Here is a 49,937-nt window from a genome sequence, read left to right as displayed (position 1 = left end):
CACCCGGAGTTGGAGTCGGAGTTTGTCCACCCGGAGTTGGAGTCGGAGTTTGTCCACCCGGAGTTGGAGTCGGAGTTTGTCCACCCGGAGTTGGAGTCGGAGTTTGTCCACACGGAGTTGGAGTCGGAGTTTGTCCACCCGGAGTTGGAGTCGGAGTTTGTCCACCCGGAGTTGGAGTCGGAGTTTGTCCACCCGGAGTTGGAGTCGGAGTTTGTCCACCCGGAGTTGGAGTCGGAGTTTGTCCACCCGGAGTTGGAGTCGGTATTGGTATTGTCTGCGCCAGGACGGCGGTGGTGACAGTGGCCCTGGCCTCGGAACCGTTGTTGTTGGTCAGTTCAGGGTCAAAAGTGGTGGATCTGCTTCTAGAGGTATTGGTGATGCTGCCCGTTTCTGGCATGACTAATGTTACCTCGCGGTTGGTGTTGCTGCCGCTAGCCAAGCTGGGAACTGTTGGGAAGGTGACAACCCCTGTCAGTGGGTCGTAAACGCCGTTATCGGATGGCGTGACTTCTGTTAAACCGGGAATGATGCTGTCTGTAATCACTACGTTTTCAGCAGCATTCGGCCCATTGTTGGAGGTAACGATCGTATATGTCACCGAACTGCCTGCTGCTGCCGATTGGAGACCGGACTTATACGTAATCAGGTCGGCGCCGGCAGCACCGATCGTCGTAGTGACTTGCCCCCCGGGCTGACCGGGCGCTGCGACTGTCGAGCCGTTGTTGTTGGTCAGGTCGGGGTCTGTAGTGTCCGATACGCTCGAAACAACGTTGAGGATGCTCGTCACCGTAGGTGGCGGTACAAAGCTGATGGTGCGGGTCTGGTTGCTGCCGCTGGCTAAAGTCGCGATCGCCGGGAAATCGACCGTCCCTGTGGTTGCGTTGTAGGTTCCGCCACCGGACACCACAACTCCTGTCAAGCCGGGAATCAGGTCGTCGGTAATGACTACGTTGGTCGCGGTACTCGGGCCGTTGTTGCTAGTAGTAATTGTATAAGTGAGCGTCTCCCCGGCGCGGATGGTGGCCGGAGCAGTCTTTTGGGTGATAATATCGGCGGCTGCACCGATCGTCGTAATGACTTGCCCCCCCGACCCACCGGGCGCTGCGACGATTGAGCCGTTGTTGTTGGTCAGGTCGGGGTCTGTAGTGTCCGATCGGCTCGAAACAACGTTGAGGATGCTCGTCACCGTAGGTGGCGGTACAAAGCTGATGGTGCGGGTCTGGTTGCTGCCGCTGGCTAAAGTCGCGATCGCCGGGAAATCGACCGTCCCTGTGGTTGCGTTGTAGGTTCCGCCACCGGACACCACAACTCCTGTCAAGCCGGGAATCAGGTCGTCGGTAATGACTACGTTGGTCGCGGTACTCGGGCCGTTGTTGCTAGTAGTAATTGTATAAGTGAGCGTCTCCCCGGCGCGGATGGTGGCCGGGGCAGTCTTTTGGGTGATAATATCGGCCCTGGGACTGACGCTGGTGGACACGGTGGCGTTGGGGTTGGTACCGTTGTTGTTGTTGGGAGTCAAGTCGGGAGTGATCGAGCTACTTCTGGCAGTGTTGCTGATGGAAGTTGCTGTCAGCGGTACTGTGAAGCCGATCGTCCGGTTGACTGTCCCAGCGCTGGCGATCGCCACGGGTGGGAAGGTGACAATGCCCGTCGCTGAATCGTAAACGCCGCCGTTAGATGCCGTGACTCCCGTTAACCCGGGAACGATGCTGTCTGTGATGGTTACGGATTCTGCGGGACTAGGACCTAAGTTGATCGTGGCGATGCTGTAGCTGACCGAGCCGCCGGGGACAGCAGTGGTAGAGCCGGTTTTGGTGGTTGCCAGATCGGCGTTGGGCGTAATAGTTGTCGTAACACTAGAGTTAGTGGGAGTTCCCTCTTTGTTGGTGGTGGAGCCGTTGTTGTTGCTGGCGATCGGGTCGGGAGTGGTCGATCGGCTCCGAGCCGTGTTGCTGATGGCGCTAAGGCTGGCTGGAGCAACGAAACTGACCGTGCGGGGCGCAGTCTCCCCGTTTGCCAGCGTCGCCACGGGTGGAAAGGAGACAATGCCTGTTTGTGCGTTATAGCTCCCGCCGTTGGAAAAGCTGACTCCTGTTAAACCGGGAACAATGCTGTCAGTGATGGTCACGTTGGTGGCTGGGTCGGGCCCCCTATTAGTCGTGTTCAGCGTGTAGGTGATGGTTGACCCGGCCGGAGCAGTCAAAGGGCCGCTTTTGGTAGTAACTACATCCGCGATCGTACCGGTAATTGTGGTAAAGACTACACCAGGCCCATCGACTTGCCCCGGCGGGTATATACCGCTGTTGTTGCTGAGGTCGGGGTCGAAATTCGAGCTGGTGCTGAATGCAACGTTGGAAAAACTGCTGCTGCTGGTTAAAGTGGACGGCACATTAACTGTCACGCTGTAAGTGACAGTCTCGCCCGGATTGAGAACCGGAATTAACGGCCATCTGACAGACTTCGTTTGGTTCTGGTAAATGCCGTTATTGGAGACGTTGATAACTGTTGGCGGCTGTCCGCCAGGACTGAGCAGCTCAAATGGTATTTCGTCTTGAATCAAGACATCTGTAGCGGGCGCTGGCCCTTTGTTGACGGTAGTAATCGTGTAGGTAATGCTGCTCCCGGCCTTGACGAACTCCGGGCCAGTCTTGATCGTGCTCACGTCAGCCGAGATAGTCGGAGGATTCACCGTCTCGACTACCACGTTTTGAAGTTCGTGAATGTTGCTAGAACTTCCTGTGGAACTGCCAAAACCAAATTTGAAATTTCGCGGTACTGGGCCGTTGGCGGTTGCCAAGTTGTCGATGTCGATCAGTGTAGTTTCGTAGATGCCGTCAAAGTTTTCATCGAAGGCAACAGTCAGGCGATTGGGTTCTACCGGATCGTTAGATGGATTCAGCGTCACTTGAATGGCTCTTCTGGCTTGATCCCGATTGTTCGTGAAGGTATTGCTGAAGTTAAAAGTGTTGTTAGGAGGGTTGGTAAATTGAATCGCCGTAGGAATGTTATCGATGCCGAAGGGAACTATCGCATTTGTTAAAAACGGATAGTTGTTGGCTTCCCTGCCTCTGAGCGTTACTGAGTCAGGTCTGAAATCGCCAAGAGAGGAGTTGGGAATTGGAGCCGGCGCCGGGCCTGTCCGCCCTTCTGCGTTTCTTGAAAAATTGCCGTACTCGTCAAGTCCAATACCTAGATAACCTCCGAGAATACCGCTGGTAGCACCATTGTCTTGCGGAGCGTAGCCCAGAGAACCGCCATAACCTCCTGGCCTGGTTGGGCTGGCGCTGCCGTCAATCAAGAAGAAACCCAGGCCGTCCGCAGGCTGAGCGGCAATACGACTGTCGGGGGTCGTATCAGTAGGTATCACGCTTGAACCGTAGGAATAAATATCAAACTTAACTCTGATACCGTCGGTTGAAGGAATGGGGTTGTTGTAGATAACGAAGGCTTCCCGAAAGTTTTCTGCTGGAGTTAGTTGCAGAGCCCCCTCTCCCGGAGCCCGCCCGCCAAAAGCCGGAAGTATGCCGGATACGCTGCCTCCGGTAATGCCGGGGATAGGTTGAGCGACTGCTGCCACTGTGCTGGTGGGATCGAAGAGCGCACCGCCTGTTCCCCCGTAAATCCAAGGCCCCCTAACTGTGGCGTTCTTGAAAGTTTCGTTAACTAATGTGCCGAGCGTGTAGCTGTATGCTTCGAGCACTGCTTTTTCAATGGCGATACTCGCCTCGATTTCCCCTGTCGAAAATTCTAATTCCCAGTCGCCGCCTAGTGCCGCGCTTCCTGTCAAGTTGTCGGAAGCTGCAATATCTGCACCAGTAATTGCGTTCAGCCGCCGCACGAAGGCTGCGCCGCTTTCGCCCGCTGCGACGCTGCAACCGCATAACAAGATATTTCCTTTTTGGCTGAGGGCTTTTCCCCACTGCTGCAACAAATGGCTGTAGGTTTCTATGTTGTCGCTGTTGAGGGCGATCGACCCCAGTTGCACTTGGGCTTCTCGACCGTGAGAAATTATTTGCAGGCTGTCTAAATTGCTGCAATTAGCCAGAATTCTGGTAATTTGCTCGACTCCATCCTGCGTCGAGTCGAGTAGAAATACTTCTGTACCTGCTGTTGCTCCGCTCGCCAAGCTGCCGTATTTTTCTACTCTGGCATCAAGGAAAAGCACATTTTTTACACTCGGGTGGCTGACCCGTTCTGTTGCTGGCAAAAATTCTCTGCGGGAGTCCCCAATTCCTACGCCGCCATCAATTTGTGGGGAAGGCAAACACCTGCCTGCATTTACTTGGGGTATTTTTTTTTGAGGATTAGTTGCTGTTGTTCGGGAGTTTTCGCCAGTCATGCTTGGGGCTGTATCACCTATTTTTGGGCTAGGGATAATTGGTTTGTTGCAGATGCTTTGCATGGTAAAATGACCTCAATAATTGTTGTAATATCCTCGCTTGAAGATGATATTTATCACCAGAAGAAAGGGTTTAATTGCAGAGTTAGAGGCTCTGCTGCTTGAGTGCGTTCGAGAGCTGCCGGCGGATTTTACTCAGCACAAAGCTGCGCTATCTTGCTCTTTGATAGCATTGCAAATATTGCCAGTGTGGCTGAATATTGGAAATTGAAATGCCAAGAATCAATCTATCTATGGGATGATCTTTTGCCTTCGGCTTTCTGTAAGCAAGGGTATTGTTTTACATACAAACCTCTTACATCCGGCAGCAGACAATAACAGGAATTATCAAAAATTTATTTGATCAGGTTTCTGTCGATCGTCCAATGGACTTGGTTTTCCGAGAAATTTCACTGCACCATTTTTGAACTTACAAACCGGGCTAGACAGACAAAAAGACTTGCTTGCAACCCTCACTCCCGGTAAAAAACCCGGTTTCTTAGGTTTTGGTGTGCCAGCTGTGTAAGCGATCGCTACCAGAATTTAATTAAAGATGGGATTGCTACGGAGCGATCGCCCGGACATAATTGGGCGGGGAGTGTCCAAAACCTGTGATTCAACTGAAATATACATACCCTGTGTCGGCGAGTTGTCTTAAAAATTTATGAGTTGCAGTCTAAAGACAACTATTAGGGTTTGAGACTGCGTTTCTGTGTGCAAAAACAGATTGGTATAGCCCACAAGCCAATTCTCAAACCGTCAACTTAAAGTCTTCTAGCGAGCTTTTATTTGAGTTGACATACTCACCGCCCTTTCATGTGCGGTGATGCTTGAGGGTTCATCGGGATGTGCTATCTACATAGTCTTACTTTCGGGGGTTTGTCAGTTTAAAGCCTCCCAATGCTAAGATGGCGACTTTTAACTCAAACTTCCGGGTTTGATTTAACCATTGACCATTTGGCTCTCTCTAAGAAGAGCTCCGATTGAGAGTGCTGTTTCAACGTGTCTTGAGCGAGCGAGATCCTTTGAGGATCGGAATATTCTCACACAAAGCCCTCCTAAAAGGAGGGGGCTTGTATCCCATTTTTTCGGTCAATGCTCCTGACAATTGTTTGTGCACACTTTTTCATGATGTTTGGGAGAAATCGAGTTGCAGATGCGATCGTCAGCTAATTGCGATTGTTATTCGCTAATTTTTTTAACCGCAGGAGTTGCGTCTAGGAGACTAAAAACCGGATTTGTTCCTATAGTTCTGGCAACCCAACTCAGATTTATTCTCTAAACCTGGTTTCTGATCGCAAGTCCTCAATTAGAAACACACCGATCGCAGTATGCCAGTTATCACAACTTTAACCCAGCAATACTGCTCGATTAAATTTTAATTGCTGAGTTTTGGCAGAGCTTGTCCTGAAGTAAGATACAGCAACAATCCTTACACGTAAGTACATACTAACTTATGAATTACTGCATCAGCAAATATGCGTAGATACCAGCCCCAATACAACCTATATCTTTTCACCGCAAACGTCAAGAGTTCTGGCTTGGTAGTACCGACAATCAAGACAATGCCCGACAGGATTGACCGCACAGCGGATGTAATTAGAGCGGGCGTTATACTCGCAAGTAATATCGCCGATCAGATAACCGAGGCCTTCTACGTAGGTGCGATCGACCGTTGCGGGTTGATTTGGCAAGGGTCTGTTTGCTACAGCCAGCCTGGCCGCTGCAATTCTATCTCGGGCTTGGCTCTCGGCAGAGCGCATCACCCACAAAGACAGCAGGGACGGAGCTAAACCTATGAAAATAATCAGGAGAACAGTTAGCACATTTAGTGAGCTGATATAGATAATATTTCTTTTAATTTAGGCGATCGGCAACATAAAATCATCTGCCGAAAGACGGTGTTAAATCAGGAAAGTTCCCGGACAAGTCTCAAACTGCGTCGCTTCTGTATTAACCGTTTGCTGGTGGAGGTTTGATCGTTCGGACTCTAGTCCTCATAACGTTTGCTGGTGGCGGTTGCTGTTGGCGCCGATGAGGGGATTTATTGAGAGGTTTGTAGTGAGGAGTTTAGTCCTCATAAATATCTGAGGACTCTAGTCCCCACTACAAACCCGCTTTTTGTCAAAAACCAAAAGAGTTAAACCTGAGCCACATCCGTCGCTAAATCCATTATCGAACCCGCGCGCTCCACCTTCGCAACCTCCAACAAAGTTTTCAGAACCGAATCGGGATTCAAACTAATCGAATCAATTCCCAATTCAACTAAGAAGCGAGCAAATTCAGGATAATCGCTGGGCGCTTGACCGCAAATTCCAATCTTGCGATCGTACTTTTTGGCGGCTCGGATGGCAATTTCTATCATCCGCTTGACAGCTTCATTTCGTTCGTCAAAGATGTGGGCGACTAAAGCAGAATCTCGGTCTAATCCTAATGTTAGCTGAGTTAAATCGTTGGAGCCGATCGAGAATCCGTCAAAAACCCGAGCAAATTCGTCAGCAAATATGACATTGCTGGGCAATTCGCACATCACATAAACTTGCAAGCCATTTTCGCCCTTAACTAAACCGTGTTTTGCCATCTCGGCCAACACTTTTCGCCCTTCATCAGGGGTGCGGCAAAACGGAATCATCGGAATCACATTTGTCAAGCCCATTTCGTCCCGAACTCGCTTCAATGCAAGGCATTCCAAAGCGTAAGCTTCGCGGTAATTCGGGTCGTAATAGCGAGCAGCACCGCGCCACCCCAGCATGGGGTTTTCTTCTTTGGGTTCAAACTGCCGCCCTCCCAAAAGATTGGCGTATTCGTTGCTTTTGAAGTCGCTCATCCGCACGATGACTGGATTTGGATAAAATGCTGCGGCAATTGTGGCAATGCCGTGGGCTAATTTGTCGGTGAAGAAATCGGGTTTGCGATCGTAAAAGGCTGTGAGTTTGGCAATTCGACGCTTCACAGATTCGTCTGCCAATTCGTCAAAGTGAATCAGTGCCAGGGGGTGGGTTTTGATGTGGTTGGCGATGATGAATTCCAGCCGCGCTAACCCTACGCCGTCGCAAGGAATTGCTGACAAACCAAAGGCTTCTTCTGGGTTGCCGACATTCATTAAGATTTGAGTGCGGGTGCGGGGCAAATTGTCGATCGCACTTTCTTGTATTTCAAACGGAAGCAAACCGGAATAAACTTTGCCTTCGTCTCCTTCGGCACAAGAAACAGTGATTTCTTGATTGTTTTCCAAGACTTTAGTAGCGTCGCCGGTGCCGACAATGGCGGGAATTCCCATTTCCCGGGCAATGATCGCAGCGTGGCAAGTGCGGCCTCCGGAATTGGTGACGATGGCGCTGGCTTTTTTCATGATCGGTTCCCAATCCGGGTCAGTTTTGTTGGTAACAAGAACTTCTCCAGCTTCAAATTCGGCGATTTTGTGAGAGTCTAAAATTATATGGGCTTTGCCTTGTCCGATCGCTTCGCCCACGGCGCGTCCAGTTGCCAAAACCGGGCTGGAACCTTGCAATTTGTAGTTCCGCAAAACTGTAGCGGATTTTTGTGATTGTACTGTTTCGGGCCGCGCTTGGACGACGAAGAGTTCGCCGGTATTGCCGTCTTTTGCCCACTCGATGTCCATCGGCGTGTAGGTGTCGCGGACTTGGGAGTAGTGTTCTTCTATTTGTACTGCCCAATGTGCTAGTTGCAGAATTTCGTCGTCGGTAATGGCATATTTGCCGCGTTCTTTTGGGGCTACGGAGACGTTTTTGGTGAATTTGGAACCGCCGAGATCGTACACCATTTTGATGTCTTTTGTGCCGAGGCGTTTGTCGAGAATTGGGCGAAAACCTTGTTTTAATGTGGGTTTAAAAACGAGGTATTCGTCGGGGTTTACGGCTCCTTGAACGATGTTTTCTCCTAATCCGTAGGCGGCGGTAACTAATACGGCATTTTTGAAACCGGTTTCGGTGTCGATGCTGAACATGACGCCGGAGGATGCTAAGTCCGATCGCACCATTTTCTGCACGCCGACTGATAAAGCGACTTCTAAGTGGTCGAAACCTCGGAGTTGGCGGTAAGAAATTGCTCTGTCGGTGAATGTGGAGGCGAAGCATTTGTGGCAGCATTCGAGGACGCTGGTGCAGCCGTGAACGTTGAGGTAGGTTTCTTGCTGTCCGGCGAAACTGGCGTCTGGTAAGTCTTCGGCGGTGGCTGATGAACGTACTGCTACGTCGGTACCTTCGCCTTCGCGATCGCACAATTTTTGGTAAGCATCTGCGATCGCCGCTTGCAGTTGTGCCGGAAACGGTGTATTCAAAATCAATGCCCGCGCTTGCTTGCCTTTTTGTCGCAGGTTCTGCACATCTTCTACATCTAAATCGGCAAAAATTTTACGCAATTTTGCTTCTAAACCCGCCGCAGAGATGAAGTAGCGGTAAGCGCGTGCTGTAGTTGCAAATCCGTTGGGGACGCTGACTCCTTTGGGGGTTAACTGTTGAATCATTTCGCCCAATGAAGCATTTTTACCACCTACTAATGGGATGTCGCCGATGCCGACTTCATCAAACCACAATATTAAGGCTTCTTCTTTGGGAAGTAAAACTTGTTTTGGTTGAACTGCTAATTTTTCTAGCATTGCTTTTTCCTCTCAACTCGATCTCTATTCGGTCATTCAATTTGAAATTTGACTTTTTAGATTGAATAATTGACTCTAGTGATGAATCTGCGAGCTTGAACCTCAGTCTAAACTTTTGAGCTGCTGGCGACTTGTGTCGGGAGCTTGTCTGCGTTTTTTTCAAGGTGCGAAGGACAGCAAACAAAGGACTGTGAATTATTTGATGTATTTTTGTTGCGAAAACATCGGTTGTTTTTCGATGTTGTATTGGGCTAGTTTTTGATTATCTCTACTTCAATAATATCACTTTTTTCCTAGATGGCAAGAGTCGGGGTAAAACTTTATTTGATTGCAAAAAGTAAAGAAATGGCGGTGGGTAATTTATGTAAGCTATTATAAAAAAAACTGGTAAACCGATGAATGTCGAAGATAGTTGGCACCGCTTTTTTGGCGCCGGCGTCCGGCGGTGCGGGGATACCGTTGGGATTGTGGGGGTAGCTCGATCGAAAGGCAAGAAAGGGTGGGTTTCGATCGCGCGATCGGCCCCCTGTGAGCCGATCGCCCAAGAAACACAACACCAAGCAGCTTTATTTAACTAACCAAGGTTTTCACAACCGCAAAGTTTTTATTTCTGATCAGCTTAACCTAGTGAGAACGCAAACACAGTCGTTTGAGACCATTGTAGTTGTTAAACTAGAGATATTTCAATTTTTAGCGGCATTTTTAATTGGCATTTAATTATTTGTATGCTATAATAGTTAGCTCTACTACCTTATGACAAATAACAAGGTATATGATATCAGTTTTGAACTCAACCGGAAAGCAAAACGGCTTTAAAGTTCTCTTGGTAGAAGACAATCAAGCCGAAGCCGAGCTGATCGAAGAATTATTATTAGAAACAACTGTCAGCCAACTTGAACCCCAAAGGCTGTCAGTAAGCTGTACAGATCGTCTCAGCAAAGCGCAGCAAATTTTGAGTGGGGAACATTTTGATGTGATTTTATTAGATTTGTCGCTGCCCGACAGCCAAGACTTAAGTTCAATTGCCAAGATACAAGAATACAGCATCAATACTCCGATCGTCGTATTGACTGGCCGTAACGATGAAGAACTAGCGGTGAAGTCAATCCAAGCAGGAGCTCAGGATTATCTAGTCAAGCGAAAAATCGACAGCGAAGTATTAAGGAGATCTCTCCGCTACGCGGTAGAGCGACAGCACAACCAAGAAGCTTTACAAAAAAGTGAAGAAAAATATCGCTCGGTAGTCGAAAATTCCCTCGTCGGAATTGCAATTATTGCTCCTCCAATTTTGCCTGATGAAGTCGAAAAATGTCAGTGGCTGGAAGTTAACGATGCTTTGTGCAATTTGTTGGGATACGACCGCCAAGAACTGCTGCATGGAGATTGGGAACGGTGGAGTATTCCTGAAGATTGGCAAGCCAGTTTAGAGCAGTTAAATAAAATTTTTGCTGGGGAGAGCGAGGGATATGTTTTAGATAAAAGATGGCGCAGAAAAGACGGAAAAATAGTTTATACGAGAGTTTCCCTGCGCTGTATTCGCTGCCGGGATGGCTCGATCGACCGGATGATTAAAGTAATTTTGGACGTCAGCGACCGCTACCGCTACGAAGATGAACTAAAAGCATCACAAGAGTTTTTGAATCACACGATAAATGCTACTCCAGACCCAATTTTTGTCAAAGACGAGCGCCACAGGTGGGTTGTATTAAACGATGCTTTTTGCGAGTTGATGGGAAAAAGACGAGAAGAACTGATCGGTAAGTCGGGATACGAGTTTTTACCCGCAGCACAAGCCAATTTCTTTGAGTGGCAAGACGAGCAAATATTTCAAAGAAGCCTGCCTGATGAAACGGAAGTAATTTTTACAGATAGCCAAGCCAAAAAACGCATTATATCTACCAAAAAAACTGTTTTTCACAAAGCCGACTGTACTAAAATGTTGGTAGGAACAATGCGAGATGTGACCGAGTACAAGCGCCAGCAATTAGCTTTGCAGGAAAGCGAGGCTAGATTTAAAACGATGAGCGATAACGTGCCGGGAATGATTTATCAATTTCGGCTATCTGTTGATGGAAAAATCTCTTTCACATACGTTTCTTCTGGCAGCGTGCAGCTATGCAATTTAAGACCAGAACAAATTGAAAACAATGCCAATTTGGCTTGGTCAGCAGTTTATCCCGACGACAGATCAGACTTGGAGCGATCGATCGCCAATTCAGCGACAACTCAACAAGCTTGGCAACACCAGTGGCGACAAGTTGTGGGAGAGCGAGTGAAATGGCTCTCTGGCGCGTCGCAACCGCAAAAACAAGCCAACGGCGATATCATTTGGGACGGTGTGGTGATGGATGTCACCGAATTAAAACAAACCCAGCAAGAGCGCGATCGGTTTTTTAATATCTCGCTGGATTTACTTTGCATTGCAGGTTTTGATGGCTATTTCAAACGCTTAAACCCCGCTTGGTCAAATGTATTGGATTACAGCCGTGCCGAACTTTTAGCCCAACCTTTTATAGAATTCGTGCATCCAGAAGACCGAGCAATAACTATAGCTGAAGTAGAAAAACTTAAAAAGGGTAACCCGGTTATTAATTTACAAAGCCGCTATCTTTGCCGAGATGGTAGTTATAAATGGCTGTCGTGGACGGCATCACCATTTGCTGAAGAAGGTTTGATTTATGCAGTGGCCCGCGACGTGACATTGAGCAAACAAGCCGAAGCAGAATTGCGCCAAAGCGAAGCCACCAACCGCGCTCTTTTAAACGCGATACCTGACATGATTTTTCGCTGTCGCGCCGATGGTACTTTGGTGGATTTCAAACCGGCAAAAGACCTCCAAGCCCTGATACCGGAAAACAACATATTTATCGGCCAAAAAGCACAAGACATATTACCGGCAGTTTTGGCAGATAAAATATTGTCATACAACAAAGGAGCTGCTGATAATGGGGAAATTCAAATCGTAGAATATCAATTGCTTGTCAAGGAGCAAGTGTGCGATTTTGAAGCGAGAATTGTATGCTGCACGGAAGACGAAATTATCGCGATAGTCCGCGATATCACTGAGCGCAAACGCTCGGAGTCAGCACTCCAGAGGCAAGCAGTGGCAATGGCAAAAACTTCCGACGGTATCGCCATGCTCAATGCCGACGGAGAAGTGATTTATTGCAACGCAGCCAGACTAAAAATCTTCGGTTACGAATCTGTCGAAGAACTGTTAGGCAAAAGTTGCAAAGTATTCTACGAAGGTGCAGAACTCGAAAGGTTCGAGCAAGAAGTTATGCCGGCTTTAGTGCAGAAAGGTTATTACATCACCGAAGCAGTAGGATGCCGTCGTGACGGCTCGAAAGTTCCGATAGATGTCTCGCTGACAATGCTGCCCGACGGGGAAATCATTTGCATTGTTCGCGACATTGCTGCGAAAAAGAAAGCTGAAGCAGAGTTGATAGATAGCAAGCGGTTCGGCGATAAAATTGCTGAGGCAAGTCCTAATATTTTGTATGTTTGGGACTTGATAGAACAAAAAACTATCTATGCAAATGCTTCTATTTACAAGGTTATCGGCTATACAGTAGAAGAGATTCAGGCACTCGGGCCGTGGATGCTGTCAAGTTTAATTCACCCGGAAGATGCTGTTAAAATGCCGGATTATTTACAGCAGGTTGAAACGGGTACGGAAGGGGATATCTTTGAAATTGAATACCGCATCCGACACCAGGATGGTTCTTGGCGCTGGATTGTCAGCCGAGATACTGTATTTGCTAAAACATCAGAGGGCAAGTTAAAACAAATTCTTGGCACGGGAACTGATATTACTGAAAATAAGCAAGCAGAAGATGAAATTAAGCTGTTGCTGGCAGCAACTCAAGCAATTAGTCAGTCGGCAGATTTTCACAGCGCCCTCCCGGATATTCTGCGGTTATTGTGCAGTGCGATCGGCTGGAATTTTGGGGAAGCTTGGATACCGGCTGCTAACAATACTGTTTTGGAACATAGCGAAACTTGGTATGCTAGCGATCGCGATTTAGATAGCTTCGGCAGCGAAAGCAAGAAAATTAGATTCGCGCCCGGAGTGGGAGTGCCGGGACGAATTTGGTCAACGCAACAGGTAGAATGGATTGAAGATATTTCTGTAGTCAATAATTCATTTTTTGCCCGATCGCAAATGGCGGCAGCAATCGGATTGAAAGCTTGTTTCGGAGTGCCAATTCGCGCTAGTTCAGAGGTGCTGGCTGTTTTAATATTCTGCAAGCGCAACCGCTCGATTATGGAACCGCGCGTAGTAGAATTGGCCAAGGCGGTAGCGACTCAGTTGGGTTCTCACATTCAGCGCAAACAAGCCGAAGAAGAATTGCGTAAAAGCGAAGAACGCTGGCAGTTGGTTCTCAAAGGCAATCAAGACGGAATTTGGGATTTGAATCTTCAAACAAATCAAGCTTTTCGATCGGCCCGCTGGCAAGAAATTATCGGTTACTCAGGTGGCGAAATCGACAATTGCAACAGCGAATGGATCGATCGCATCCATCCAGACGATCGCGATCGAGTGCTAGCAGCGATCCAAGATTATCTCGATCGCCAAACCCCCAATTACGCCGCCGAATACCGCTTGCAGTGCAAAGACGGCAGCTACAAGTGGGTGCTAGCCCGCGCTCAAGCAGTGTGGGACGAAGCCGGAAACCCCCTGCGGATGGTGGGTTCGATGACGGATATCAGCGATCGCAAACAAGCAGAATTAGCTTTGCTGCAAGTCACTCAAGCCGTCGAAAGTACCAGCGACGCGATCGCGATCGCCGACTTGAAAGGGCGCTCTCTTTACCACAATCAAGCCTTCATTCAGCGTTACGGCTACAGGGTGGAAGAACTCAACGAACTCGGCGATCGCGCCTCCCTTTATGTCCGACCTAAAACTTACAAACAAATCTATAAAAACATTCGCCAAGGTCGCTCTTGGTGCGGCGAAGTTGCGCTGCAAACTAAAAGCGGCGAAGCTGTGATAGCTTTGGTGCGAGCCGACACTATTAAAGACAAAAACTGCAATTCGGTCGGCTTAATTGCAGTGATTACCGACATCACAAAACGCAAAGAATCAGAAGCACTTTTGCGCCATCAATTAAAGCGGGAACAGTTGGCAGTAGCCATGTTGGAACGAATTCGCTCTTCTCTCAATCTCGAAGAAATTCTCACCAAAGCCGTCGAAGAAGTGCGGCATTTTTTGCAAGTAGACCGCACTGTTATTTACCAATTCAAGTCGGATTGGAGCGGGTTTATCGCTGTCGAGTCGGTGGGCGAAAGTTCCCTAGAAATTATAGGAATGGAAATTTATGACCCCTGTTTTGGCGAAGCCTACGTTAGTCTTTACCAAGATGGCAGAATTAGAGCCACAGATGATGTTTACAATGCCGGCCTCGCTGACTGTTACTTGAGTTTGTTGGCTCGGCTGCAGGTGAGAGCGAGTCTGGTAGTGCCGATTTTGCAAGGCGAAAACTTGTGGGGGCTGTTAATTGCCCACCACTGCACGGGCCCGCGTCCCTGGCAAAAATTGGAGGCAGAGTGCCTGAAACAATTGGGGGTGCAGTTGGCGATCGCGATCCAGCAATCGATCCTATTTCAACAAGCACAAACCGAAATTGCCGATCGAAAACAAGCCGAAGCCGCCCTGCAATTAGCCGCCGTCGCCGCCGAATCCGCCAACCGCGCTAAAAGCGACTTTCTCGCCAACATGAGCCACGAATTGCGGACACCTTTGAACGGGATTTTAGGATACATTCAACTGCTCAAACCGGATAAAAACTTAACCGCAGAACAGCAGGAAAGTCTCAACAGCGTTCACCAGTGCGGCAACCACCTGCTGACGCTGATCAATGACGTTTTAGACCTCTCAAAAATCGAAGCTAGCAAAATGGAACTGTCACCGGACAACGTGCATTTTGCCAGCTTTATTAAAAGTATTGTTGATTTGTTCCAAATGCGATCGCAGCAAAAAGGAATTGCCTTTAATTACGAGCAGGTGTCGGCGCTGCCAGACTGCATTTTTGCTGACGAAAAAAGGTTGCGCCAAATTTTGATTAATTTGCTCAGCAATGCAGTTAAGTTTACCCAAAGCGGTGGCGTGACATTCAAGGTGGGTTATGCAGAAAATTGGGGAGAAAAATCTCTTCAAATCAACTCCGCAAATTCGAGTTTGACAGCGGAAATTGCCGCTAAAACAATCAATTTGACCGCGAATTTAGACACGCCGCCGGGAACGCAAGAAGCCCGCGAATCGATAGCAGCAGCAAACAAAGAGCAATTACCAGTCGCTAAAATTCGCTTTCAAGTCGAAGATACTGGCATTGGCATCGGGCAGGATAAATTAGAAGAAATATTTTTGCCTTTTCACCAAGTGGGCGATCGTAACAATTTTGTCGAAGGTACCGGACTGGGACTTTCCATCAGTCAAAAATTAGTCAAAATGATGGGCAGCCAAATTTACGTCCAAAGTACCTCGGGCAAAGGCAGCATATTTTGGTTGGATCTAGACTTGCCCGCCGTCGCCCAGTCTTCTCAACTCCCCTCCCCGCAAGAAAAACGCCGGCTTGTCGGTTTTAGCGGCAGCCAGCGGAAATTGCTGATCGTGGACGATAACGAAGTAAATCGTGCCATGCTACACAGAATGCTTTCTCGTTTGGGTTTTGAAATTGCCCAAGCCACAGACGGCGAAGACTGCTTGCAAAAAGCACAGCAATTTCTACCGGATCTAATCTTAATGGACTTGTTGATGCCCGTAATGGACGGTTGGGAAGCTACCAGACTGCTGCGACAGTTGCCGGAATTAAAAGATGCGGTTATCCTTGCTTTGTCTGCTAGTGTTTACGAGACGACTAGGCAAGAGAGCATACTTGCAGGTTGCAATGATTTTCTTACCAAGCCGATTCAAACTAACGAGCTTTTAGAATTATTACGCCTGCATCTGGAATTAGAATGGATTTATGAAGAGGGAACAGAAACCAAAAAACGGAAAGCTAAAACTCCCAAAATATCATCTGAGATTGCTGCGGATGACAGGGCGATGGTGTCTCCTAACTCTGAGTCAGTCTTGGTCTTGTTGAGATTGGCTGCAATGGGCGATATTGAAGCTATTCTGGAGGAAATTGCTAAACTCGAACATTCAGACCCGACATTAGAGCCTTTCGTTAATCACCTGCGCCAACTTACTAAAGGATTTCAGCTCAAGCAAATTCGAGACTTTTTGAAGCAACATTTGTCCTAAAATTGAGGGTAGCTAACAGATAACTCAAAATCGGTTAAATCTCGCGCCCTGAGTACCATTCTCAATCAGGAACTCTGGACTCCCGCGAAGCGACAACTTAATTTGCTTGGGGTACCTGCACTCGCAGCCGGCTCCTAAAAGAGTTATTGCAAATAGAAGCATCTACGAAACAACCAGGTTTCTAGAGCCACATAAAATTCATTGAATCAGATTTAAAGTCACAACTTTAAAGTCACAAGTCATATCGTTTCCGGCTGCATCGGAATAATAAAATCGAGTCAAAAATTAACACTCAACCATTCAGTTTTTAGAGCCGTCAACAGCCAACAGTCAGTATGGGCAGTGCCTGTGAGTGCCCGCCCTTCTTAACAGTCAACAGTCAAGAGTCAACAATTCCCCAGTCAACAATCACCTGACGGTGTAACCGGAATTGATCTAACAAATCACAAATTTCAATATTTTCCTTGAATATGAACGAGCAGAATTCCGAAAGAAGCATCATACTAATTGTCGATGACAACCAAACCAATCTCGACGTACTTTTCGAGCTGTTAAGGAATTACGGCTATAAAGTATTAGTGGCTCTAGACGGCGAAAGTGCGATCGAACAAATTGAATACATCCATCCCGACTTAATTCTTTTGGACATCATGATGCCAGGAATTGACGGTTTTGAAACTTGCCTGCGTTTGAAAGCAGACCCGTCAACGCGAGACATTCCCATAATCTTCATGAGCGCCCTTTCCGATACGCTTGATAAAGTAAAAGGCTTTCAGACAGGAGCCGTTGACTACATCACCAAGCCTTTCCAGCACGAAGAAGTGTTGAGCCGCATTGAAACTCACCTGACAATCCGCAGCTTGCAAAAAAAACTCGAACAAAAAAACCTCGAACTCGCCCACCTCAACCAAAACCTAGAAAGACTTGTCGAACAAAAAACCAAGCAATTGATCGACCAGCAAAAAACAGCCATCATCGGACGTTTGACTCAAGGAATGGTACACAACCTCAAAAGTCCGCTGCAAGTAATCCAGACTAGCGTCGATTTGATTGAAACAAAAGCCACCGAAATTCAAGAAGACTCTTTTGGTAATTATACTAAGTATATTTTTCAATCTGTCACAAAAATCAATCAAATCATGGATACTCTGATGATGAAAAGCAGGAAAGAGCAAAAGCAAGATTTGCAGCCTGTGAACATCAACGATTTAGTGCAGCGAGAAATTGAGTTATTGGAAGGGAATCTGTATTTTAAAAACAAAATTAGAAAAAAATACTTTTATGACGAAGAAATTGCCAGCATTCCCTTAATTTATTCCTATATTTCTCAAGTATTTTATAACTTAATTAATAATGCAATGGATGCTATGTGGCAAAAGAAAAGCAGGGAAATAACTATCGCAACCAGGCAAGACGACTCCCACATCTACATGGATATTTCAGATACGGGATGCGGTATAGCACCGGAAAATTTATCAAAACTTTTTGATCCTTTTTACACATCAAAGCCGCCTAAAGGCGAGGAGAAAACCGAAGGAGAACCCACAGGAACTGGTCTGGGACTTTATACTTGTATTGAACTTTTAAAACCGTTTAACGGTGAGATTGCTATTAGCACCAATCTCGGCACAGGTAGCGTGTTTACAGTTGTGCTGCCCAAACAGCAGTAAACTCGATCGAGTCAACTCAGTAAAATCGCGTCGGGCTAGACAGCCGCAATCAAGTTCGTAATTAGGTTCGCAGGAAGTAAGGCGTGCATTGCGCGCCCCGGATATATAGCATTTCTCAGTAACATGAGGTGCTGTCGGGTATAGGGCGGGCCTTGGCCCGCGCAGGGCATACCTCACAACGCGATCGAACCGCTATATACAGAATATTCCATGTATATGTCGTACACATCGCGCGCGGGCGAGCTCCCGTGTAGGTGCTGATTCCTGCGTCAATCTGCAAGTTCTATCCAAGATAGGGCATATCCGCACCCGGAGGATCGACATCACAATAGTTGCTACTGTACTTCAGGAACTTGGAATATACTGTAAATCTAGGAGTTTGCAAGCACCCAGGAAATTCTCAAGCCTACGGTTCAAGTTTCCCAAAAATTAGCTAGATAGCTGCGTCCGCTGCTGGTTTTTTTGTTTATTTAGATAAGCCAATATGAAATATGTTGTTGAGCCAACTTTAACGCTTGCTAGTTTGAAAATTCTTTTAGTAGAAGACTGTGCAGAAGATGCAGAACTCATTCAAGAAATGCTGTCTGAGTCCCGGCTGAACTCATCAATTGAGACGACGAATGCAGTATGCCTTCGGGAAGCTATAGAAATTTTAAGCTGCGAGATTTTTGATGTAATTTTATTAGATTTGACACTTCCTGACAGCCCAAAATTTAATAGTCTTTTCCGCTTGCAAGATTGCGGGATAAATATTCCGATCGTCATTTTGACAGCCGCGGATGACGAAAAACTGGCTGTCGAGTTAATTGCCGCTGGCGCTCAAGATTATCTGGTGAAAAGACAAGTAGACAGCCGACTGCTGCTGCGGACGCTGCGCTGCGCGATCGCCCGCGAGAAACGGCAAGCAAAATGGCAAAAAAGTCAAGAAAAATACCTACAAGTTGTCAACAATATCAAAGAAGTTGTTTTTGAAACAAATATTGCTGGTAATTGGACTTTTCTCAATCCCGCTTGGACGGAAATTACCGGATTTACAGTCGATGAAAGCTTAGGAAGTTCCTGCTTGAGTTACATTCATCCTGACGACCAATTCCAATATTTTAATTGGTGCAGAACTCCGACCGAAAATCAAGGAACATCTTGTTGTTATAAAATTCGATATATCACTAAAACTGGTGACTTCCGCTTGGTCGAAGTGCAGCTTTTTTTGATATTGGACGCGGATGGCGAGGCGCAGGGGACGACAGGAACTATCAATGATATTACGGATAGAGTTTTAGCATTAGAAGAACTGGAAGCTAGTAAAAATTTTTTGAATTATACGATCTATGCAGTTGCAGATCCAATTTTTGTCAAGGACGAACAGCACCGCTGGATACTGTTAAATGATGCTTTTTGCAAGCTGATGGGCAAGCCGCGCGAAGAACTGCTAGGTAAATCTGATTACGACTTTTTCCCAAAAGAAGAAGCTGATTTTTTTCGGCAGAAAGATGAACAAGTGTTGAGGACGGGGGAAGAAAACGAGACGGAGGAATTTTTTACGGATGCCAGCGGTACCCAGCACATTCTGTCTACTAAAAAAGCTACGTTTGAAAATAGCGACGGCGGTAAAATTCTGGTGGGGATAATTCGAGATATTACTCAGTATAAGCGCCAACAATTAGCGCTGCAAGAAAGCGAAGCTAGATTACAGCAACTTGCGGCCAATTTGCCGGGAATAATTTATCAATTTCGACTTTCAAGGGACGGCCAAATGTCTTTTCCTTACATTTCTTCTGGTTGCCGCGATTTATATGAATTGGCACCAGAAGATATTCAGCTAAATCCCGAACTTATTTTCAATTGTGTTGATCCAGACAACCGGGCAAAGATTTACGAATCAATTGCTGTTTCGGCGGCAAAGATGCAGCCTTGGCAGCAGGAATGGTGCGCGATTTTGCCCTCGGGAAGAGTTAAGTGGATGCGTGGGGTTTCGAGACCGGAACGAGTTGATTTTCCGACAGAAAGAGGGCAGGAAGGGGATATAGTTTGGGAAGGCATGATACTGGATATTACTGATTTAAAACTAATCGAAGCAGCTTTGCGGGAGACGGAAGCCAGATTTCGATCGCTCGTTGAGAATATTCCCGGCGCTATCTGCCGCAGCTTGTACGATGCTGATTGGACGATGGTGTTTGTTAGCGATGAAATTCAGGCAATTAGCGGCTATCCGGCTGCGGATTTTGTGGAGAACAACCGCTTGAGTTTTGCTAGCATTATCCACGAAGCCGATCGTCCAATGCTCGCCAAACAAATCAGGGCAGCGGTAGAGTCAAAACAGCCGTACCATGTAGAATACCGGATTGTGCGGGCTGACGGTGCTCTGCGGTGGCTGTCGCAAAGAGGCAGACCGACTTACGATCGAGAAGGGTTGGTTTTGTGGTTGGATGGAGCGATTTTTGACATTACCAATCGCAAAAACGCCGAAGTGACTTTGTGCTTGGTGACTCAAGCTGTAGACAGCGCTAGCGATGCGATCGCGATCGCCGATTTGAACGGCTGTTCAATTTATCACAATCAAGCATTTATTCAGCGCTACGGCTATACAGTTGAAGAACTAAATAATGCCGGCGGCCCGGGAGCAATGTACGCCAAATCTCAAGAATTGAGAAAGTTATTTAAGGTGCTGCGGAAAGGTTGTTCCTGGAGCCGTGAAATTACACTCAAGGCTAAAAATGGCGAAGTCATAGAAACGATATTGCGAGCTGACTGCATTAAAGATAGCGACAGTCAACCGATAGGAATGATGGCGATAATTGCCGATCTCACAGAACTAAAACGCACCGAATCGGCATTAAAACTCAGTCAAGAGCGATTGCAGTTGGCGGTTTCTGGCAGCTCTTTGGGGCTGTGGGATTGGAATGTAGCCACTGGCGAAACTTATTTCGACGCGCAGTGGAAATCAATGCTCGGTTACGCAGAAACTGAAATTGAAAATAACCTTCAAGGTTGGGAAAATTTGCTGCATTCCGAAGACAAATCGAAGGCAACGGAATCTTTAAATTTCTGTTTTGAAGGTCGCACCGATATCTATGAAGTTGAATTTCGGCTGCTCAACAAAGCGGGAAATTGGCAGTGGATTCTGGCGATGGGTAAGGTAGTCGAGTACGACGAATGGGGTGGGCCGCTGCGGATGACAGGCACTCACAAAGATATCAGCGCCCGCGTGGCGGCAGAAGCCGAAAAAACACAGTCGATCGCATCTCTGCAACAACTTACCGACCAATTGCAAGCAGCGCAAAAAATTGCCCGCATGGGGAATTGGGAATTCGATATTGAGACAGAAATTATTACTTGGTCGGAGGAAGTGTTTCGAGTTTACGGGAGAGAATTAAATCAGCCACCGACAATGGTAGAACTTTTAGAGCAAATTCATCTTGATGAGCGAGAAACGGTTACACAAGCTTTGGAAAAGGCAGCGAGAGAAGGGACAGCTTTCGACATCGACCACCGCATCTATTTTTCATCAGGAGAAATCAGGTACGTTAACTGTAAAGGACAAGCTGTTAAAAATGATTTGGGTCAAGTGGTGCGACTGTTTGGTACGGAAATGGACATTACCGATCGCAAAACAGCAGAAATTGCCTTGCAAGAAAGCGAAGAACGATTTCGAGCTGTATTTGAACAAGTGGCGCTCGGCATTGTTAAAGTGCGGCCAGACGGTCGTTTTTTGAATGTAAATCCAGGCTTTTGCCATATTGTCGGATACTCAGCATTGGAACTGAAAGCCCTAAATCTTTGGGATATTTCGCACCCGGAAGAGATAGCAGCAGATGTCGAGTCGGCAAAAAAACTGTTAGCTGGGGAAATTTTTAATTATGCAATTGAGAAACGCTTTGTACGCAAAGACGGTTCGTTTGTTTGGGCGAACGTGACTGTATCTTTAGTGCGGGATGAGTTTGGGGAACCGAGTTACGGAATTGCTGCGATCGAAGATATTAGCGATCGCAAACTTGCCGAGTCTATTTTGCGCCAACAATTAAAGCGAGAACGTTTGGTGGTAGGGATGCTGGAACGCATTCGCTCTTCTCTCAATTTAGCAGAAATTTTGACAAAAGCTGTGGCTGAAGTACGGCAATTTTTGGATACAGACCGGACAATTATTTATCGCTTTAATCCTGATTGGAGCGGTTTTGTAGCTGTCGAATCTGTGGGGGAAAATTGGCGTTCGCTTCGGGGAATAACTATTAACGATTCTTGCTTTCAATCCAGCTATGCTGCTTCTTACCAACAAGGCCGCACTGTAGTTGTGGATGATATTTATCAAGCCGGTCTTGCCGAGTGCCACATTAATTTGTTAAGTCAATTTCAGGTGCGAGCTAATTTGGTAGTGCCGATTTTGCAAGGGGAGAACTTGTGGGGATTATTGATTGCTCACGAGTGCGCGGGCCGCCGCCGCTGGCTGGAAATTGAGGTGGAGTGTCTCAAACAAATTAGCGTGCAATTGGCGATCGCGATCCAGCAATCGACGCTGTTCGAGCAAGCACAAATTGAAATTGCCGATCGCAAACAAGCCGAGTCAGCTTTGCTGGAATCGGAAGCGCGAGAACGCTCAAAAGCGCTAGAGTTAGAAACAGCTATTAACAAACTCAGAACTACTCAGGCTCAGCTTGTTCAAAATGAAAAAATGGTGAGTTTGGGTCAGTTAGTTGCTGGTGTTGCTCACGAAATTAACAACCCCGTCAGCTTTATTCACGGCAATATCATTCCGGCTCGCAATTACAGCTTAGATTTGGTGGAATTGATTGAACTTTACCAGCAATATTTCCCCAATCCTCCGGCGGAAGTCTTAGATAAAATTGATGCGATAGATTTAGATTATATTGTTGAAGATTTTCCGAAATTGTTTAGTTCGATGCAAATAGGAACCGAGCGAATTGTCGAGATTGTCAAATCATTGCGTAACTTTTCTCGCTTGGACGAGTCGGCTGGGAAGTCGGTGAACATTCACGAAGGAATTGACAGCACTTTGATGATTTTGCAAAATCGGTTGAAATCTCACGGCAGCCGTCCGGCGATTCAGGTAGTTAAAGATTACCAGCTATTGGCTCAAGTTGAGTGTTTTCCGGGCGAGTTGAATCAGGTATTTATGAATATTTTGATTAATGCGATCGATGTTTTGGAAGAACGGGACAAAGGGCGGACGATCGAGGAGTGCGATCGGCATCCGAGCACGATCGCGATTCGGACTTATCCGGCTGCTGCAGGCTTCGTAGCGGTATCTATTGCCGACAACGGCGGGGGGATACCGGAGCCGGTGCGATCGAGGCTGTTTGACCCGTTTTTCACGACTAAACCTGTGGGCAAGGGCACGGGTTTGGGATTGTCGATTTCTCACTCGATTGTAGTCGATCGGCACGGCGGCCGATTGAGCTGTATTTCAACACCGGGAGAGGGTGCAGAGTTTTTGATTGAAATTCCAGCGCGATCGAAAAATCCCGGCGGTTGGAACCCAGGTTTGCAAAAACAAAATCCATGCCAAGCAGGTTCAATAGACCTCTTGCAAAAGTTCAAGAGAAAAACCCCGGCGGTTGGAAACCGCGTCTTGTCAAACAAAACCCGCCTCCGCGGGTTCAAGAAAAACCCCGGCGGTTGGAAACCGCCGAGGATTTCTCTCAAATTCCAGATTTCTCAGTCCGCAGAAGCGGACATCGTTTGACAAGACGCGGGTTCCAACCGCCGAGCATTTCTGCCCGCGTGACAAATCCGATTTTTGCCTTCAGTTTTGGCTTGGTAAAGGGCGCTATCAGCGCTGCGAATTAGAGTGTCGGGAGATTCCTCCTCAGCAGGAATCGCTGTCGCAATGCCGCAACTGAGGGTAACATAAGAGCCGATCGGCGATCGCGCGTGAGGCAGTTTCAAGCTGGCGATATCGTCGCAAATTTTCCGGGCGACAACGTTTGCCCCTTCGGCACTGGTGTTGGGCAGCACTACTGCAAATTCTTCGCCGCCGTAGCGGGCTGCCAAATCCCCAGCCCGCTTGGCAGCAGAGGCGATCGCCCCGGCAACTTGGCGCAAACAATCGTCGCCGCCGACGTGGCCGTAAAAGTCGTTGTAAAGTTTAAAAAAGTCGATGTCAAACATAATTAAAGACAGCGGCAGTTCCTGTCTTGCCAACCGGCGGCACTCCAACATCAAAACGCGATCGAACTGGCGGCGGTTGGCAATGCCCGTCAGCCCGTCAGTAGTTGCCAGTTCCTGCAATTTTTGATTGGCTATTGCTAGCTGGCGGTAAAGTTGAGATTGTTCGATCGCGATCGCCACTTGATTCGCCAACTGCTGCAAAAAATCTATTTCCCACTGCTGCCATTCCCTAACACCGCTGCAATTGTACGCTGTCAGCATTCCCCACAAACTATTGCCATTTTCACCCCTCAAATCCGGCGCGCTTGAACCCTGCGCCTGCGGTTTGGCCAAAGCCGGCAGCCAGAGATCATCTTCGGCTGCACCTGCTATTTTTTCTGGTTCCAAAACAATGCCTTGTCGTCTTTGAAAAGCCGTTTCCCAGTCGCCAGATTGCCAAATTGGCACGCTTAAAACTGCTGCAATTTCACAATCTGCCAGCAACTCTTTGCAACTGCCAGCCAATTCGGCAGAGCTGACATCTGCTATTGCTTGTACCGACTGAGATTCTACCAAAAAAAAGCACGACACGGCCAAAGCAGCACTAATACTTTGGTTTTCGATATAACCCAACGGCAAACCATCACCTGCGACGATCGCACCTTTTTGCTCTTCCCCGTCGAGTTGAGACGCCCAATCCTGACAGCGATAAATTAAAACCCGGTCTGTTTTGAGGAATTGGCGCACTTCTGCGACGGTACTTTGGAGAATGCTCGCCGCGTCTATTGACGATCGAATATGTTCGATCATTTGTCCCAGCAGCCGCTCTCGGATAGCTTGCTGCCGCAATTGTTCTTCGATGCGCTGCCGTTCGATCGCGTAATGGATTGCCCTCACCAGCAGAGTTCTGTGAAATCTTCCCTTTACCAAACAATCTTGAGCGCCCGATCGCAATAGCGACAGCGCCGTATTATCGTCATTGATATCTGTCAGCACCACAATCGGCACTGTGGGCGATCGGGCTTTCAATACCGCGATCTCCTCGCTTCCCCCCAAGCCGTCTGACATTGACAAATCTAACAGTACCGCGTCAAACTTTTCTGCTTCCAGACACGCCAGTCCCATCTCCAGAGACTTAACAGTTTGAAGCCGAAACAGAGACTCGCTGAATGACCCTAAAAGGTCTTCGATCAGCGTCGCATCTGCGAGGTCATCCTCAACCAACAAAATTTTTAGAGATTGGTTACGTGTTAACACAACTATAGCGTTCGGAGCGATTTGAATGAAACTTTTTAGTTTTGAAATCTATACTTACCCTGCAATATGTCGGTCTATCAAATGTAGCCTACACTCACACTATCGATGTCAACGTCAATTAAAGCTTACAGATCCAGGCGCGGGAGCGAAACGATTTCAAACCAATACTGACATAAAGTCTTCATTACTTCAACCAATCCTTCAAAAGTGACTGGTTTCGATATAAAAGAATTAGCACCCAAGCGGTAGCAAAGCAAAATATCTCCGCTGCGGTGCGACGTTGTGAGAATCGCAACCGGAATTTGTTGCATATCCGGGTCAGCTTTGATCGAAGTTAGTGTTTCTCGCCCGTCCAGCCTCGGCATATTCAGATCCAAAAGTATCAAGTCTGGCTGATGCCAATTGCTGCTACCAGCATATTCACCGCGACGGTACAAATAGTCTAGCACTTCTTCTCCATTTTCCACAAATTCGATTTTAACTGTCAATCGAACTTCTCGGATTGCTTCCTGCATCAAAAAGCGCGTATCCTCGTCATCGTTTGCTATTAAAAGAGTAAATTGTTTCTGCTTATAACTCACGGCTTTGCCTCACCGCAAACTATTTTTATGAGGTGGCGGGACTTGGAACGCCGTCCGATCGCCTGCAAAGCATCTGTCGTCCTCATCCGGCAAACCAAGCTGAAAAAATTGAATTTGTGTTGCAGCAATTTGCGGTTTTGCCTGATTTGCAAACCTTTACCAATCCTGCTTGTTTCACTTGGCAGCCTGTCCGACAACCTGCACAATACAAAGACATCACAAATGCTAGTTCCCCAATTACTAGGTAAACTACTGCATCCCAAAGCAAGATGCTCGGGATTGAGAAGAAATAAACTGACAAGTCTTGCATGCACCGCTGATTATTAAGTTGTATAAGGATCGAGCTAATACATTTATCTTGATGGATTTTGAACTCAATGTCATCAGTGAATATGCTACACTTTTACCACAATTTGTGTAAAGAACAGATAAAGTTATTTAAAGTTTCAGTAAAACCAGTTTCCCCAAAAAATCCAAATGTCAGCCCGCAATCCAAACCCGGACACCTATTCCCAATGCCCAATGCCCCAATTCCCCAATCTCAAATCTCAAATCTCAAATGGCTGTTGACTGCTCCGGGCGGACTCCTGACTTCACTTTGCTACAGGAATACAAAAATAAAAAGTCGAGCCTCTACCGGGCGCTGATTCTACCCAAAGGCGGCCGCCGTGCCGATCGACAATTCTTTGACAAATCGCCAAACCAATACCGGTTCCCGAATACTCTTTTTGCGTGTGCAAGCGCTGAAAAATCTGAAAAATTCGCGGATGGTGCTGTTCGGCAATACCAATACCGTTGTCCTGCACCGAAAACACCCAGTTATCACCTTCACGCCCGGCACCCACCTGTACTATCGGCGCGGAGCTGCTGCGGTACTTAATGGCATTGCCAATTAAATTTTGAAACAGTTGCAGCAGTTGAAAATTGTCACCTGCGATTGTTGGCAAATCGCCCCTAGTTACAGTAGCTTGATTCTGGCGGAGCGCCAACTGCAAATTAGCGCAAGCATCCTCAAAAACCAGATTGCAATCAATCAGATCGAAACATTTCGGACTGCGACCCACCCGCGAATACTCCAGCAAATCATCAATCAGCGCCTGCATCCGCACGCAAGAATTCACAATATTGCCGATAAATTTATTTGCTTGGGTATCAAGTTGGTTGTTACAGCGCTTTTCTAATAGTTTAGCATAGCCGGCAATCGTGTTCAAAGGCGCTTGCAAATCGTGAGAAGCCACGTAAGCAAACTGCTCTAGTTCGGCATTAGAACGAATTAATTCTTCAGCGTAGCGGGTTTGAGTCTCTAAACTCGCTTGCAGCAGTTCTTGTACCAGCTTGCGCTCGGAAATATCCTCGATCGCACAAATCAAATACTGCGCCGTCCCCTCAGCATCGCGCATTGCCGAAACAGTAACATTCGCCCAGTGCACTTCCCCATCTTTGCCGATCAAACGCTTTTCCATAGAAAAAGTTTGCATCTCCCCCGACAACAGCAAGCGCACGGATTCAGTGTCAGCTTCGATGTCATCGGGATGAGTAATTGCTCGCCAATGAAGCTGCAACAATTCCGATTCTGCATAGCGGACAATTTGACAAAAGCCGGGATTCACCCGTATAAATTGACCGCAGAGCGCGGTTTTCGCTATGCCCACTGCCGCTTGCTCGAAGATCGCGCGGAAGCGTTCTTCGCTTTCTCGCAGGGCAATTTCTGCTCGTTTGCGATCGGTTATATTGCGAAATGTTACGGCCAGACCGTCGTTTAATTTGACCGCGACAATGTGCAGCCAAACACCTGTATCTCGATCGTGTTCGTAATAAAATTCTTGGTCTACAGTTTCTCCTGTTTCTACCACAGAAACGTACAAATCAAATAAATCGCTGTTGCGGGCTTGGAGAATTTCGGCCAACAAATACTTGCCAACTATCTCATTTAATGGCATATCCGCAATTTTTTCAGCAGCACGGTTGACTAGCAGCCACTGGAAATCCACAATATTTCCCTGATTGTTGCGGACGGCAGAATAAGCCATCACACCGTCTAAGGAACTGTTTAAGACGCTAGCAAGCAGCGACTGCGACTGTTTCAGTTCAGCGTTTTGCTCTTTTAGTTGCTGTTGCAGTTTTTGCAAGCTGACTTGCTTGTCGATGCGCGCTAAAACTTCCTCTATTTGAAAGGGTTTGGCAATATAGTCCGCGCCGCCAACTCGAAAAGCCTGTAATTTATCGTTAATATCATCTAGTACGCTTAAAAAAATCACCGGAATTTGTGCAGTTTCCGCTGTCGATTTCAGTCGGCGACAAACTTCATAACCGTTCATTTCCGGCATTCTAATGTCGAGCAAAATTAAATCGGGACAATGGGCGATCGCCGCATTCAACCCCAGTTGACCGCAAATAGCTCGGTAAACTTGATACCCCTGGGCTGTTAGCAGCTTGGATAAAAACCGCAGATTGCTCGGTTGGTCGTCTACCACCAATATTTTAATTTGGCTGTTATCCATTTATTTTAAACTCGATTGAGTTAAATCCACTATCCTGTCGAGCCGATAATCCACAAGCAAATCTTTTAAACCATTAGCTAAAGTAGGATGACTTTCAGAAATGCGATCGACAATTTGAATCGCCAATTCTTCATTAACATCATTAGCTGCGTCGTAGAGTTCCTGCACCCAACTTCGAGGCATCTGGGCTAGCAGCGGCTCGAAAAATGAATCGGGTTTTTCCATCACAAAATAACGCCGCAAAGCCCCCGGTTCCTGTCGGGGCAACTCTTGATAAATATAGTGCGCTCCCAAGTAGCAAGCTATCTTATCAAAAAGGATTTGTTCTTGAAAAGGTTTCCGCACAAAATCGTCGCAACCTGCGGCAATAATTTCGCCTTTTCTTTCCTCAAAAGTGCTAGCAGTCAGAGCAATAATTACAGTTCGCGACTTAGTTGGTTTCTCTTTAGCTCTAATTTGTCTGACAGCTTCAAAACCGTCCATTACTGGCATTCGCGTATCCAGCCAAATTAAATCCGGCTGCCAACTTTCCCATAGTTCAACAGCTTGCAAGCCGTTTTCCGCTTCTCTGACTTCAAAACCAATTGGTTGCAGTATTTTCACCAGCAGCAGCCGATTTTCTTGATTGTCGTCAACTGCTAAAATCCGATAAACTGGTTGATCTGGTTCCAATCCGATTACCCGCTGCCAAGTCGCGACTGTTATTTCCGACGAAATAGCAGGAAATACTCGGATGTTAAATTTAAAACTGGTTCCCTCACCTAAAACACTGTCTACCCAAATCTCTCCCCCCATTATCTCTACAAATCTTTTAGTAATTGTTAAACCCAATCCCGTACCGTCAGCCGCTTGTTTGCCTGCTTCTGTTTGCACGAAAGCATCAAATAAACTATCAATTTCTGCTGCTGCTATGCCAACTCCCGTGTCTTCAACTTCAAACAAAATTAAATCTTGCTCGGCGCAGCTAGAATTAGAAGAATTTTCCGATGCTGCGGGCTGCTGCTTGCCTTCCACGCTCGCGCGCAGCCAAATCCTGCCGCCGTTTTCGGTAAACTTTATGGCATTTCCCAGCAGGTTAATCAAGCAGACACGCAGCTTTTTTTCGTCAGTTTTTATATATTGGGGAACATTCGACTCCACGGAAAATATCAGTTGCAAATTTTTGGTTTCAGCTTTGATTAGAAACATCTCTTCGAGAGTGTCGAGGAGTTGATAAAGGTCAAAACTGCGTTCATCTAAGCCAATTATCCCAGCTTCTATTTTCGACAAGTCTAAAACATCGTTAATTAGTTCCAGCAAATGTTGACCGCTGCGGTTAATAATTCCGAGGTTTTCGATATTTTCGTGACTCAGTAAAGAGTCGCGGCTCATGACTTGGCTGAAACCCAAGATGGCGTTCAGGGGAGTCCGCAATTCGTGGCTCATGTTGGCAACGAATTGGCTTTTTGCGAGCGATGCAGCGGCTGCGGCTTCTTCGGCTTTTTTGCGTTCTATTATTTCTTGTTGCAGTTCGGTATTGCGATCGATTAATTGTCTTTTCAGTCTTTGGATAGTCAATTGGTGTTCGATTCGCGCTAAAACTTCTGCTACATGAAACGGTTTTGTGATATAATCGACCCCTCCAACTTGAAACGCTGTTACTTTGTCCAAGACTTCATCTAAAGCGCTGATAAAAATAACCGGAATTTCTGCTGTCTTCGGATCGGCTTTGATCTCCGTGCAGACTTCGTAGCCGTCCATTTCCGGCATTTTGATGTCGAGCAAAATCAAATCTGGAGAACCCGATCGCGCTGCTCTGATTGCCATTTTGCCGTTAATTACGCCCCGGACTTTGTACCCGCGATCCGACAGGGTTGCTGATAAAACTTGCAAATTTTCTGGGGTGTCGTCAACAATTAATATTTTGCCTTTATTATCTTCTGTTTGATTGCTAGTCATTGATGGTATTTTTTGTTAAATTGAGAAGTCCGGAAATTATGAAAACTTGTTAAATCGTAATTATAGCACTTGCTCGTGACTCGACTGCTTGTATATTTACCTAACTTACGCACAAAAACCCAAGAAACCGGGTTTTTTTACGGGGATAGCACTCAGGCAAAAAAGTGGTCTGACGCGCCAATTATAGCGGTAAGGTGCTCTTCGTCGCTCCCTACATAGCTATACAGCATATTCCATGTATATGTCGTACACATAATCTTGCCAGATCCCGTGTAAGGTGCGTCGCCCGCGTCTATATGTAGGTTCTCTCAAATATCTCGCAGCGACGCACCTTACGGATTCACACCACACAATTCCTGCTGCTACTGTACTTCATTAACCTGGAATGTGGCGTAGATTCTGCAGCCGGGAATGAAATAGTCGATCGACTATTTGATCAATCGTCCCAAATCCTCCCTTCTGTCTTCTTCCTTTTCCCCTCTTGCTTTAAAGATTTCTAAACTCCTCAATCAAATCGATAATCCGATCGCACCGGAAGTTATTCGCCAAATCGGCGATCGCCCTGCTGAAACCAGGACTAATCGCAGGAACCGACAACAGCAGCTCAAAAATCCGCTCGTTATCAACCGCATCCGCCGCATCGTACAATTCATCAACCCATTGGGCCGGCATACCTTCAAACAATGAAGCATTCAGCGTAAAAGGCAAAGAGGCCGTTTCAGGCGCGCCAACGTCACCGGGCGCAACAGCATCAGAACTCGGCGAAGCTGCTCGATCGTAAACATAGCGAACTCCCAGATACTTAGCCATCTTTTCCAGAATCACTTCCTCCCGAAAAGGCTTCGCCACAAAATCATCGCAACCAGCAGACAAAATCACCGATCGCTCCTCATCAAAAGCACTCGCCGTCAGAGCAATAATCACCGTTGCTTGACCCTTCAAATGCGCTTTAATTTGTTTAGTAGCTTCGTAGCCATCCATCACCGGCATCCGCATATCCATCCAAATCAAATGAGGTTCCCAACTCGACCAAATTTCCACAGCTTCAACCCCATTTTCAGCGTCCCGCACCGCAAAGCCGAGCGATGCCAGCATTCTGACCAACAGCAACCGACTTTCCAGGCGATCGTCAACAGCTAAAATCCGGTATTCCGGCTGTCCCGGTTCCAGACCCACAACCAGGCGAGCTGTTTGAGCCACCTGAATTTCCACTGCATTAGGCAGCGAAACTTTAACATCAAATCTAAAAATGCTGCCCTTACCCACACTGCTTGTCACCGTCATTTCTCCTCCCATTAACTGCACGAACTGTTGGCTGATCGGCAACCCTAAACCAGTTCCTTCTTGAGCTTTTCTCCCGCTTTCTGTTTGCACAAAAGGCTTAAACAAATTATCCATTTCTTGAGCCGAAATTCCCGAACCCGTGTCTTCCACTTCAAAAAGCAAGCAGCAATTTTCACTCCGCGGAATATCTCCGGAATCTTTATTTGACAGCAGCTCGTGTTTAACCCTCAAATTAACACCGCCTTCCGCCGTAAACTTGATCGCATTTCCCACCACATTAATCAATACTTGGCGCAACTTGCTTTCATCAGTTTCTACATACTGAGGTAAATCTGGAGTAGAATCAAAAATTAACTGCAACCCTTTTTTTTCAGCCGGCAGCTTCAGCATCTGTTCAGCATTTTTTAGCATTCTGTGCAAGTCGAAGGTGCTGTTATTAAGTGTTACCAGCCCGACTTCAATTTTTGACATTTGCAAAATATTGTTGATCAGAGCAAGCAAATGTTCCCCGCTGCGGCTAATAATTCCTAAATATTGCTGTTCGTCGGCATCGAGGACTGTGGAACGGGCCAGCAGTTGAGTGAAACCGAGAATTGCGTTGAGGGGAGTTCGCAATTCGTGGCTCATATTCGAGAGGAATTCGCTTTTCGCCCTGTTGGCTCTGTCAGCTTCTTCTTTTGCTTGTTGCAGGGCTATTTCTGCTTGTTTGCGCTCGGTAATATCGCTAGCTGTACCTGTTGTGCCGGTGATGTTTCCATCCGCGTCCAAGCGCGCGATCGCCTTCGTATTTACATCGATCGGTCTGCCGTGTTTTCCTAATACTATACTTTCGTACTGAAACACAGCATCTCCCGTCAGCAAGCGCTGCTGAAGTTCCCGGTTCCGGTCTATCTGTGCTGGCGCTAAAAAATCGCCAAAAGAACAGCCTAGCATTTCTTCCGGGTCATAACCGTAGATTTGTTTAACTGCTTGGTTCACAAAAGTAAGGCGTCCTTGGGCATCGCAAGACCAGATAATATCTTGGGAAGTTTCAACTAAATGGCGGTATTTTTCTTCGCTCTCTGCTAAGGCTATTTCTGCCAGCTTGCGGGGGGTAATATCCATCAAAGTTTTGAACAGTTTTGTCACTTGCCCTTGTTGGTTGACCACTGCTTCTCCTCTGGCTTCGATGTAGCGGACGAAGCCGCCTTCACCTGTTTCTGACGGGCAATTATCCGCAGCAATTATCAGTTCGGGTCGCAGAATTCGATATTCCAAACTGTAGGATTTCCCGCTAGCAATAGCAGCGTCGATCGTTGTTTGCCACTTTTGTTGATCTTCTGGATGCACGTATTTCAGAAACTCAGTTAGTGTTGGCGGCGCCTGACTTGAATCCAGACCGAAAATCTGAGATAATTCTTCCGACCAAGTAGTTGTATTCGCAGAGAAATCGCATTCCCAATTGCCGACGCGGGCCATTCTTTGCGCTGCTGCTAAAGAAACTGCTAAACCGCGGAGTTTTTCTTCTGCCAATTTGCGATCGGTAATATCTTGAATCACAGAAATCACACAAGTTTCGCCATGAATCTCAATGATTTCAGCAGACAGCAGTCCGGTTCTGAGTTCCCCACTTTTAGTGTGCCAATCAAATTCGTAGTTGCGAACAACTTGTTTTTCGCCTAACATTTCAAACAACTTAGCGCGGGCTTCTATACTTTCCCAAAGATTTAAATCCAGCGCCGTGCGATCGAGAATTTCTGCTGCTGAATAACCGATAGTTTGGCAAAAAGCCTCATTAATTTCCAAATAACTACCGTCTTTAAATCGGGTAATAGTAATCGGGTTGGGAGAACAACGAAAAGCTTTAGCAAACTTTTCCTCAGACAAGCGCAGTTGTGCAGTCCGTTCCTCCACTAAAGTTTCCAATTCTTGATTCAGCTTTTGGAGTTGAGCGTTTTGTTCCGCTAATTGCTTCTCCATAAAATAGCTGTTGACCGCTTCTTTTACCGTCAACTTCAAATCTTCTGACTGCCAAGGCTTCGATATGTATCGGTACAACTTAGCATATTTAATACTATTCGCCACTGCTTCGAGGTCTGCTTGCCCCGTCAGCATAATTTTGATAGTTTTGGGCAAAATTTTGTGAATTTGCTTCAGTAATTCGTCACCTTTGATATTCGGCATCAGATAGTCGGAAATTACCGCCACGATTTCGCTGCCCTCTGCCACCAATTCATCTATTAACTCTAAAGCATCTTCGCCGCCTTCAGCAATTTCTAATAAGTGTTCTTCTCCCAGGGCTTTTTTCAACTCTATTTTCAAACTTTCAAGAATTATCGGTTCGTCATCCACGCAAATAATCACAGGTTTATTATTCATACTTTTTTCAAACCCGATTTTATAGTTTTTACTAATTCATTGCCATCCCACGGCTTGTACAAACAGCGGTGCAAGTTTGCCTGCTCTTTTACCAGTTCTATTGCTATTTCATCTGCTTGACCTGTCAGCATGACTTTGACAATATTGGGATATTTTTGGTGAACCAAAATCAAAAATTCATCTCCTTTAATACCGGGCATCAACCAGTCAGATACTATGACCAAAATATGGCTTTCATCTTCTTTTTTAAGTTCTTCGATAATTTCCATAGCTTCATCGGCATTTTCTGCTACTTCATACAGGTAAGCATCGCCAAATTCTTTTTTAAGTTGGATTTTCAAACTGTTTAAAACCACAACTTCATCGTCAACGCAGAGAATTACTGGTTTGGGCATAAATTTTTACTCATCTTTGAATTTAAAATTGGGAGGAATATTGCGCCCGGTTTTTATTTTTAATTGCCTTAACTGATTTCGATAGGCAAGGATATAGTAAATGTGGTTTGACCGGGTACGCTTTCTACTTGCAGTTTACCTTGGTGCTTTTCAATGATTTTGTGAACTATATCCAATCCCAAACCGCTGCCTTCTCCAGCAGGTTTGGTCGTAAAAAAAGGCTCAAAAATTCTTGGCAGAATCTCTGGGGGAATGCCTTGACCGCTGTCGGTAATACTGACTGATATTGAGTTATCTTGGTGTTTGACATCAATTTTTAACACTCCTTTGTTGCCCATCGCTTGTAAAGCATTGTGAAGCAAATTTGTCCAAACTTGATTTAGTTCATCAGGATAGCATAGCACAGAGGGCAAATCAGTACAATAGTTTCTCACTACTTCTACACCGTGTTTGATTTGGTAGTGGTAAAGCGTTAAAACGGTATCAATCCCGTCAGTAATATTTGCGATTGTCTTGGAGCCAGACTGGTCGTAGCGAGAGTAGCTTTTCAATGCAAAAACGATTTTGGCAGCCCTATCGGTCGCAGTAGCAATATTTTTAGTGCTTTTTTGTAGCGTAGCGAATTCGTAGGCGGTTTGTAAAATATTTTGACTTTTGCTATCTTTCAACAAAGGTAAAAAAGGTTCTACGTTATTGCAGATACCAATATCTAACAAGGTACAAGCAAGGCTGTCTGCGTCGTCAATTCCTTCTGATTCTAATTGTCGCTGCAAAAGTTTTTTTAACTGACGTTTTTCTTTACTAGATAAGTTGTCTGTTTCCTCGCTTGATTTGTGCAGCAGCGCCAAAAAATCCTGATGCCGTTCGGGGGATAGTTGCTGGAAAAATATTGGCAAATTCTCCAATTGTTTTGCCCAGAAATCGGCAATGTTATGCACCGAGGAGCGAATCGCCCCCAAGGGAGAATTGATTTCGTGAGCAACTCCGGCAATTAACTGTCCGAGAGCTGCCATTTTTTCTGATTGAATCAGTTCTTTCTGAGTGTGCTTTAATTCTTGCAGGGTCTGAGCTAATTCCGCATTTTTTTGGCACAGCGCAGACTCTGCTAGTTTGCGGTCGCTGATGTTGCGGGCAACCCAAATCACTGCATCTTTTGAGAACAAAGAGATGCAGGCGGAAAACCAAATCTCGCGGTCTGATACTGTTAAGCTATAGTCGAAATTGAGCGTTTTTTGCGTTTCTAAGACTTGATTAACTAGCCTCCACCAATCATCTGGGTTATCGTCGTCAAAAAAATGTTCTACCGTCAAGCTGACTGTATCGCAATCTGGCTCAGAAAACGCTGCTGAATTGGTAGGTAAAACTTCTATGTTGCCCTTACTGTCTAGTACGAGAACGATGTCCGTCATTGCTTCAAAAACTGCTCGAACTTTGCTTTCAGAAAAAAGCAACTTTTCTTCTAGCAATTTGCGACCGCTAATTTCTTGCTGCAATTCTTCGTTGCTGGCTGCTAGTTGAACAGTGCGCTCTTGCACTCGCTGTTCGAGCTCGATGTTGAGGCGACGGACTTCAGCTTCAGCGGTGGCGCGGTCTTGTATTTCCTGTTTTAACTGACTGTTAGCATTAATTAATTCTAAAGTTCGATGTTTAATTTGTTCTTCTAAATTTTCATTTAAAAGTCGCAATTTTTCCTCTACTTCTGTTCGGCGAAGCGCTTCTTTTTGCAATTGTTCGTTCACTTGTTTTAACTCCTGAATCTTTCGGCAACTGTTTCCTGCAAAAGCTCGACATTCTCGTGCATTTCTACGGGATCTAAGACCTGTAGTAGCGTACTTTGGGTCACAATTCCGGCTAAATATCCTGCTTCGTCCAGCACCACCAAGCGCCGGATGCAGTGCTGTTGCATCAACTGGTGAGCCTGCCACAATGTGGCTTTTGCCTGCAAAGGTATCAGGGGAAAACTCATCGCAGCGGCGGCGGTAGTGCCGACAAAATCGAGTCCGGCAGCTTGGAATTTAACAATGTCGCGTTCTGTAATTATGCCTACTGGTTTCTGATTTGTGTTGTCGCCCTGATTGCAAATGACTATGCAGTTTTTGCGCCTTGTTGCCATCTGTTTTGCGACTTCTAAAACTGAGGTTTTAGTTGAGGCAACTATTACTTCGGCGGTCATGATTTCTTGGGCGCGCCGCATTTGCAGCAAGTCGCTTGGTTTCAGGATTTGACGGATGCTTTCTGAGGTGATGACACCGAGCAAGTTTCCGCTGGTGTCTGTGAGGGGCAAGTGACGGATTTTTGCGACTCGCAATATGCCCAATACCTTAAAGATATTCCCGGCTCTAGCGAGGTTCAGGACGATCGAATTTTCCGTCATTACCTCAGAAATTGTCAGCCCTGCTAGCCCTCTTTCGCTAGCAGTTATTTTGACAGCATCGCGCTCAGTAAAAATCCCGATCGGTTGTCGCTCAAGCGCGATTAAAACGCAACTGGCGCTCGCCTGAGTCATCGCGGCGATCGCAACTTTTAACGGTGTATCTGGAGGCAGCACCGGCGGTTTGAGGTCGATCGCCTTTTCTAGCAAGTTTTGGCTATCATCAACTGTGGTTGACATGGGCAAATCCAGGGGGAGAGATGTAGGCAAAATCGGCAATTAATACCCAATTTTGGTTAAATATTCTCTTTATTTCTCAGCCCGCTTTGGCGGGCAAAAGTTTGTCTAGAGGCGGTTGAAACCGCCGAATTATAAAGGGGTGGGTGACTCGGAACTGGCAATTAATACCATTTTAGATTTAAAATTTGACAATGGCGATACCCCCATCGCGAGCGAATTTTGACATCTGTCTAATACCATTTTAAATTTATTTAAAATTCAAGAATTGAACAATTGAAAATCACTGATGACATAACGGTTTGGAAGACGCGCCTAAATTTGCATTGTTTTTTAACCCCACCCAAAATGGATACCCTGCCACGTACTCAAGTCATAGACAGCCAAAACTTTTAGACTTTTGTTCCAGTTCCCAGATTCACGGCGCTGCAAGTAAATCTTAAATCCCAAATCTCAAATCCCATGACATCGTTTCCGGTTGCACCGATATTTTTCAAATGTCCGAACAGCTTTCGAGTCAACACTCAACAGTCAATAGTCAACAATCACCTGACGGTGCAGCCTGGATTGATATAACATCTGTCTAGAGTTGCAGTTTTGTTCGCAGCTCGGTATGATTTTTTAGTACAATAGAGTAATCCTCGCATCATTTGTATAATTTATTGTAGGGCTATTCCCCCCCCTTGAATATCCCCGATCGAGGGTAAGCACTCTTAGCAATACCCTACAAATTTTGTGAATCCTGCAAGGATTGCAGTAGAGCTAAATGGCGATCGGAATTGACACAGTAAAGGTCGTTTGACCGATCGCCGATCTTACTTCTATCTTACCCGAATGTTTTTCAACAATTTTCTTAACAATATCTAGTCCCAAGCCAGTGCCTTCGCCAGCGGGTTTTGTGGTAAAAAACGGGTCAAATATTCGCGGCAAAATCTCCGGAGCAATTCCCTTGCCGCTATCGGTGACGCTGACGAACATCCTCTGATGTTCAGCTCTCACCTCTACTCTTAAAACTCCGCAATTGTCCATCGCTTGTAAACCATTGTGAATCAGATTTGTCCAAACTTGATTGAGTTCGTCTGGATAGCACAGCAATTGTGGCAGTCCATCTTGATAATCTCTGACAACTTCTACTCCCTGTTTGAATTGGTTGTAATAAAGAGTTAATATTGTTTCTATCCCCTCCGTAATATTGCCCATTACCTTTTCTCCCGTAGAGTTAGAGCGAGAATATGTTTTTAAAGCAAAAACTACTTTTGCCGCTCTATCTGTAGCTGTGATAATAGTATTTGTGCTTCTTTGCAAAGTAGAAAGTTGATAAGCTCGGTGCAAAATATCCGAGCTGTTAGAGTCTTGCAGCAAAGGCAAAATTGATTCGATATTGTCATAAATGCCGATGTCAACTAAAGTATCAGCTACTGTTTGTGGATTCGCAACATAACTGTTTGATAGTTGCCGAACTAAAGCTCTTTTGAACTGGCGTTTTTCTCGGTTAGAAAAGCAGATAGCCTGCTGGTATTTCGGCAGCAGCGTCAATAAATCCGAGTAGCGTTGTGGGGATATTTTGTCGAAAAAATCGGCGATTTCCGCAAGATTTTGATTGAAAAAATCGGCTAAATTTTCGACAGACGATCGAATCGCACCCAGGGGAGTATTGATTTCGTGAGCCACACCGGCAACAAGCTGTCCCAATGCAGCCATTTTTTCTGATTGAATCAGCTCTTGTTGCGTTGTTTGCAGGTTTTGCATGGCTTCGGAGAGTTCTCTGGTGCGCGAGGCTACTTGCATTTCCAAAGTTCTGTTGTACTCTGCTATTAGTTTCTCAGCTTGTTTGCGATCGGTGATATCGCTGAAAGCAGTAATCGCATAGACAATATTGTTTTTGTTGTCAAAAATCGGTTGCGAGTGCATTTCCAAAGGCACAATCTTGCCGGATTTGCGGACTTCTAAATTATCGGCGATCGTACTTTCGCCTTTGAGAGCTCGCAAAGCGGGCAATTGTCGATCGGAACAGGGGCTTTCCGTTCCTGAAATATATATTTCACCAGCCGAAACCAACTCTTCACCTGTAGGCGACGACGCAAAAACCTGACCGAGTAACCGCTGTCCGGTTTGATTGATATAGGATACCTCACCGTTGGAATTGTGTACAGTTATTCCAACAGGTACAGCCTCTAAAAACTGAGTCAATTTGCTTTGACTTTCCCACAGTTGTGCGTAAAGTTTAGCATTAGCAATAGAAACAGCAGCCTGCGTCGATAACACTTGCAAAACCTCTATTCTGTCATCAGTAAAAGCACTAGAAGTTAGATTGTTTTCTAAATAAATAATTCCAATTAATACACCTTGATTCAGCAAAGGCGCGCACAAAACAGACTGAGACTGATGTTGGATAATATACGGATCGCCAGTAAAGTTTCCCAGCTCGGCTGCACAATCTTCGACAATACTTTGTTTGGTACGGGCGACATAATTAACAATGGAAATAGGTAGACATTGTTCGGCCCGAATCGACTGCAAAACCTCAACGCGATCGCTATCAACTCTCCCCGAAGCTTCCACCAGCAACTCACCTCGATTTTCCAAAATCAAAAAACCCTTTTCTGCCCCGGCATTTTGCAGCATAATTCTCATCAAAGAAGCCAGCAACTTGTCCAGCACAATCTCGCTAGCGATCGCACCCGAGGCTTGCATCACTGCCGCAAAATCAAAACTTTTGTTAGAATCACCGCTCTTAGAAATATTAGTAATTGTAGTACAGTCGCTGCTCATGCTAGTTGCTGCGGGAATTGTAATTAAAAATTGAGGATAGTGTTTTTCCAAATCCTCAACTTTGCCTAAAGCTCCCCAGTGAGTGTAACAGTAGCGAGCGTCAGCCAAATAAACTCGCGCAATCTTACTTTTACCCCAACCGACATAAAATTTAGCTGCCAGTTCGTGAGCGAGAGCTTCTTCGTTAATATATTCATTTTTATGCGCTAAACTAATCGCGCGATCGTACTCTTCCATTGCCTGAAAAAAATCACCCAAAACCCGATGTTTCTCAGCCTCAACCAAATGAAATTTATGCAAGTGATTCATCGGGGCGCGGGCAGCCAATTTTTGCATTTTTTCTTGGTTTTTTCCTACTCTTTCTAGCAGACAATCTCGCTCCAAGCCATCCGCCTGGGGATACGCAGCGAGCGCAGCCAAAGAATCGTAAAAATAAAACACCGGCACAGTTAACAAACCAGTTCCTTCCCTTAAAATTTTTCGGAATTTACCTGCATTCTCCAGTGCTTGGGGCAAATCGCCGAACAAATAACACAGTACGAGTTTGTGCAAATAAAAGTAATGAATTCCTGTGCGATCGTTTGCTTTCATCAGCAATGGCAGCAGATGCTCTTCTTGGCAAGCTCTCCCCGATAAATTGCAGGGATTATTTGCCTCATTCAGCAAGTTAAGCACCGCTTGATGAAATATTTGATTGCACTGCAAATTGATTGATTGCTTGAGTTGAGCCAGCAGCTTGCTAGAAGAGGCAATTTCGCGTTTGAGCGCTGTAAGTTCTTGCCCAACAAAATAAGCATATTGAGATTTTTGTTGAACACAATAAGCGACAAACTCAAAATCTCCGTTTTTGAGCGCACTTTGATAGCTTTCTCGGAACATTGGCAGCGTTTCCCTGACATGATACTTGCTGTGAGCGATACAAGCTGCTACTAGATATAATATTCGGGCTCTGAGGTGGTTTGCATTAAACATCGAGACTAAATTTAAAGCCAATTCGCCTAACTTATTTGCCGATTCAATATCCAAAGATTCGCTGTTCAAAACTACGCCCCAAGCCGCATAAAAAAAAGCAGAAATCGGTGAATTTCCATACTGAATACATGAATTAATCTGTGACAAAACCAGCGGCGCGAACAGTTGAGGAGCGCAGTGAAATGCCGCAGGAACTATGCTTGCTGCGATCCTCATTGCGGCCAGTTGTTCGGGAGATGTCATCACAGGCAGACTCATCAAGTCTTCGATATTTTTTCCGGCTAATTTTGCCGCTGTTTGCTCTAATTCTTGCTGAATGCTTAACTCGCTAGGATTTTCCGAAAAACTTACACCAAATTGTGCTAGCACTTCTCTGCCGAGTGCGATCGCGTCTAGCTGTCTCCTCTGCACGATATAAGCTTGAATTTTTACCTCATAAACTTTGATTTTGTCTAGCAAAGTTCTCCCTTGCAGCAGCACAGTCCGAAACAACTGTTCCATCAGCTCAAATTCGCGGCTAAAATACGCCGCCTCAACTGATTCTACATAAATATTTAAAGTTAGCTCATACTGATTTTGCCAGCTATAATCTGCCAGTAATCGACGGCTGACAGTTAAATACTTCACCGCATCACTATAAGCTGCCCCCGCTTTAGCTTTTTTCCCTGCAATCAAATTCAAGCGAGCAATTTTATCACATTCTTTTCGGTCTAATTTGGCTGTTAAATCTAAACCTTTTTTGATGCCAAGATTAAGATGGTAGACAATCTTAAAAATATCATCTAGCAGAGTATTGGCAAATGTTTGCCATAGAAAATAACCTATTTTCCAGTGAAATATTTGTTTTTGCTGTTCGTCAATCAAAGCATAAGCTGCTTGCTGCACTCCCTCGTGTAAAAATTTAAAATTCACAATTAACAGCTCGGCATTTACCTCAGAAACTGGTAAAATTAAATTAGATTCCAGTGCAGCCTGGAGGTTGGCAAACACTAACTGTGGAGATTTTTCGGAAATCATCGAAAGCAGGTGCAAGTCAAAATCTGTTCCCACACAAGCTGCCAAGCCTAAAACTTGCTGCGTTGACTCTGGCAGTCTTGGTAGTTTGCCAATCATCAACTCGACTACATTATTAGTAATTTCCATCTCTTCGATTTGAGAAACATCCCACTGCCAGCTTGTTTGAAAACCCGCTTGATTTTTTTGGTATTCTGAAACAAAACTGGGGCATGAAGTAGGCTCAGAAGTCAATTGGGGACACCGAGTATAATTAAAAGTTATTAAGTTTTCGGCATGGAGCATTTTCAGAAATTCGCTGACAAAGAAAGGATTGCCCCCTGTTTTCTGCCTCACGACTGCCGCTAGGGGTGCTACTAATTTTTTGTCACTGCGTAAAGTCTCAGCAATCAAATTAGTAATGTCTGCTATTTCCAACGGAGGCAAGGTAATTTGATTTACCGTTGCTCCGAGTTTTCGCAATTCTGTCGTGGCTACCATTAAAGGATGAACAAAAGTGATATTTTTGTCGTGATATGCGCCAATAATCAATAAATATTCAGATGCTTTGCTAGCGGTGATTGGTGCGTAATTTTCAATATTTTGGCTGGCAGGGCTTGTCATTAAGCCCGCAGCTATCTGTTGAATTAATTTGAGGCTGGCGCAGTCTGCCCAGTGCAAATCATCTAGAAAAATAACTAAGGGATGCTCTTTTGAACAAAATACTCGCAAAAATTGGATGAATACTAAATTAAAACGATTGCTGGCCTCATTTGTGTCTAATTCCGGTACGGGAGGTTGTTGACCGATTATTAATTCTAAATCCGGAATTATATCAATAATTATTTGTGCGTTAGGTGCGATAGCTGCTAAGAGTTTAGCGCGCCATTGTTGAAATTGTTCGGCGCTTTCTGTGAGGATTTGTTGGAGCAATTGTTGAAAAGCTTTTATGATACCACTGTAAGGAACGTTTGGCTGCAATTGTTCAAATTTTCCGGTGATGAAGTAGCCGTTTTTTTCGATAATTTGCTGGTAAATTTCTTGTGCCAGCGATGACTTGCCTGTACCGCAATCACCTGCTATCAAAAATATTTCTACTCGCTTTTGTTCTTGAGAGTGGGGGCGACTGTCGGTGATTCGCTCAAATGCTGCGAGTAATGTTTTAATTTGTGTTTCGCGTCCGTACAGTTTTTGCGGAATTTTAAATCGATCGCAAATATCTTGGCTGGCTAGGGAGATTTCTGAGATTTGACCGCACGTGTTTAATTGGTTTAGGCATTCTTCTAAATCTGCTTTGATGCCCCAAGCACTTTGGTAGCGGTCGTCTGCATTTTTGGCTAATAATTTGGCGATTATATTAGAAACTGCTGCGGGAATTTGTCGATCGACTTCGGCGGCCGGTTTTGGCTGTTTGGCAATGTGGCAGTGTACTAATTCTAGGGCGCGGGCGGTGGCAAAAGGCAGTTGGCGAGTCAGCATTTCATACAGAGTTGCGCCGAGAGAGTAATAGTCGGTGCGATAATCTAGGCTGCGGTTCATTCTGCCAGTTTGTTCTGGAGACATATAGGCCAGAGTGCCTTCTAAAACCAGGGGATTTTTGAGGGCGGGTTGTTCGGTTAATTGTTCTGGCGCGAATACACTGGCTATGCCAAAGTCAATGATTTTGAGTTGGTTGGTGCTGCGATTGAGAACTATGTTGCCAGGGTTGATATCTTTGTGTATAATGTTGGCGGCGTGAATATTTCCTAAAATGTCGGCTATTTGAATGGCGAAGCTGAGAGCTTCCGAGAGGGTAAAAAAGCCAGATTGCATCAACCTTTTGAGAGATTCGCCTCCGAAGTCTTCTAGTACGATCGCAAAAGTGCGATCGTAGTTTTCTAGGCTGTAAGCTTTGACGACTCCTGGGAGATTTAAGCTGCTGATGATGTCATATTCTTGCTTTTGGCGGGCGAGTGCTGCTGGAGTGGGGTAGTCTTGCTTGAGTATCTTGAAGATTACGCGCTGGTCGTCGGTCGATCGCACTCCTCGGTAAACTAGAGATCGATCGCTTTCATAGATTTTTCTGAAAATTTTGTAGCCGGGAAAGTTGAGCATATCTGCTGAATCTTAGGGTGCAGGTTAAGGAAATTGTCAAGGAACCGCCTTTAAATCAGTGTAACTACTGATACGTGTCCGCAGGTATCGCCACAAATATTCTCAGACTTGCCGCCAGTAACTCGTACCGCAGAAAATCACGCTACGGGCAATTTTCAACAATTATCCTAGTTCCCAAAAACCATGCAGCGGCAGGCCCGCGATCCAAACCGCGAACTCGATCGTCCCCAATTTTTGAATCTTAAATATTAAATATTATCTTAAATGCTAAGCTGTTGTGCATTTAAAATCTATGTCAAAAAAAAATAAAACTATTGTGGGGTGGGCATCCTGCCAGCCCTGAATATGCAATGTTTATTTGCGCGACAACTTATAACCCTGCCTTTGTGCGCTAGCATTCAAGGCAGGGTTATTATTGAATATTCGGAATTCAGAGGCAGTAGCCATTGCTCAAAGGCAGGATTCGGCCTGGGCTCTAGCTGCACTACTCGCCCAATCTAGTTATTTTAGAGCTGCGTTCGACCAACATCAGCACTACATAAATAGTCATTACATAGCCGGCGGCCAGAATTGGAATAATGAGAGGAATATCGTGATAAATCATAATGATAACCAAAAGTCAAGGACGAGGAGGAGAAGGATAATTTCAATACCTGCGACATTAAGTCAGCACCTAAGACGATGCCTTGGTTCTGAAGACTGCTTTTCTAGATCAAACCTGCGGGAAGATTTAGGCGTTCCCGGTTAGTCGATTTAAGATTTTCCATTTTAGATTTACTCACAGATGAATCTGGGAGATTGAACAAGAGTCTAAAATTTTGCGATCTCCACGACAGCCCTGCGGAGGCTTCCGTTTTTCGGCGGGGTCAATAATGATTTACTGCTTTACAGATGCTTAAACAGCCTAAAACCATCCACTTTAGCTACTTTGAGCTACCGCGCAGATAAGATGCGCTTGTCTTAACTTCTGAAAATTCTTAGTCGCAATGAACTAAAAATCTGTCCCAGAAATTTTTTCTGCGAAAGGAGTAATCAAGCTGGCTCTACGAAACTCTTACAGGCATCTGAAAGCTACTTGCCAGCCTGTATCGACTACAGCCTGTACTTAATGTATAGAATTGTTTAAATCCTTAATACCTATAATAGCACAGGGTTTCTGGGATTTACAGATTTATGGGCATTGTGCTTAACAATTCTATACAATAGGCAACTCCTCTGGCGGCAGGCTACTCGCTGGAGGTAGTGGGGTGACTCGGAGCGGGCTAAAGATGAGAAATAAGTGGCGATCGCCTAAATTTCTCTTCCCTATTGCAGAGAATTATCTTAAAATAAAGATATGATATGTAAAATTTTGTTACTTTACGGCTTGAGTCGGCGTATCCATGATCTCTAGCACTGTCCTATTTTCCTCGGTAGAAGAAGACCTGCGACTGTTGACAGAAAACTTAAAACAGTTAGTCGGTGCCCGTCATCCCATCTTGTACGCGGCTGCGGAATACTTATTCGGCACAAAGGGAAAACGGGTGAGACCCGCAATAGTCTTGTTGATGGCCAAGGCGACTATGCCCGATCGCGAAATCACAGAAAAACACCGCCGCCTCGCGGAAATCACCGAAATGATCCACACGGCAAGTCTAGTCCACGACGACGTGGTAGACGAGTCGGACTTGCGGCGGGGAGTGCCGACGGTACACAGTCGGTTTAACAATCGAGTGGCAGTATTGGCGGGAGATTTTCTGTTTGCTCAATCTTCTTGGCATTTAGCAAATCTGGACAACCTGGCAGTAGTCAAACTGCTTTCGGAAGTGATTATGGATTTAGCAGAGGGGGAAATTCAACAGGGACTAAATGGATTTGACACGAGTTTGTCGATCGAAGCGTACCTCGAAAAAAGTTACTACAAAACAGCCTCTTTAATTGCCAACAGTTCTAAAGCAGCGGGCTGTTTGAGTGAGGTTTCAGGGGAAATAGCAGAAGATTTGTACAACTACGGTCGCAACATTGGTTTGGCATTCCAAATAGTAGATGATATATTAGATTTCACCGCTTCAACGGAAACTTTGGGGAAACCCGCAGGCTCGGATTTAATTGGCGGTAATCTGACAGCGCCAGCACTATTTGCCCTGGAGGAAAAGCCTTATTTGGAAGTTCTCATAGAACGCGAGTTCGCTCAAGAAGGAGATCTACAGCAGGCTCTGGCACTGGTAGCAGATTCCCGAGGTATAGAGCGATCGCGAGAACTAGCAACAAATCACGCGCACAAAGCCGTCGAATACTTGGCAGCGCTGCCGCATTCAGAGTCCCGCCAAGCTTTGATTGATTTAGCAGATTACGTTTTGAGCCGACTTTATTAGCAGGAAGAAGGAAGAAGGAAGAAGGAAGAAGGAAGAAGGAAGAAGGAAGAAGGAAGAAGGAAGAAGGAACTGGTTATTAGTTACCAGCTTGGGGCTGCCAAGTCCCAAGTCCCAAGTCCCAATTCCCAACTCCCAATTTCCAATTTCCAACTATGCGATATCCGGGGGGAGATTGCTAGAATTTGGCGGTGGAGCCGATCGGTACTGTTGCAAATAAACGCTAATTAATTCCTGCACTTGCTCGCGAGGGATTTCCGTTCCGACTTCCTGATTGCCGGGATTTTCAAAAAAAACAATGCTGTCTAGACCTTCGAGAGCGATCATCTGAAATAAAATGTGAGTCACAGGCAAAAGCACCGGTCTGACGCGATCGGCCGCCACCGCCGCCGCAGAGGACGCATCTTTAAGAGTGGGAAAAGCATAAATCACCTTCTTCTGGCGTCCCGGTTGCTTGAGATTGCTCAAAACCACGATCGCCCAACTTTCGTCTAACGCTTGCAGGATCGAGTATTCGAGGTGCTGTAGCTGTTGGGCTATTAAAATCAGCGCCGGAGCGATCGCCTGTAAGATTTGTGGCGTCGAACCGTCGGGCGGAGCTTTTTCGATCAGTGCTTGAATCTGTTGGTCAAAATCCATCAGTCAGTTAATGTGAGATTTGAGTTTCAGAATTTCAGGGTAACAGGTGCGCGTCCAAGTATGTGATCTGCAGCACTGCCACTATAAAATGTAAAATCCCAAATATAAAGTCCCAGGGTGTGCTAGTTTCATTGTTAGCTGTAAACCATCATGCGGGAAATCTGCCAGAGCGTGGAAACCATATTTCAACTGCTGTTAGACGAACTCAAAAAGTCCACTCGCGCGTCTGAGCAGAACTGCCAAGATGTAGCAGGGCGACTCGCAGCAGAAGTCACCAGGATATGCACAGAAAGCCAGCGGATTCAAGACTCCGGAGACATAGAAGGTGCAGCCGAGAGCCTTGCCCAGCACCGCTTGCAACAATGCCTCCACTACTACAATTTAGGCTCCGGGCCCGGGCGAGTAGAATTGCACAGCACCCTCAGCGCGATCGTCTATCGCTACATCACCCCTCCCCAAGTGCAGTCTAGCTATCAAGCGCGAATAGAACTGATCAGAGATTTCTTGCAAGGATTTTATCTCGAAGCCTTAAAGGCATTCCGGCGCGAAACCCAACTACCACCCACATACAGTCCCCGCACTCGCTTAGAACTAGCAGAGTACATGGCCTTTGTAGAGCGCTTCGGCAAGCGGCGCATTCCTTTACCTCGGAACCGCAGCCAGCAACTAATTATTTTACGGGCCCAAACCTTTTCCCAGCAGCAGCCCAAAGAAACCTCTGTAGATATGGAACAAGCCGCTGACGGAGGCGCTTCAGATTCCGACCAAACTTGGAACGACACCTCGGTACACTCCGTGCGGGAAGCGATGGCCGGACAGGGTTCATCTGCAATTCGCCCCCAAGGCGACGAGTCAGAATCTCTACGACAAAACGTAATTGACGAATTAGTCGCTTACTTAAAAGAGCGCAACCAACAAGAATGCGCCGATTACTTCGTGCTCCGCTTGCAAGACTTGCCCACTAATGAAATAGAGTCGCTTCTTGGCATCACTCCGCGCCAAAGAGACTATTTGCAGCAGCGCTTCAAGTACCACTTGCTCAGGTTTGCCATGTCCCACCGCTGGGAACTCGTTCACCAGTGGCTGGAAGCAGATTTAGACCGCAATCTGGGTTTGCTGCCTTCTCAGTGGCACGCTTTTGGCGAGCAAATTGGTCTAGAGGGACAGCGTTTGCTAAAGTTGAAACAACAGGGTCTGTCAGAGTCAGCGATCGCGCAAAGCCTCGGCAGCACGGTAGCCCAGGTACAGAAACGGTGGTTTAAATTGCTGGAACTTGCCTGGGAATTGCGAAATCGTTCAGATTCCGGAGAAGGGGCATCTACTGATGAATAACGAAACGAACAGGGATGCAGAGGCTTTCGAGCGCCATTTTTTAGACTGGATATTGCAGGCGCCAATCCAGAATGCCTCTAGCGAAGATCAGGAAAATCTTTCTGAACCCACTCCCTCAGAAGAGTGGGACGACACAGAAGAGAATTCCGGGGTGGAATACTGGGAATGGGACGAACCAGACCCGATCGACTACCAAGCCGGAGAGCACAGCAATGCTCCCGCACAACCCCTGACTATTGGAGATATACCGACCGTGCAAGACCGTTTTCAGACCTTGTTAAAAGAAAGGCTTAGAGCCGAAATTGAATCCAACCCGCCGCTGTTCCCCTGGGAAACAGAACTCAAAAGCTACGACTACGACTATCCAGACGATGCAGTCCCCCAATGGGTTCCCCCCCTGCACGTCTGGACCCCCCAACTACAAAATATTAGATGGGGTCGCCTGCCAATTCCGATCGCCCAAGAGGTTTTTGCTCAACTGCTAGAACCTTGTCAGGAACTGGTAATGTCGTCGGTGCGGGAAGGCTTGAAATTAGTTCGCGCTGTAGATAGCTTGTTTCCGGGCCAGTCTCAGGAACTTAACGAACTAGCTGGTATCGTACTCCTGGGTGCTACCAGAGGAATTACAGGTTTAGAACTAGAAGATTTACCGAATTACGAAGTGGCAACTACCGACCAACAAATGCTGATGTCGCTGTTGGCCGCCCGAGAAATCATTGACTCTCTAACTTTGAATTGTCCTGTAAATCAGCCGCCGGTTTCCCGACAATGGTTGACAGCTTTGGGTTCGCTGACTCTGCAGGCTCAATACCTGTCCAACCGCAACACAGAACCACCAAGACCGTGTTTAAGAGTTGAGTGCGAATTTCCTGGGGCAGGAAGTTTGGAACTCAAGGGAGGAGATGCCGAAGCAACTGCACAGCGTCCGAATTCCGGGCATTTAAGTGTGGAATTGTTTGACCCGCAACCTGACAAGACTTATGCCCTAGAAGTTCGATTCCAAAACTTCGAGACACGACCTTTGATGTTTGCTATTCGTCCAATTTTGGCTGGATAAAATAGCAATTATAAAGGTACAATTAGAGCAAATAACTGCGTTTTTTACTCGGCGGTTTGAGTTCACACAAAAACAGATACAATCTGCTTAATTTTGTCGGGGAAAGCCAAAAAATTTAGATATTAGTTCAATCCCCCAGATTCATCTGTCAAGTTAATCGGTGGATTCAATCTAAAATCTAATCATAGAGAAATAAGATTTAGATATTAGTTAAAACCCAGATTGCATCTGTGGATTCAATCTAAAATCTAAAATCTAAAATCATGGGATGGGTGCACATGACAACTGATAACCAGCGAAAGATACCTGTGTTGGGTAAACTGTGGGAGCGGATTGAGGCAATGCCTCCGCCCGTGACTGAGGATTCTTTGCTGCTGCGAATCCTAGTTCAGTTGTTGGTAATTGTGGGAATTGTAGCTACTGACGTTGCTTCTGAACAAGCCCTGAACCTGTGGGCTGTGCCTGTTAGTATTGTGGGAGCAACTTGGAGTTGGTACCGCCGCCGCGATCGCAATGTAGCTGCTAAGTTCTGCATCGCTATTGGAATGCTAGTGGCGCTATTCGCTTTTTTTACCCGCTTGGTAGGAGAATTAAACGATACGCGGTTAGTTTTGGCGCAATTGTTAATTAACATTCAAGTGCTGCACAGCTTCGATTTACCCCGCCGCAAGGATTTGGGATATTCGATCGTCATCGGGCTAATTCTGCTGAGTGTAGCGGCGACTATCAGTCAAACGCTGACTTTTGGGCCGTTTCTGTTGGCGTTTTTGGCTTTAGCGCTGCCGACT

Annotated in this window: 21 protein-coding genes and 1 pseudogene; 9 read left to right on the top strand and 13 right to left on the bottom strand. The window is 46.1% G+C overall.

Translation table 11 applies throughout. The annotated features are described in order from the left end of the window. The 3 genes from IQ270_RS04990 to ppsA all read right to left on the bottom strand — a co-directional run. Positions 1-4,402, bottom strand: a 4,402-nt coding sequence (locus tag IQ270_RS04990; RefSeq protein ID WP_193972145.1) for a DUF4347 domain-containing protein, incomplete at its 3' end; no start/stop codon positions are given. 1,481 nt (positions 4,403-5,883) lie between these two features. Further along, the gene (locus IQ270_RS04985; RefSeq protein WP_193972144.1) at positions 5,884-6,204 is read right to left on the bottom strand and encodes a DUF6464 family protein; all 321 of its coding nucleotides are present in this window, start codon (positions 6,202-6,204) and stop codon (positions 5,884-5,886) included. 314 nt (positions 6,205-6,518) lie between these two features. Beyond that, positions 6,519-8,996, bottom strand: a complete 2,478-nt coding sequence (ppsA, locus tag IQ270_RS04980) for a phosphoenolpyruvate synthase (protein WP_193972143.1) — start codon at positions 8,994-8,996, stop codon at positions 6,519-6,521. A gap of 395 nt (positions 8,997-9,391) precedes the next feature. Between ppsA and IQ270_RS04975 the strand changes: the two genes are divergently transcribed. From IQ270_RS04975 to IQ270_RS04960, 4 genes are all read left to right on the top strand, one after another. Continuing rightward, the gene (locus IQ270_RS04975) at positions 9,392-9,574 is read left to right on the top strand and encodes a hypothetical protein (protein ID WP_193972142.1); all 183 of its coding nucleotides are present in this window, start codon (positions 9,392-9,394) and stop codon (positions 9,572-9,574) included. 194 nt (positions 9,575-9,768) lie between these two features. Beyond that, entirely contained in the window at positions 9,769-16,245 is a 6,477-nt protein-coding gene (locus tag IQ270_RS04970) for a PAS domain S-box protein (RefSeq protein WP_193972141.1), read from the top strand. Between the two features lie 470 nt (positions 16,246-16,715). Continuing rightward, complete coding sequence (locus IQ270_RS04965; protein WP_193972140.1) at positions 16,716-17,915, top strand: response regulator; 1,200 nt, start codon at positions 16,716-16,718, stop codon at positions 17,913-17,915. A 484-nt stretch (positions 17,916-18,399) separates the two neighbouring features. Beyond that, positions 18,400-23,613 carry a PAS domain S-box protein gene (locus IQ270_RS04960; RefSeq protein WP_228056087.1) on the top strand — a complete coding sequence of 1,738 codons (5,214 nt, stop codon included), beginning with the start codon at positions 18,400-18,402 and terminating at the stop codon, positions 23,611-23,613. Here IQ270_RS04960 and IQ270_RS04955 read toward each other — a convergent pair. Beyond that, on the bottom strand, positions 23,586-25,274 hold the full coding sequence (locus IQ270_RS04955; RefSeq protein ID WP_339384316.1) for a diguanylate cyclase: 1,689 nt from the start codon (positions 25,272-25,274) through the stop codon (positions 23,586-23,588). The two genes, IQ270_RS04960 and IQ270_RS04955, sit on opposite strands and share 28 nt — an antisense overlap. A gap of 125 nt (positions 25,275-25,399) precedes the next feature. Further along, on the bottom strand, positions 25,400-25,855 hold the full coding sequence (locus IQ270_RS04950; RefSeq protein WP_193972139.1) for a response regulator: 456 nt from the start codon (positions 25,853-25,855) through the stop codon (positions 25,400-25,402). Positions 25,856-25,887: 32 nt separating this feature from the next. Between IQ270_RS04950 and IQ270_RS04945 the strand changes: the two genes are divergently transcribed. Then, positions 25,888-26,103, top strand: a complete 216-nt coding sequence (locus IQ270_RS04945; protein ID WP_193972138.1) for a hypothetical protein — start codon at positions 25,888-25,890, stop codon at positions 26,101-26,103. A 345-nt stretch (positions 26,104-26,448) separates the two neighbouring features. Here the strand turns inward: IQ270_RS04945 and IQ270_RS04940 are convergent, their stop codons facing one another. The 7 genes from IQ270_RS04940 to IQ270_RS04915 form a co-directional block, all read right to left on the bottom strand. Next, positions 26,449-28,356 (bottom strand): PAS domain S-box protein, encoded by a 1,908-nt coding sequence (locus IQ270_RS04940; protein WP_193972137.1) that lies wholly within the window; start codon positions 28,354-28,356, stop codon positions 26,449-26,451. Further along, positions 28,357-30,294, bottom strand: a complete 1,938-nt coding sequence (locus tag IQ270_RS04935) for a response regulator (RefSeq protein ID WP_193972136.1) — start codon at positions 30,292-30,294, stop codon at positions 28,357-28,359. A gap of 486 nt (positions 30,295-30,780) precedes the next feature. Continuing rightward, positions 30,781-33,936 carry a PAS domain S-box protein gene (locus IQ270_RS04930; protein ID WP_193972135.1) on the bottom strand — a complete coding sequence of 1,052 codons (3,156 nt, stop codon included), beginning with the start codon at positions 33,934-33,936 and terminating at the stop codon, positions 30,781-30,783. After that, positions 33,933-34,331, bottom strand: a complete 399-nt coding sequence (locus tag IQ270_RS04925; protein ID WP_193972134.1) for a response regulator — start codon at positions 34,329-34,331, stop codon at positions 33,933-33,935. The genes IQ270_RS04930 and IQ270_RS04925 overlap by 4 nt, the downstream gene beginning before the upstream one ends. 68 nt (positions 34,332-34,399) lie before the next feature. Then, positions 34,400-36,070 (bottom strand): ATP-binding protein, encoded by a 1,671-nt coding sequence (locus tag IQ270_RS04920; protein WP_339384315.1) that lies wholly within the window; start codon positions 36,068-36,070, stop codon positions 34,400-34,402. A 5-nt stretch (positions 36,071-36,075) separates the two neighbouring features. Beyond that, positions 36,076-36,942, bottom strand: coding sequence for a CBS domain-containing protein (locus IQ270_RS32225; RefSeq protein ID WP_339384314.1), 867 nt, complete (start codon positions 36,940-36,942; stop codon positions 36,076-36,078). A 759-nt stretch (positions 36,943-37,701) separates the two neighbouring features. Beyond that, entirely contained in the window at positions 37,702-43,770 is a 6,069-nt protein-coding gene (locus IQ270_RS04915; protein ID WP_193972133.1) for an AAA family ATPase, read from the bottom strand. A 1,382-nt stretch (positions 43,771-45,152) separates the two neighbouring features. On the opposite strand from IQ270_RS04915, the gene sds reads away from it, so the two are divergent. After that, positions 45,153-46,124 (top strand): solanesyl diphosphate synthase, encoded by a 972-nt coding sequence (gene sds / locus IQ270_RS04910; RefSeq protein WP_193972132.1) that lies wholly within the window; start codon positions 45,153-45,155, stop codon positions 46,122-46,124. A 150-nt stretch (positions 46,125-46,274) separates the two neighbouring features. Here the strand turns inward: sds and IQ270_RS04905 are convergent, their stop codons facing one another. Further along, a complete protein-coding gene (locus IQ270_RS04905; protein WP_193972131.1) occupies positions 46,275-46,760 on the bottom strand; it encodes a hypothetical protein in 486 nt (161 codons plus the stop codon). 150 nt (positions 46,761-46,910) lie between these two features. Here IQ270_RS04905 and hetZ point away from each other — a divergent pair, with 150 nt between their 5' ends. The 3 genes and pseudogenes from hetZ to IQ270_RS04890 form a co-directional block, all read left to right on the top strand. After that, a complete protein-coding gene (gene hetZ / locus IQ270_RS04900) occupies positions 46,911-48,092 on the top strand; it encodes a heterocyst differentiation protein HetZ (protein ID WP_193972130.1) in 1,182 nt (393 codons plus the stop codon). Continuing rightward, the gene (locus IQ270_RS04895; RefSeq protein ID WP_193972129.1) at positions 48,085-49,149 is read left to right on the top strand and encodes a hypothetical protein; all 1,065 of its coding nucleotides are present in this window, start codon (positions 48,085-48,087) and stop codon (positions 49,147-49,149) included. The genes hetZ and IQ270_RS04895 overlap by 8 nt, the downstream gene beginning before the upstream one ends. Positions 49,150-49,427: 278 nt before the next feature. Continuing rightward, positions 49,428-49,937: pseudogene (locus IQ270_RS04890) on the top strand (transglutaminaseTgpA domain-containing protein); the annotation flags it as partial.

Origin of the sequence: Microcoleus sp. LEGE 07076 (assembly GCF_015207455.1) — a bacterium.
Lineage (GTDB): Bacteria > Cyanobacteriota > Cyanobacteriia > Cyanobacteriales > Microcoleaceae > Microcoleus.
Note: the sequence above shows the minus strand (reverse complement) of the source record. Positions and strands in the feature narration are given on the sequence as shown.

Coding starts and splice junctions, on each gene's coding strand:
- ppsA (WP_193972143.1), bottom strand. CDS start 8,996: ATGCTAGAAAAATTAGCAGTTCAACCAAAACAAGTTTTACTTCCCAAA.
- IQ270_RS04975 (WP_193972142.1), top strand. CDS start 9,392: ATGAATGTCGAAGATAGTTGGCACCGCTTTTTTGGCGCCGGCGTCCGG.
- IQ270_RS04970 (WP_193972141.1), top strand. CDS start 9,769: ATGATATCAGTTTTGAACTCAACCGGAAAGCAAAACGGCTTTAAAGTT.
- IQ270_RS04965 (WP_193972140.1), top strand. CDS start 16,716: ATGAACGAGCAGAATTCCGAAAGAAGCATCATACTAATTGTCGATGAC.
- IQ270_RS04960 (WP_228056087.1), top strand. CDS start 18,400: ATGAAATATGTTGTTGAGCCAACTTTAACGCTTGCTAGTTTGAAAATT.
- IQ270_RS04940 (WP_193972137.1), bottom strand. CDS start 28,356: ATGGATAACAGCCAAATTAAAATATTGGTGGTAGACGACCAACCGAGC.
- IQ270_RS04935 (WP_193972136.1), bottom strand. CDS start 30,294: ATGACTAGCAATCAAACAGAAGATAATAAAGGCAAAATATTAATTGTT.
- IQ270_RS04930 (WP_193972135.1), bottom strand. CDS start 33,936: ATGAATAATAAACCTGTGATTATTTGCGTGGATGACGAACCGATAATT.
- IQ270_RS04925 (WP_193972134.1), bottom strand. CDS start 34,331: ATGCCCAAACCAGTAATTCTCTGCGTTGACGATGAAGTTGTGGTTTTA.
- IQ270_RS32225 (WP_339384314.1), bottom strand. CDS start 36,942: ATGTCAACCACAGTTGATGATAGCCAAAACTTGCTAGAAAAGGCGATC.
- IQ270_RS04915 (WP_193972133.1), bottom strand. CDS start 43,770: ATGCTCAACTTTCCCGGCTACAAAATTTTCAGAAAAATCTATGAAAGC.
- sds (WP_193972132.1), top strand. CDS start 45,153: ATGATCTCTAGCACTGTCCTATTTTCCTCGGTAGAAGAAGACCTGCGA.
- IQ270_RS04905 (WP_193972131.1), bottom strand. CDS start 46,760: ATGGATTTTGACCAACAGATTCAAGCACTGATCGAAAAAGCTCCGCCC.
- hetZ (WP_193972130.1), top strand. CDS start 46,911: ATGCGGGAAATCTGCCAGAGCGTGGAAACCATATTTCAACTGCTGTTA.
- IQ270_RS04895 (WP_193972129.1), top strand. CDS start 48,085: ATGAATAACGAAACGAACAGGGATGCAGAGGCTTTCGAGCGCCATTTT.